This window comes from Bartonella sp. B30(2025) (assembly GCF_053793825.1).
This window is the reverse complement of record NZ_CP200034.1, coordinates 692,058-749,728: the sequence shown is the minus strand read 5'-3', so window position 1 is coordinate 749,728 and position 57,671 is coordinate 692,058. Positions and strand designations below refer to the sequence as shown.

The 57,671-nt window shown below is 37.1% G+C and carries 57 protein-coding genes and 1 pseudogene; 48 read left to right on the top strand and 10 right to left on the bottom strand.

The window, feature by feature from the left end; all coding sequences use genetic code 11:
• Window positions 1-124: 124 nt before the first annotated feature.
• Both V4P55_RS03155 and V4P55_RS03150 read left to right on the top strand, forming a co-directional pair.
• On the top strand, window positions 125-694 hold the full coding sequence (locus V4P55_RS03155; protein ID WP_455474976.1) for a DUF2497 domain-containing protein: 570 nt from the start codon (window positions 125-127) through the stop codon (window positions 692-694).
• A 135-nt stretch (window positions 695-829) separates the two neighbouring features.
• Window positions 830-3,553, top strand: coding sequence for a valine--tRNA ligase (locus V4P55_RS03150; RefSeq protein ID WP_455475116.1), 2,724 nt, complete (start codon window positions 830-832; stop codon window positions 3,551-3,553).
• An 889-nt stretch (window positions 3,554-4,442) separates the two neighbouring features.
• On the opposite strand, the gene V4P55_RS03145 is transcribed toward V4P55_RS03150, so the two are convergent.
• The 5 genes from V4P55_RS03145 to xth all read right to left on the bottom strand — a co-directional run bounded on the left by V4P55_RS03145 (window position 4,443) and on the right by xth (window position 8,608).
• Entirely contained in the window at window positions 4,443-5,189 is a 747-nt protein-coding gene (locus tag V4P55_RS03145; RefSeq protein WP_455474975.1) for an amino acid ABC transporter ATP-binding protein, read from the bottom strand.
• 11 nt (window positions 5,190-5,200) lie between these two features.
• Window positions 5,201-5,917, bottom strand: a complete 717-nt coding sequence (locus V4P55_RS03140) for an amino acid ABC transporter permease (RefSeq protein ID WP_455474974.1) — start codon at window positions 5,915-5,917, stop codon at window positions 5,201-5,203.
• A 2-nt stretch (window positions 5,918-5,919) separates the two neighbouring features.
• On the bottom strand, window positions 5,920-6,672 hold the full coding sequence (locus V4P55_RS03135; protein WP_455475115.1) for an amino acid ABC transporter permease: 753 nt from the start codon (window positions 6,670-6,672) through the stop codon (window positions 5,920-5,922).
• A 125-nt stretch (window positions 6,673-6,797) separates the two neighbouring features.
• The gene (locus V4P55_RS03130) at window positions 6,798-7,703 is read right to left on the bottom strand and encodes a transporter substrate-binding domain-containing protein (protein WP_455474973.1); all 906 of its coding nucleotides are present in this window, start codon (window positions 7,701-7,703) and stop codon (window positions 6,798-6,800) included.
• A gap of 122 nt (window positions 7,704-7,825) precedes the next feature.
• A complete protein-coding gene (gene xth / locus V4P55_RS03125; RefSeq protein WP_455474972.1) occupies window positions 7,826-8,608 on the bottom strand; it encodes an exodeoxyribonuclease III in 783 nt (260 codons plus the stop codon).
• A gap of 495 nt (window positions 8,609-9,103) precedes the next feature.
• Between xth and rpsL the strand changes: the two genes are divergently transcribed.
• The 37 genes from rpsL (at window position 9,104) to V4P55_RS02940 (ending at window position 38,509) form a co-directional block, all read left to right on the top strand.
• Window positions 9,104-9,475: a 30S ribosomal protein S12 gene (gene rpsL / locus V4P55_RS03120; protein WP_336276578.1), complete on the top strand. Its 372-nt coding sequence runs from the start codon at window positions 9,104-9,106 to the stop codon at window positions 9,473-9,475.
• Window positions 9,476-9,493: 18 nt separating this feature from the next.
• Entirely contained in the window at window positions 9,494-9,964 is a 471-nt protein-coding gene (gene rpsG / locus V4P55_RS03115) for a 30S ribosomal protein S7 (protein WP_455474971.1), read from the top strand.
• 30 nt (window positions 9,965-9,994) lie between these two features.
• Entirely contained in the window at window positions 9,995-12,079 is a 2,085-nt protein-coding gene (gene fusA, locus V4P55_RS03110; RefSeq protein WP_455474970.1) for an elongation factor G, read from the top strand.
• A 66-nt stretch (window positions 12,080-12,145) separates the two neighbouring features.
• On the top strand, window positions 12,146-13,321 hold the full coding sequence (gene tuf, locus V4P55_RS03105) for an elongation factor Tu (RefSeq protein ID WP_455474610.1): 1,176 nt from the start codon (window positions 12,146-12,148) through the stop codon (window positions 13,319-13,321).
• Window positions 13,322-13,386: 65 nt separating this feature from the next.
• Complete coding sequence (gene rpsJ, locus V4P55_RS03100; RefSeq protein ID WP_004855744.1) at window positions 13,387-13,695, top strand: 30S ribosomal protein S10; 309 nt, start codon at window positions 13,387-13,389, stop codon at window positions 13,693-13,695.
• Between the two features lie 27 nt (window positions 13,696-13,722).
• The gene (rplC, locus tag V4P55_RS03095) at window positions 13,723-14,463 is read left to right on the top strand and encodes a 50S ribosomal protein L3 (protein WP_455474969.1); all 741 of its coding nucleotides are present in this window, start codon (window positions 13,723-13,725) and stop codon (window positions 14,461-14,463) included.
• Window positions 14,463-15,083: a 50S ribosomal protein L4 gene (rplD, locus tag V4P55_RS03090; RefSeq protein WP_455474968.1), complete on the top strand. Its 621-nt coding sequence runs from the start codon at window positions 14,463-14,465 to the stop codon at window positions 15,081-15,083. Before rplC ends, rplD begins: the two co-directional genes overlap by 1 nt.
• Complete coding sequence (locus tag V4P55_RS03085) at window positions 15,080-15,373, top strand: 50S ribosomal protein L23 (protein WP_455474967.1); 294 nt, start codon at window positions 15,080-15,082, stop codon at window positions 15,371-15,373. The genes rplD and V4P55_RS03085 overlap by 4 nt, the downstream gene beginning before the upstream one ends.
• A gap of 21 nt (window positions 15,374-15,394) precedes the next feature.
• A complete protein-coding gene (gene rplB / locus V4P55_RS03080) occupies window positions 15,395-16,228 on the top strand; it encodes a 50S ribosomal protein L2 (protein WP_455474966.1) in 834 nt (277 codons plus the stop codon).
• Window positions 16,229-16,243: 15 nt separating this feature from the next.
• The gene (rpsS, locus tag V4P55_RS03075; protein WP_455474965.1) at window positions 16,244-16,522 is read left to right on the top strand and encodes a 30S ribosomal protein S19; all 279 of its coding nucleotides are present in this window, start codon (window positions 16,244-16,246) and stop codon (window positions 16,520-16,522) included.
• 2 nt (window positions 16,523-16,524) lie between these two features.
• Window positions 16,525-16,914 (top strand): 50S ribosomal protein L22, encoded by a 390-nt coding sequence (gene rplV / locus V4P55_RS03070; protein WP_455474964.1) that lies wholly within the window; start codon window positions 16,525-16,527, stop codon window positions 16,912-16,914.
• Window positions 16,914-17,624, top strand: coding sequence for a 30S ribosomal protein S3 (rpsC, locus tag V4P55_RS03065; protein WP_455474963.1), 711 nt, complete (start codon window positions 16,914-16,916; stop codon window positions 17,622-17,624). Before rplV ends, rpsC begins: the two co-directional genes overlap by 1 nt.
• A 35-nt stretch (window positions 17,625-17,659) precedes the next feature.
• Window positions 17,660-18,073: a 50S ribosomal protein L16 gene (rplP, locus tag V4P55_RS03060; protein ID WP_455474962.1), complete on the top strand. Its 414-nt coding sequence runs from the start codon at window positions 17,660-17,662 to the stop codon at window positions 18,071-18,073.
• A gap of 12 nt (window positions 18,074-18,085) precedes the next feature.
• Complete coding sequence (gene rpmC / locus V4P55_RS03055; RefSeq protein ID WP_455475114.1) at window positions 18,086-18,286, top strand: 50S ribosomal protein L29; 201 nt, start codon at window positions 18,086-18,088, stop codon at window positions 18,284-18,286.
• 12 nt (window positions 18,287-18,298) lie between these two features.
• Window positions 18,299-18,538: a 30S ribosomal protein S17 gene (gene rpsQ, locus V4P55_RS03050; RefSeq protein WP_455474961.1), complete on the top strand. Its 240-nt coding sequence runs from the start codon at window positions 18,299-18,301 to the stop codon at window positions 18,536-18,538.
• Window positions 18,539-18,682: 144 nt separating this feature from the next.
• Window positions 18,683-19,051, top strand: a complete 369-nt coding sequence (rplN, locus tag V4P55_RS03045) for a 50S ribosomal protein L14 (RefSeq protein WP_004855715.1) — start codon at window positions 18,683-18,685, stop codon at window positions 19,049-19,051.
• Window positions 19,052-19,063: 12 nt separating this feature from the next.
• Window positions 19,064-19,378 (top strand): 50S ribosomal protein L24, encoded by a 315-nt coding sequence (rplX, locus tag V4P55_RS03040; protein WP_455474960.1) that lies wholly within the window; start codon window positions 19,064-19,066, stop codon window positions 19,376-19,378.
• Window positions 19,371-19,928 (top strand): 50S ribosomal protein L5, encoded by a 558-nt coding sequence (gene rplE, locus V4P55_RS03035; protein ID WP_455474959.1) that lies wholly within the window; start codon window positions 19,371-19,373, stop codon window positions 19,926-19,928. The genes rplX and rplE overlap by 8 nt, the downstream gene beginning before the upstream one ends.
• Window positions 19,929-19,952: 24 nt before the next feature.
• Entirely contained in the window at window positions 19,953-20,258 is a 306-nt protein-coding gene (gene rpsN / locus V4P55_RS03030; RefSeq protein ID WP_455474958.1) for a 30S ribosomal protein S14, read from the top strand.
• 14 nt (window positions 20,259-20,272) lie between these two features.
• Entirely contained in the window at window positions 20,273-20,671 is a 399-nt protein-coding gene (gene rpsH / locus V4P55_RS03025; RefSeq protein WP_455474957.1) for a 30S ribosomal protein S8, read from the top strand.
• A 37-nt stretch (window positions 20,672-20,708) separates the two neighbouring features.
• Window positions 20,709-21,242 (top strand): 50S ribosomal protein L6, encoded by a 534-nt coding sequence (rplF, locus tag V4P55_RS03020; RefSeq protein WP_455474956.1) that lies wholly within the window; start codon window positions 20,709-20,711, stop codon window positions 21,240-21,242.
• A 12-nt stretch (window positions 21,243-21,254) separates the two neighbouring features.
• Window positions 21,255-21,617, top strand: a complete 363-nt coding sequence (gene rplR, locus V4P55_RS03015; RefSeq protein ID WP_455474955.1) for a 50S ribosomal protein L18 — start codon at window positions 21,255-21,257, stop codon at window positions 21,615-21,617.
• Between the two features lie 113 nt (window positions 21,618-21,730).
• A complete protein-coding gene (gene rpsE, locus V4P55_RS03010; protein ID WP_455474954.1) occupies window positions 21,731-22,276 on the top strand; it encodes a 30S ribosomal protein S5 in 546 nt (181 codons plus the stop codon).
• Between the two features lie 33 nt (window positions 22,277-22,309).
• Window positions 22,310-22,510: a 50S ribosomal protein L30 gene (gene rpmD / locus V4P55_RS03005; RefSeq protein WP_455474953.1), complete on the top strand. Its 201-nt coding sequence runs from the start codon at window positions 22,310-22,312 to the stop codon at window positions 22,508-22,510.
• 26 nt (window positions 22,511-22,536) lie between these two features.
• Window positions 22,537-23,004 carry a 50S ribosomal protein L15 gene (gene rplO, locus V4P55_RS03000; protein ID WP_455474952.1) on the top strand — a complete coding sequence of 156 codons (468 nt, stop codon included), beginning with the start codon at window positions 22,537-22,539 and terminating at the stop codon, window positions 23,002-23,004.
• Window positions 23,005-23,166: 162 nt separating this feature from the next.
• On the top strand, window positions 23,167-24,513 hold the full coding sequence (gene secY / locus V4P55_RS02995; protein WP_455474951.1) for a preprotein translocase subunit SecY: 1,347 nt from the start codon (window positions 23,167-23,169) through the stop codon (window positions 24,511-24,513).
• The gene (locus tag V4P55_RS02990) at window positions 24,510-25,094 is read left to right on the top strand and encodes an adenylate kinase (protein ID WP_455474950.1); all 585 of its coding nucleotides are present in this window, start codon (window positions 24,510-24,512) and stop codon (window positions 25,092-25,094) included. Before secY ends, V4P55_RS02990 begins: the two co-directional genes overlap by 4 nt.
• 187 nt (window positions 25,095-25,281) lie before the next feature.
• On the top strand, window positions 25,282-25,650 hold the full coding sequence (gene rpsM / locus V4P55_RS02985; RefSeq protein WP_455474949.1) for a 30S ribosomal protein S13: 369 nt from the start codon (window positions 25,282-25,284) through the stop codon (window positions 25,648-25,650).
• Between the two features lie 118 nt (window positions 25,651-25,768).
• A complete protein-coding gene (gene rpsK, locus V4P55_RS02980) occupies window positions 25,769-26,158 on the top strand; it encodes a 30S ribosomal protein S11 (RefSeq protein WP_455474948.1) in 390 nt (129 codons plus the stop codon).
• Between the two features lie 96 nt (window positions 26,159-26,254).
• Window positions 26,255-27,268, top strand: a complete 1,014-nt coding sequence (locus tag V4P55_RS02975; protein ID WP_455474947.1) for a DNA-directed RNA polymerase subunit alpha — start codon at window positions 26,255-26,257, stop codon at window positions 27,266-27,268.
• Between the two features lie 23 nt (window positions 27,269-27,291).
• Complete coding sequence (gene rplQ, locus V4P55_RS02970; RefSeq protein ID WP_455474946.1) at window positions 27,292-27,717, top strand: 50S ribosomal protein L17; 426 nt, start codon at window positions 27,292-27,294, stop codon at window positions 27,715-27,717.
• 268 nt (window positions 27,718-27,985) lie between these two features.
• A complete protein-coding gene (locus V4P55_RS02965) occupies window positions 27,986-29,380 on the top strand; it encodes a DegQ family serine endoprotease (protein ID WP_455474945.1) in 1,395 nt (464 codons plus the stop codon).
• Between the two features lie 8 nt (window positions 29,381-29,388).
• The gene (locus V4P55_RS02960; RefSeq protein ID WP_455474944.1) at window positions 29,389-30,702 is read left to right on the top strand and encodes a replication-associated recombination protein A; all 1,314 of its coding nucleotides are present in this window, start codon (window positions 29,389-29,391) and stop codon (window positions 30,700-30,702) included.
• A 592-nt stretch (window positions 30,703-31,294) separates the two neighbouring features.
• The gene (recA, locus tag V4P55_RS02955) at window positions 31,295-32,338 is read left to right on the top strand and encodes a recombinase RecA (protein WP_455474943.1); all 1,044 of its coding nucleotides are present in this window, start codon (window positions 31,295-31,297) and stop codon (window positions 32,336-32,338) included.
• Between the two features lie 180 nt (window positions 32,339-32,518).
• The gene (gene alaS, locus V4P55_RS02950) at window positions 32,519-35,182 is read left to right on the top strand and encodes an alanine--tRNA ligase (RefSeq protein ID WP_455474942.1); all 2,664 of its coding nucleotides are present in this window, start codon (window positions 32,519-32,521) and stop codon (window positions 35,180-35,182) included.
• Between the two features lie 1,385 nt (window positions 35,183-36,567).
• On the top strand, window positions 36,568-37,551 hold the full coding sequence (locus V4P55_RS02945) for an RluA family pseudouridine synthase (protein ID WP_455474941.1): 984 nt from the start codon (window positions 36,568-36,570) through the stop codon (window positions 37,549-37,551).
• A 172-nt stretch (window positions 37,552-37,723) separates the two neighbouring features.
• Window positions 37,724-38,509 carry an ATP12 family chaperone protein gene (locus V4P55_RS02940; protein WP_455474940.1) on the top strand — a complete coding sequence of 262 codons (786 nt, stop codon included), beginning with the start codon at window positions 37,724-37,726 and terminating at the stop codon, window positions 38,507-38,509.
• Between the two features lie 368 nt (window positions 38,510-38,877).
• On the opposite strand, the gene glnA is transcribed toward V4P55_RS02940, so the two are convergent.
• Together glnA and uvrA are read right to left on the bottom strand one after the other, a co-directional pair.
• Window positions 38,878-40,287: a type I glutamate--ammonia ligase gene (gene glnA, locus V4P55_RS02935; RefSeq protein ID WP_455474939.1), complete on the bottom strand. Its 1,410-nt coding sequence runs from the start codon at window positions 40,285-40,287 to the stop codon at window positions 38,878-38,880.
• Between the two features lie 556 nt (window positions 40,288-40,843).
• On the bottom strand, window positions 40,844-43,735 hold the full coding sequence (uvrA, locus tag V4P55_RS02930) for an excinuclease ABC subunit UvrA (protein ID WP_455474938.1): 2,892 nt from the start codon (window positions 43,733-43,735) through the stop codon (window positions 40,844-40,846).
• A gap of 220 nt (window positions 43,736-43,955) precedes the next feature.
• On the opposite strand from uvrA, the gene ssb reads away from it, so the two are divergent.
• From ssb to V4P55_RS02895, 7 genes are all read left to right on the top strand, one after another.
• On the top strand, window positions 43,956-44,474 hold the full coding sequence (gene ssb / locus V4P55_RS02925; RefSeq protein WP_455474937.1) for a single-stranded DNA-binding protein: 519 nt from the start codon (window positions 43,956-43,958) through the stop codon (window positions 44,472-44,474).
• 239 nt (window positions 44,475-44,713) lie between these two features.
• Entirely contained in the window at window positions 44,714-47,494 is a 2,781-nt protein-coding gene (gene gyrA / locus V4P55_RS02920; RefSeq protein ID WP_455474936.1) for a DNA gyrase subunit A, read from the top strand.
• A 25-nt stretch (window positions 47,495-47,519) separates the two neighbouring features.
• On the top strand, window positions 47,520-48,038 hold the full coding sequence (coaD, locus tag V4P55_RS02915) for a pantetheine-phosphate adenylyltransferase (protein WP_455475113.1): 519 nt from the start codon (window positions 47,520-47,522) through the stop codon (window positions 48,036-48,038).
• On the top strand, window positions 48,022-48,603 hold the full coding sequence (locus V4P55_RS02910) for a peptidylprolyl isomerase (protein ID WP_455474935.1): 582 nt from the start codon (window positions 48,022-48,024) through the stop codon (window positions 48,601-48,603). The genes coaD and V4P55_RS02910 overlap by 17 nt, the downstream gene beginning before the upstream one ends.
• A gap of 18 nt (window positions 48,604-48,621) precedes the next feature.
• Window positions 48,622-49,134, top strand: a complete 513-nt coding sequence (locus V4P55_RS02905; protein ID WP_455474934.1) for a peptidylprolyl isomerase — start codon at window positions 48,622-48,624, stop codon at window positions 49,132-49,134.
• 870 nt (window positions 49,135-50,004) lie between these two features.
• Window positions 50,005-51,129 (top strand): tRNA guanosine(34) transglycosylase Tgt, encoded by a 1,125-nt coding sequence (gene tgt / locus V4P55_RS02900; protein WP_455474933.1) that lies wholly within the window; start codon window positions 50,005-50,007, stop codon window positions 51,127-51,129.
• A gap of 746 nt (window positions 51,130-51,875) precedes the next feature.
• Window positions 51,876-53,093: an MFS transporter gene (locus V4P55_RS02895; protein WP_455474932.1), complete on the top strand. Its 1,218-nt coding sequence runs from the start codon at window positions 51,876-51,878 to the stop codon at window positions 53,091-53,093.
• 13 nt (window positions 53,094-53,106) lie between these two features.
• On the opposite strand, the gene V4P55_RS02890 is transcribed toward V4P55_RS02895, so the two are convergent.
• Entirely contained in the window at window positions 53,107-54,534 is a 1,428-nt protein-coding gene (locus V4P55_RS02890) for an MFS transporter (protein ID WP_455475112.1), read from the bottom strand.
• A gap of 117 nt (window positions 54,535-54,651) precedes the next feature.
• Window positions 54,652-55,866 (bottom strand): NADP-dependent isocitrate dehydrogenase, encoded by a 1,215-nt coding sequence (locus V4P55_RS02885; protein WP_455474931.1) that lies wholly within the window; start codon window positions 55,864-55,866, stop codon window positions 54,652-54,654.
• A 567-nt stretch (window positions 55,867-56,433) separates the two neighbouring features.
• Between V4P55_RS02885 and V4P55_RS02880 the strand changes: the two are divergent.
• Both V4P55_RS02880 and V4P55_RS02875 read left to right on the top strand, forming a co-directional pair.
• Window positions 56,434-56,865 (top strand): annotated as a pseudogene (locus V4P55_RS02880) (lysozyme).
• The gene (locus tag V4P55_RS02875) at window positions 56,862-57,089 is read left to right on the top strand and encodes a hypothetical protein (protein ID WP_455474930.1); all 228 of its coding nucleotides are present in this window, start codon (window positions 56,862-56,864) and stop codon (window positions 57,087-57,089) included. Before V4P55_RS02880 ends, V4P55_RS02875 begins: the two are co-directional and overlap by 4 nt.
• Before the next feature lie 59 nt (window positions 57,090-57,148).
• Here V4P55_RS02875 and V4P55_RS02870 read toward each other — a convergent pair whose 3' ends face one another.
• Entirely contained in the window at window positions 57,149-57,370 is a 222-nt protein-coding gene (locus V4P55_RS02870; RefSeq protein WP_455474929.1) for a hypothetical protein, read from the bottom strand.
• Window positions 57,371-57,671 lie beyond the last annotated feature (301 nt).

Genomic DNA, 57,671 nt, shown 5'->3' with positions numbered 1-57,671 from the left:
AATAAAAAAATTGTGTGTAGCATCATTTTCATGACAAAGAGGTGTGTTTATATCATAGACCTTTTACTTACATTAAAATATATTGATTCTGTTTGTTGTTGCGTCTCTTTGAAAGGTTTTAAGTATGGTACAGAGTTCAAGCGTGTTACGTGAGCCAAGTATGGATGAGATTTTGACATCTATACGTGAAATAATCGAGGAAAATGCAGTGCATTCTGATTATCTTTCAAATGAAGGGGTTGCAGTGAATAATGCTTCTATAGATCGTTCAATCGCAGCTTCAGAGAGTGTTTATGACGCGACATTATCAGTTGATGATGCGATGAAAGCTTTGGCTGATCGCATTGGGCTTTCTTCTGATAATAGGGATTTTTCTTCAACACAAGTACAAGAGAGTACAGAAACAGGAAATAATGCGATTGGTATGGATAAGCGAAATATAAAAAAAACTTCTGAAGAACAGCATATTTCTCAGAAGAAAGACGAGTTTAGTGGTGAGGAAGTTGTATCACAGTCAGAAAATATGGCTTCTGGTCATGTGGATCTGCCTGCATATTGTGCTTCTTCTGCAGAAAAAATTGCAAAGGATGTTTTGCGCCCAGCTATAGCTGAATGGTTGCAGGGTAAATTACCTGTTTTGTTAGAAGATATTTTACGTGAAGAGATCGTAAAGGCAATTAAGAAGACATCTTAATTATTTGTTCTATCATTATTTTTTATAAAAATTTTATTTGCGATTTGCATGGTCGGTGCGACTTGGCTAAGAGTATGATGAGATTTAAATCGTACGTTGGCATTTATTAGCGGTATTGTGGGTGATTGGGTGGAAATGTTAGAAAAAAACTATGATGCTGCTTCTGTAGAAAAACATATTGCGAAAAAATGGGAAGATCGTGGTGCTTTTGCCGCTGGAATGGGGGCAAAAATAGGTGCTGAGTCTTTTTGTGTTATGCTTCCGCCTCCTAATGTTACGGGATCACTTCATATGGGGCATGCACTTAATACAACAATTCAAGATATTATAGTCCGGTTTCAACGGATGCGTGGGAAGAATGTGTTGTGGCAGCCTGGTATGGATCATGCAGGGATTGCAACGCAGATGGTAGTTGAGCGTCAACTTGCGGAGTATAATGAGCCAACGCGTCAAGAAATGGGGCGAGAAAAATTTATCGAGCGTATTTGGGAATGGCGTCATGAAACGGGCGGAGTGATTGCCAACCAATTACGGCGGCTTGGTGTTTCGTGTGATTGGTCGCGCGAGCGGTTTACGATGGATGAAGGGCTATCTAAAGCTGTCCTTGAAGTCTTTGTTACACTTTATAAGCAAGGATTAATATATAAAGATAAGCGTTTAGTTAATTGGGATCCCAAATTGTTAACGGCGATTTCTGATCTTGAAGTTGAACAAAAAGAAATTAAAGGTCATTTGTGGCACTTTAGATATCCGCTTGAAGGAAAAACTTTTGATCCCACTGATGCTACAACTTTTATAACAGTAGCGACAACCCGTCCGGAAACAATACTTGGTGATACAGGAATCGCGGTTAACTCTGAAGATGATCGTTATAAAGATCTAATAGGTAAAAATGCTATTTTACCTCTTGTTGGTCGTAAATTATTAATTGTTGGTGATGTTCATGCCAATCCTGAAGAAGGAAGTGGTGCTGTAAAAATCACACCTGCACATGACTTTAATGATTTCGAAGTAGGGCAGCGCAATAATTTACGCTTGATTAATATTTTTACACAAAAAGCTGAGATTTTTCTTCGTGAAAATGAAGCATTTTTTGATGGTCTAACTTTATCAGATGAATTAAATTTATTAGTGGAAAATTTGGATGGGTCTGATCGTTTTGTTGCACGAAATCAGATTGTTTCTTTGATGGAAGAGGGCGGGTATTTAGCAACTATTGATGATCATATACATACTGTTCCCCATGGAGACCGTGGTGGCGTGCCTATTGAACCGTTCTTGACAGATCAATGGTATGTCCATGCTGCAGAATTGGCTAAGCCAGCGATAGAGGCTGTACATCAAGGAAAAACGCAATTTATTCCGGACAACTGGAAAAAAACTTATTTCAATTGGATGCAGAATATCCAACCTTGGTGCATTTCTCGTCAATTATGGTGGGGACATCAGATTCCGGCTTGGTATGGTCCTGATGGTAAAGTCTTTGTGGAAAAAAGTGAAGAGGAAGCTTTCAATGCAGCTTTATCTCATTATGGTGAAGAGGTTAAGTTAACCCGTGATCAAGATGTCTTAGATACTTGGTTTTCATCAGCCCTTTGGCCTTTTTCAACGCTTGGATGGCCTGAAAAAACAGCTGCTTTAACGACTTATTATCCTACATCTTTAGCTGTAACCGGATTTGATATTATTTTTTTCTGGGTTGCTCGTATGATGATGATGGGATTGCACTTTATGGGTGAAGTTCCTTTCCCAACAGTTTATGTGCATGCTCTTGTAAGGGATCAAAACGGCGCAAAGATGTCAAAGTCTAAAGGAAACATTATTGATCCATTAGAACTTATTGATCAATATAGCGCAGACTCTCTTCGCTTTACTTTAGCTATTATGGCAGCACAGGGACGTGATGTAAAGCTTGATCCTTCTCGTGTTGCAGGTTATCGTAATTTTGCTACCAAATTGTGGAATGCTACTCGATTTGCAAAAATGAACGGCGTTAAGCACAATCCAGATTTTAAACCAGAAAATGCAAAAATTACGCTTAATCGTTGGATTTTGACAGAATTATCTAGAACTGTCTCAGCCGTGACGAGTGGTATTGAAAATTATAAATTTAATGAAGCTGCCAGTACACTTTACCGATTTATTTGGAATACATTATGTGATTGGTATTTAGAACTGCTTAAACCGGTATTTCAGGGTTCTGATGAAGACGCTAAAAGTGAAGCGCAGGCGTGTACTGCTTGGGTTTTAGATGAAGTTTATAAGCTCCTTCACCCTTTTATGCCTCATATAACAGAGGAGTTGTGGTCTCTTACTGAAACGCCAAACATCAAGCGTGAGGATATGCTGGCACTGACTAGATGGCCAGAGATAACGCTTACAGATGAAGATGCTGCTGCTGATATTAATTGGCTTGTTGATATTATCACTGAGATTCGTTCTGTACGTTTCGAGATGAATATTCCAGCCGCGACGCTAGCACCTCTTGTTATTGTAGAAGGAGGGAACGTAATTCGTGAGCGTGTACAGCGTTATGAGGCTATTCTTAAAAAGTTAGCACGTATTGAAACAATTAGTTTTTCTGATAAGATTCCAGCGACATCTGCGCAAATAGTTTTTGGAGAGGTCACTTTTTGCTTGCCATTAGGACAATTGATTGATTTGGAAGCTGAGCGTGCTCGCTTGATAAAAAGCATCAATAAAATTGAAAAAGATATTGAAAAAGTATCGGTTAAATTAAACAATCCAAAATTTGTAGAAAATGCAAAACAAGAAATTGTTGAGGCGGAACGAGATAGGGTTGCGGAACTGTATGATGCTAAAAAGAAAATATCGCTTGCTTTAGAGCGATTAACTTAATTGCAGTTTTTTATTTTATTCTTCTAAAAAAGTGGAAGATGTTTATACTGTGATGTTGATGAGATTGTTAAAAGTGATCTTTTTATAGTTGCCTTTATATTCCTTAGCTTATTGATGTTATTGCTAATTCTTTTTTTTAAAATCAATTTTTTGTGCAGGTTTTACGTAAATATCTCTTATTAATTATAAGAGAGATAAAATGACGAGATAACGTACATTTTGATATAATATTTTTGATAATTTTCATTAATCTACTCACTTTATTACCTTTATAATTTAAAAATGTCTCGTTTTTTGTAAACGAGAATATTTGTTTTCATAAACAATTATGGCAGATATAACAATTAGAAGTGAGATAAAATGAAATGATTTGAATTGATAAATGGGCTAAAATTATAAAAAAAGTCTTGTACTATATTATTTGTAGAGAAAGAAATTTATTTCTGCTGTTTGTACAGTAAATATAAAATAATTGATAATTTATAGTAAACTGCCGATTGTTGATTTAATTTTTTGATGCAGCTATTTTTATGTTGATTGTGGCTATAAAAAACATTCCTAAACAATGAGAGAGAAAATTATAAAAATGGTATGACTATTAAAGTTGTTTACAATTTTTTTAATACATTATTAAAAAAATAATAATGCTTATTGTCGCGTATGAAAAGGTGATGATAAAAAAATCAAAATTGAACCCAAAATGCAGCATGTATCATTTTATGTGAATCTACGATACGCGGCAATACTGTTAGTAAACTTGCTTATACATTAAGATTATTTTTAAACATATCACTATTATATCGTTTAATATATCTAAAAATAAAGACTGAAGCCTTTATATTTTAATCTTAAAAAAAAATGGATTTGATAGCCATAATGCATTAATTAATTATTGAGTGAGAACTTTAGATAAAAATTCTTGCGCACGTGGTGTTCTAGCTTGAGGGTCAGAGAAAAATTTTTCAGATGAACAATCTTCAAGAATTTTTCCTTGATCCATAAAAATAATACGTTCTGACACTTTTTGAGCAAATCCCATTTCATGAGTTACACAAATCATTGTCATGCCTTCTCCGGCTAAGCTGATCATTACATCTAGTACTTCACCTACCATTTCAGGATCTAAAGCAGATGTGGGCTCGTCAAAAAGCATAATAAGTGGATCCATAGTTAAGGCACGTGCAATAGCAACGCGTTGTTGTTGACCTCCAGAAAGTTGACCAGGATATTTATCTTTATGTTTAACGAGTCCAACGCGCTCAAGATATAATAATCCGTGTTCTATCGCCTCTTTTTTGCTACGTTTTAAGACTTTAATTTGTGCAATTGTTAAATTTTCCATAACAGATAAATGTGGAAAAAGCTCAAAGTGTTGAAACACCATTCCTACATGGCTACGTAATTTAGGTAAGTTTGTCTTTTTTGAATGAACTGGTACGCCATTAACCCAAATTTCACCTTTTTGAAAAGGTATCAGGGCATTAATAGTTTTAAGAAGTGTTGATTTTCCAGATCCTGATGGACCACAAATGACAACAACTTCTCCTTTATTAATATTGGTTGTGCAGTTTTTTAGAATATTAACTTTACCATACCAATTGGAAACATTTTTTATTTCGATCATATGAGTAGACATTTTTTTTCCTATTAGCGAATAATGGATATTTTTTTCTGTAAGTACAAAACCATCTGCGACAATGTAAAACAGATCACAAAATAGAAAACAGCTGCTAAGATATATGCTTCTTGTTTTACACCAAAATTGTTTGCAACAATATCAAAGCCGTTCAAAAGACTGTTACCACTGATTGCGTAGACAAGAGTTGTATCCTGGAAAAGAATAATGATTTGCGTTAAAAAGATTGGCAGCATATTTCTAAAAGCTTGGGGCAGAATGACAATGAACATATTTTGCCAGTAAGTCATTCCAAGAGCTTGCCCTGCATATTTTTGCCCTTGTGGAACTGAATTGATTCCAGCACGTATAATTTCAGCAAAATAAGCGGTTTCAAATGCACTAAAGGTAATTAATGCTGATTTATTTGCACCGATTGATGTACCAGTGATAAAAGGTAAAAGTACAAAAAACCACAAGATAACCATGACAAGCGGTATTGAACGCATGGCAGTTATGTAAATTATTGCAAGTGCAGAAAGTAATTTAATAGAAGAAAGCCGCATCATTGCTAATAATGTGCCGAAGATAAGTCCAAATACTGTAGAAAAAATGGTTAACAAAATGCTAAAAATTAATCCTGAAAGAATATAAGAACGAAATACATCGAAAGTAAAAAATGAAAAATCAAAGTTTGCGAAATTAAAAAGCGAATGAAGTTCAAACGGAGAGTTTATGAAATTTGTCATATTCAATGTCCCTCTGCTTGAAAACTAGGAATTTTGAGCATCTGTTCAATTGTTGTCATAATAATAAATATGCATAATGCTACCAAAATATAAAGAATAGTGACAATGAAGTAGTTTTCGTAAACATGACTTACTTCTTCAATTGTTTGGTATTGGAATTGCATCAGTTCATTTATTGAAACGGCAAATGCTATAGACGAATTTTTTACAACGCTCATTGCTTCTGAAGTAAGTGGTGGCATGATTGTGCGCATGGCACGCGGTAATATAATATAGCGATAAATTTGATAAGTCGTAAATCCCATTGCCATAGCTGCATCGCGCTGTCCAGAAGGTATTGATTCAATTCCTGAGCGAACTTGTTCTGCAATGCGTGCAGATGTAAAAAATCCCAAAGCACATATTATTAATAGAATAGATGGTAAATTCATTGCTGGTGGATAAATTTCAGGTACAACAAAATACCATAAGAATACTTGTACAAGTAAAGGGATGTTGCGCATAATTTCTACCCAAATGCCTCCAATGGTGCGAAATAGGCAACGAATCATAGAAGTATTTGGCAGAGTACGCATTGTTCCTATAATAACACCAAAAACGATAGCTAAGAGTAGCGAAGAAATAGATAGTATAACTGTATTTTTTAAGCTATCGAGCAGTGTATCTAAATAGGTGTGACTTATACCCGGCGTTCCCAGACATCCAGCTATCCGTGTTTGATTAAGATCATCTGTACAAAGGAAAGAAAAGTCCATCATTTAATATTTCCCAAACGTAGTTATATGCAAAAGCTACATTTCTACAGTCTAAAATTTGTTGAAAAATAAACAAATTTTAGACGCACTCAATTTTTAAAGAGTATGATTACGCTTTCCAAATTTTATAAACTATTTTCTACGTAATCTTCACGAGGCATACTATTTGGGTTTTCCCAGGCACGCTTTGTTGATTTTGACAAAGGAAGATTGACAATAACATTTGCAGGAGGGATCGGTTCCATAAACCATCTGTTATAAAGCTTTTCAAGCGATCCGTCTTGAATTTGGCGTATAATGTTTTCATTGATTGTTTGCTTTAAGTTTTCGTCATTGAGTCTGAGCATACAGGCAATAGGTTCAACAGAAAGCACAGTATCGAGAATGATATAATCAGATGGATTTTTAGACTTAGCAATATGTCCTGCAAGAATTGAAGCATCCATAATAAATGCATCTGCACGACCTGATTCTAATAACAGAAAACTGTCTCCATGATCTTTTCCTTGAACGACACCAAAATGAAAATCTTTTGCTCGCTGATTTTTGCGGAGCAGCTGAACGGAAGTTGTACCAGTGGTTGTTGCGATTGTTTTCCCATTTAAATCGTCAAGGGATTTAATGTTAGAATTTTTCTTTACAGCAATCCGAACTTCTTCAACATAAGTGGTGTAGGCAAATGCTGCGTCTTTGCTACGTGCTACATCATTTGTTGTTGAACCACATTCAAAATCATAGGTACCATTCTTGAGTAGCGCAATTCTATTTTGTGATGTGATGGGTAAATAATGAGTCTTAATTGGTTTTCCAATTTTTTTTGAAATGTCATCAATAATGCGTTTTGCCATTTCTGTGTGGAATCCCACATATTCTCCATTACCAAGCGCATAAGCTAAGCCTGATGATTCACGAACACCTAAAGTAATCGCCCCTGTTTTTTTTATTTTCTCAAGTGTATCATTGCTAGCTTGTGCAAAAGTTGTAAGTCCTATAGCAGTAGCTGCCATAAATATTAACAGTAATTTTTTCATTATTCCCCTCCATTTATTTTTTTATTATTTTTAATAATAAATTCGTATTGTGTAACATATTTATTACTTAAATTGCCATGTTTTTTTACTTTATGAATGAAAGTTTTAGAGGTGTACCTTAATTAATTAAAATCAAGATAGATCCAAACAGGAACATGGTCTGATGGTTTTTGGTATCCCCTTACTTCTGTTTGGCTATACGCACAAATAAGTTTATCAATGGCTTCTGGTGACAATAATAAGTGATCTATGCGAATACCGTTATTTTTAATCCATGCCTTAGCTTGAAAATCCCAAAAACTAAATGATGACATATCTGTAACGCTGCGAATAGAATCATAAAATCCTAAATTAATAATGCGTTGGAATGCATGTCTTGTCTGTGGGAGAAATAAGGCGTCATTACTCCATTCTTGAGGTTTTTTTGCATCCAATGGAGTAGGTATGACATTATAATCTCCAGCTAAGATAGTGGGTTCTTCATATGCAAGTAATGATTTTGCATGTGTATAGAGTCTTTTCATCCATTCCATTTTATAGAGATATTTTTCACTATCAATAGGATTGCCATTTGGAAGATAAAGGGATGCAATACGAATGGTTCTTTTATTTATTGAATAAACGGCTTCGATGTAACGTGCTTGTTTATCATTATCATTACCGGGTAATTGACGGATAACTTCATCAGGTGTTTTTTTAGAAAGAAGTGCAACACCGTTAAACCCTTTTTGTCCGTGAGTTTCTATGTGATAACCTAAATTTTCGATTGCATTGCGTGGTAAATTTTCATCGGTACTTTTAATTTCTTGTAGACAGACTATATCAGGCTGATTTTGCTTTAACCATTTACATAATGTGTCATGTCGCGCTTTTATTCCCGCGATATTCCATGTTGCTATTTTCATGGTGTTTGCCTTAGATAACCAGTTACATAATTTGTTAAGTAGCTACGTTGACGTAGCATGATAGTGCCTTTAGTATGTTGTTACTCTTTAAATTATTAGGTACAGATGTTACTATAGTAATTTGATTTATCAAGATTTCCTATAAAAGCTAATTTAAAATATTGTAATCATAATATTAATTTATTTTTTGTAAACTTTGTGATGTTTAGTTCTTGACGAATGTACATGTTCTCGTTATTAGAGGATATAGCAACCGATGTTAGGGTGATTGAGTTTTAAGTATTTGTGTGGATATCACCTCTAACAGAGTTTTTAAAATAAAAAAAATGCCAGTGCAAAAGGATATTGCCTTCTCTGCTTTTACTAGGGTAAACTGTTTCCTTACAGTCATGCCCGGTTTTTTGTATGAGTTTAATTTTTGTTCTGGTTTATTTAAAAAAGATGGAAGTGAAAAGCTTAAGTGAATAAGACGAACGTAAAAAAGAGGAAGGTCACATGCCTACCGTAAACCAGTTGATTCGCAAGCCACGTGCGGTCCCTGTTAAGCGTAACAAGGTTCCTGCTCTTCAGGCAAATCCCCAGAAGCGTGGTGTTTGTACACGTGTTTATACAACGACACCTAAAAAGCCGAACTCTGCTCTTCGCAAAGTTGCTAAGATTCGTTTAACAAATGGGTTTGAAGTGATCGGTTATATTCCTGGTGAAGGGCATAATCTTCAAGAGCACTCTGTTGTGATGATTCGTGGTGGTCGTGTGAAGGATTTGCCAGGGGTTCGTTATCACATTATTCGTGGGTTGCTTGATACTCAAGGTGTGAAAAATCGTAAACAGCGTCGTTCGAAGTATGGCGCAAAGCGTCCAAAATAATATTGAAAGACAGAGCTAATGTCCCGTCGTCATAGAGCAGAAAAGCGTGAAATTAATCCAGATCCGAAGTTTGGTGATTTGGTTATTACAAAATTTATGAATGCCATAATGTTTGATGGAAAGAAATCGGTTGCTGAGCGTATTGTTTATGGTGCGCTTGATGTTGTGGAGAGTAAAGTAAAATCAGATCCTGTGGCTTTGTTTCATAAGGCGTTGGAAAATGTTGCGCCTCATATTGAGGTCCGTTCGCGCCGTGTTGGTGGAGCCACTTATCAAGTTCCGATTGATGTTCGTCCAGATCGTCGTCAAGCGCTTGCTATTCGTTGGTTGATTACAGCGGCGCGTGGGCGTAATGAAACGACGATGATAGATCGTCTTTCTGGTGAACTGGTGGATGCGGCTAATAATCGTGGTTCTGCGGTAAAGAAGCGTGAAGATGTTCATCGTATGGCTGAAGCTAATCGTGCATTTTCTCATTATCGTTGGTGAGTGTGTTTTCTTAAACTAAGGCAAGTAATAATGGCTCGCGGATATAAAATTGAAGATTATCGTAATTTTGGTATTATGGCGCATATTGACGCTGGTAAAACCACTATGACTGAGCGTATTTTGTTCTACACTGGTAAAAATCATAAAATCGGTGAAACGCATGATGGTGCTTCTACGATGGATTGGATGGAGCAAGAGCAGGAACGTGGTATTACGATTACATCTGCAGCGACGACAACGTTTTGGGAAGGGCGTGATGGTCGGAAGCGGCGATTCAATATCATTGATACTCCAGGGCACGTTGATTTTACAATTGAGGTTGAACGTTCTTTGCGTGTTCTTGATGGTGCAATAGCGCTGTTGGATGCGAATGCTGGTGTTGAACCTCAAACGGAAACTGTTTGGAGGCAGGCGGAAAAATATCGCGTGCCGCGAATGGTTTTTGTTAATAAAATGGATAAAATAGGTGCAGATTTCTATCGTAGTGTAGAAATGGTGGGTTCACGATTAGGGGCTAAAGCACTTGTTTTACAATTGCCGATCGGCGCTGAAAATGACTTTGAGGGTGTTGTTGACCTTATCGAGATGCAGGCATTGAGATGGGATGGTTCTATTGGTGCTTCTGCGGTTGTAAGCGAGATTCCTGCTGATTTAAGAGAAAAAGCAGAAGAATATCGCGAAAAATTAATTGAGACGGCTGTTGAGATTGATGAATTAGCGATGGAAGCTTATTTAGAAGGGGTGATGCCTACTAACGAGCAACTTACTGCTCTTATTCGCAAAGGAACGGTAGAGGTTCAATTTCATCCGGTTCTTTGTGGTTCGGCTTTCAAGAATAAGGGAATTCAGCCACTTTTAGATGCTGTTGTTTCTTACCTTCCTTCTCCGGTTGATGTGCCAGCGATTAATGGTATTGATGTAAAAACTGAAACTGAAACAACGCGTGAATCTTCAGATGATGCCCCACTCTCTATGTTGGCTTTCAAAATTATGAATGATCCTTTCGTTGGGTCATTGACTTTCTGTCGTATTTATTCTGGTAAAGTTCAAAAGGGTGTTTCTCTTGAAAATACTGTAAAGAGAAAAAAAGAGCGTTTAGGACGTATGCTTCAGATGCATTCAAATTCTCGTGAAGATATTGAAGAAGCGTTTGCGGGTGATATTGTCGCTCTTGCAGGGCTTAAAGAGACAACAACGGGTGATACTCTTTGTGATCCTTTGAAGCCTGTTATTTTGGAGCGAATGGAGTTTCCTGAGCCTGTTATTGAAATTGCAATTGAGCCTAAAACGAAAGCAGATCAAGAGAAGATGGGGATTGCGCTCAATCGTTTAGCTGCGGAAGATCCGTCATTTCGTGTTAAGTCTGATGAAGAATCTGGGCAGACGATAATAGCTGGTATGGGTGAGTTGCATCTTGATATTATTGTTGATCGTATGCGGCGTGAGTTTAAAGTTGAAGCAAATATCGGGCAGCCTCAGGTAGCTTATCGTGAATCTATTACAAAGACTGCAGAAATTGATTATACTCACAAAAAACAGTCTGGTGGTGCTGGACAGTTCGCTCGAGTAAAGATTATCTTTGAGCCTCATGATGGTGATGATTTTATTTTTGAATCAAAAATTGTTGGGGGATCTGTTCCAAAAGAATATATTCCAGGTGTTCAAAAAGGAATTGAAAGTGTTATGGGGTCAGGTCCTCTTGCAGGATTCCCTATGCTTGGTGTAAAAGCTACTTTAATTGATGGCGCCTATCATGATGTTGATTCTTCTGTTTTAGCATTTGAAATTGCTGCTCGGGCAGCTTTTAGAGATGGTGCTAAAAAAGCAGGTGCGCAGCTTCTTGAGCCGATTATGAAGGTAGAGGTTGTTACACCAGAGGATTATGTGGGTGATGTTATTGGTGATTTAAATTCTCGTCGAGGTCAAATTTCAGGAACTGAGGCGCGTGGTATCGCAACTGTTGTGAATGCGATGGTGCCTTTAGCGAATATGTTTGGGTATGTAAATAGCCTTCGTTCTATGAGTCAGGGGCGTGCTCAATATACAATGCAGTTTGATCACTATGAGCCTGTTCCTTCGGCTGTTGCTTTGGAGATTCAAAAGAAATATGCGTAATCTTTAATTACGTAGTTTGTTTTTTTAACTTAGTCCTTAATTTGGACAAAAAATGGAGAGCTCAAGATGGCAAAGAGCAAATTTGAACGTACGAAACCGCACGTTAATATTGGTACGATTGGTCACGTTGACCATGGGAAAACTTCGTTAACAGCAGCGATTACGAAATATTTTGGAGAATTTAAAGCGTATGATCAAATTGATGCTGCGCCGGAAGAACGTGCGCGCGGGATTACCATTTCTACGGCGCATGTTGAATATGAAACAGAGAATCGACACTATGCACATGTTGATTGTCCGGGACACGCAGATTATGTGAAAAACATGATTACGGGAGCTGCGCAGATGGATGGAGCAATTTTGGTTGTTTCCGCAGCTGACGGTCCAATGCCTCAAACACGCGAACATATTTTGCTAGCACGTCAGGTTGGTGTTCCTGCGATTGTTGTATTTTTGAATAAGGTTGATCAAGTTGATGATGCTGAACTTTTGGAGCTTGTTGAGCTTGAAGTTCGTGAGCTTTTATCAAAGTATGATTTTCCAGGAGATGAAATACCGATTGTAAAAGGTTCAGCATTGGCAGCTCTTGAGGATACAGATAAAAGCATTGGTGAAGATGCAGTTCGTCTTTTGATGAGTGAGGTTGATAATTATATACCAACGCCGGAGCGTCCTGTTGATCAACCTTTCTTAATGCCGATTGAAGATGTTTTTTCCATTTCTGGTCGTGGGACAGTTGTTACTGGTCGTGTTGAACGCGGTGTTATCAAAGTTGGTGAAGAAATCGAAATTATCGGAATTCGTCCCACTTCTAAGACGACAGTTACAGGCGTTGAGATGTTCCGTAAGCTTTTGGATCAAGGGCAGGCGGGTGATAATATTGGTGCACTTCTTCGTGGTGTTGATCGTGAAGGGATTGAGCGTGGTCAAGTTTTGGCAAAGCCTGGTTCAGTTACTCCTCATACGAAGTTTAAAGCTGAAGCTTATATTTTAACAAAGGATGAAGGCGGTCGTCATACACCTTTTTTCACCAATTATCGCCCACAGTTTTATTTCCGTACTACGGATGTGACAGGTATCGTTTCTCTTCCAGAAGGGACTGAAATGGTTATGCCTGGTGATAACGTTGCCATGGATGTCTCTTTGATTGTTCCGATCGCAATGGAAGAAAAGCTTCGCTTTGCTATTCGTGAAGGTGGTCGTACTGTTGGTGCAGGTATTGTCTCTAAGATTATTGAGTAAATAATAATTGTTGAGGAATGTCTTTAATTTTTTAAAGATGTTTTGAGTGACGGGAAATAAAGAGCATGAACAGTCAAAATATTCGCATCCGCTTAAAAGCGTTTGATCATAGAATTCTTGATGCATCGACGCGTGAAATTGTGTCGACAGCTAAGCGTACCGGTGCTAATGTCCGTGGTCCCATTCCGCTTCCAACGCGGATTGAGAAATTTACGGTTAATCGTGGTCCGCACATTGATAAGAAGAGTCGTGAGCAATTTGAAATGCGTACACATAAGCGTCTTCTTGATATTGTTGATCCAACGCCGCAAACGGTCGATGCGCTTATGAAGCTTGACCTTTCTGCTGGTGTGGATGTTGAGATTAAGCTCTGAGGTTTGAGGACAGAAGGAACAGACCCGATGCGTTCAGGTGTAATAGCACAGAAGCTGGGCATGACCCGTGTTTATAATGATGCAGGTGAGCATGTACCAGTAACAGTACTTCGTTTGAAGAATTGTCAGGTTGTAGCTCAGCGAACAGTTGAAAAGAATGGTTATACTGCTGTTCAGCTAGGTGTAGGCTTCGCTAAAGTTAAGAATGTTTCGCGAGCTCTTCGTGGACATTTTGCTAAGGCTTTTGTTGAACCAAAAGCTAAAGTGGTAGAGTTTCGGGTTACTCCCGATAATCTCCTTGATGTCGGCACTGAGATTACAGTGGAACATTTTATTCCAGGGCAAAGGGTCGATGTGACAGGCACGAGTATAGGTAAAGGTTTTGCTGGTGTTATGAAGAGGCATAATTTTGGCGGACATCGTGCTTCACATGGTAATTCAATTACACATCGTGCTCATGGTTCGACAGGTCAATGTCAGGATCCTGGTAAAGTATTTAAAGGCAAAAAAATGGCTGGCCACATGGGTCAGGTGCGTGTAACAACGCAAAATATTGAAGTTATTTCTACGGATGTTGAACGTGGTTTAATTTTAGTGCGTGGTTCTGTTTCTGGTTCTAAAGGGGCATGGATTTTAGTGCGAGATGCTGTAAAAAAACGCCTTCCTGATAATGTGCCACGACCTGCTGGTATTCGTCAGCGTATAGAAGAAAAAACGGAGATGGTTGCTTCAGTAACCGAAGCCTCTAAATCTGAGGGGACCGAATAATGGATCTTATAGTTAAAACTCTTGATGGTGATGAAGCTGGTAAATTAAAGGTTTCTAAGGACATTTTTGGTCTTGTTCCTCGTGAAGACATTTTGCAACGTGTTGTTCGTTGGCAGCTTGCTCGCCGTCAGCAAGGTACACATCAATCGCAAGGTCGATCTGATGTGTCGCGAACTGGAGCAAAAATGTTTAAACAAAAAGGAACTGGACGTGCTCGGCATTCTTCTGCTCGTGCTCCGCAGTTTCGAGGTGGTGGTAAGGCGCATGGCCCAGTGGTACATAGTCATGCGCATGATCTTCCTAAAAAGATTCGCGCGCTTGGATTACGTTTTGCTTTATCATCAAAATTGAAAACAAATGATTTGATTATAGTAGATGACTTAAGTATTAGTGATTTTAAAACAAAAGTGCTTGTCTCGAATTTTTGTAGACTTGGTTTCAGTAATGCTTTAGTAGTTGGCGGTCAAGAAATTGATGTTAACTTCTTTCGTGCGGCATCTAATATTCCTAATATTGATGTTTTGCCGATACAAGGAATTAATGTTTATGATATTTTACGTCGTAACAAGCTGGTTTTATCAAAAGCAGCTGTTGAAGCTCTTGAGGAGCGTTTTAAATGACAGATCTTCGTTATTATGATATAATTATTAGTCCGGTTATTACTGAAAAGTCGACTATGATTTCTGAATATAATCAAGTTGCTTTTAATGTTGCGTTGAATGCGACAAAATCTGAAATTAAAGCTGCTGTTGAAGCGCTTTTTAATGTTCAAGTTAAAGCAGTTAATACGATAGTTCGTAAAGGTAAAGTGAAGCGTTTTAAAGGCATTGTTGGGAAGCAAATTGATGTTAAAAAAGCGATTGTGACGCTTGCTCATGGTCAATCTATTGATGTTTCAACAGGTCTTTAAAGAGGTTCGGAGATAAAGATAATGGCACTTAAGCATTTTAATCCGACTACTCCTGGACAGCGTCAGCTTGTTGTTGTGGATCGTTCTGATCTTTATAAGGGGAAGCCTGTAAAAACATTGACTGAGGGATTATCATCAAAAGGTGGACGTAATAATCGTGGTCGAATTACTGCTCGTTTTCAGGGTGGTGGTCATAAACGTCGTTATCGGTTTGTTGATTTTAAGCGTCTAAAACGCAATATTTCCGCAAAGGTTGAACGTTTAGAGTATGATCCAAATCGTACTGCTTTTATTGCGCTAATTCGTTATGAAGATGGGCAATTAGCTTATATACTTGCTCCACAACGTCTTGGGGTTGGTGATTCTGTTATTGCTGGTTCAAACATTGATGTTAAGCCAGGTAATGCAATGCCACTCAGCAATATGCCGGTAGGTACTATAATTCATAATGTTGAGATGAAGCCTGGGAAAGGTGGTCAAATTGCACGTTCTGCTGGGACTTATGCACAATTGGTTGGACGTGATCAGGGGATGGCTATTCTTCGTCTTAATTCTGGTGAACAGCGTTTAGTTCCCGGTAGTTGTTTTGCAACTATAGGTGCTGTTTCAAATCCTGATCATGGGAATATTAATAATGGTAAAGCTGGTCGATCACGTTGGCGTGGTAAGCGTCCACATGTTCGTGGGGTTGCTATGAATCCTGTTGATCATCCACATGGTGGTGGTGAAGGACGTACATCAGGGGGGCGTCATCCTGTGTCTCCTTGGGGTAAGCTTACAAAAGGTAAACGTACACGTTCTAATAAAGCCACTGATAAGTTTATTATGCGTACGCGTCATCAGCGCAAGAAATAAGAGAGGTAGTCTGGAGTGGTTCGTTCAGTTTGGAAAGGTCCGTTTGTCGACGGCTATCTTCTTGAGAAGGCAGAAAAAGTGCGTGCAAGTGGACGTCATGAAGTTATTAAGATATGGAGTCGTCGCTCTACTATTTTACCACAATTTGTTGGTTTAACTTTTGGTGTGCACAACGGAAATAAGCATATTCCTGTTTCTGTTTCTGAAGAGATGGTTGGACATAAGTTTGGTGAGTTTGCTCCAACTCGGACTTATTATGGGCATGGTGCAGATAAGAAAGCGAAGAGGAAGTAAGGATGGGAAAGTCCAAGGTTGCGCGCCAGCTTAAAGATAATGAGGCAAAAGCTGTTACTCGGACAATTCGTGTTAGTCCACAAAAGCTTAATTTGGTTGCTGCTATGATACGTGGTAAGAAAGTTAATGTAGCATTGGCTGATTTAACGTTTTCGCGTAAACGTATTGCTGGGACAGTTAAAAAAACTCTTGAAGCTGCGATCGCAAATGCAGAAAATAATCATGATCTTGATATTGATTCATTGATTGTCGCAGAAGCCTATGTTGGAAAATCTGTAGTGATGAAGCGTTTCCATGTTCGTGGTCGTGGACGGACTAGTAGAATTGAACGTCCATTTTCGCATCTTACTATTATTGTTCGTGAAATTACCGAAAAAGTGGAGGCCGCATAATGGGTCAGAAGATAAATCCAGTAGGTCTTCGTCTTGGAGTTAATAGGACTTGGGATTCTCGTTGGTATGCTGATAGTGGTGAGTATGGTGTCCTTCTTCATGAAGATTTAAAGATTCGCTTATATGTACTTGAAGAATTGAAGCAGGCTGCTATTTCCAAAGTGGTTATTGAGCGTCCTCACAAAAAATGTCGTGTTACAATTCATTCAGCTCGTCCTGGTCTTATTATCGGTAAAAAAGGCGCTGATATTGAAAAGCTTCGCCGGAAGCTTTCTGAAATGACGAATGCGGAGACTTCATTAAATATTGTAGAAATACGTAAGCCAGAAATTGATGCAACAATTATTGCGCAATCAATAGCTCAGCAACTTGAGCGACGTGTTGCTTTTAGACGTGCAATGAAGCGTGCAGTTCAATCAGCTATGCGTCTTGGGGCAGAGGGTATTCGTATTAATTGTTCCGGTCGTCTTGGTGGCGCTGAGATTGCACGAATGGAATGGTATCGTGAAGGTCGTGTTCCACTTCATACTTTACGTGCTGATGTAGATTATGGTACAGCAGAAGCGAAGACTGCTTATGGTATTTGTGGTGTTAAGGTTTGGGTTTTTAAAGGTGAAATCCTTGAACATGATCCTATGGCTTCAGAGCGTCGAGCTATAGAAAGCGATCATTCAGGTTCATCACCGAATCGTCGCCGTGAAAATACTTAGTTTTGTGGTCGAACTAAAATTTGGAGTAGAAAGTAATGTTGCAGCCAAAGCGCACAAGGTTTCGCAAGCAATTTAAGGGTCGTATTCACGGTGTTTCTAAAGGTGGTACAGATTTGAATTTTGGTGCTTACGGATTAAAAGCGATCGAGCCAGAGCGTGTTACAGCCCGTCAAATTGAAGCGGCACGGCGTGCCATTACACGTTATATGAAGCGTTCTGGTCGTGTGTGGATTCGTATTTTCCCAGATGTTCCGGTTACATCTAAGCCGACAGAAGTTCGTATGGGGAAAGGTAAAGGAGGGGTAGACTATTGGGCTGCTCGTGTTGCGCCTGGACGCGTCATGTTTGAGCTTGATGGTGTACCTGAAAGTGTGGCGCGTGAAGCATTAAGATTAGGTGCTGCAAAATTACCTATTAAAACGCGTTTTATCCAACGTATTGCTGAGTAAAGAGGGTATGTGATGAAAGCTGCACAGTTACGGGCACAAACGCTCGATCAGATGAAAGATGAGTTAGCTAAGTTAAAAAAAGAGCAATTTAATTTGCGTTTTCAAAAAGCTACAGGTCAATTGGAAAAGACTTCACGTATTAAGCAGGTTCGTCGTGATGTTGCACGTGTTAAGACTTTTATTCATCAAGAAATAAATAAAGGTAAGGTTTAAAGGAAGTGAAAGATGCCTAAGCGCGTTTTACAGGGTGTTGTCATCAGTGACAAAAATGAGAAGACTGTAGTCGTAAAAGTGGAGCGTCATTATCCTCATCCGCTTCTTAAGAAAACTGTCAGAAAGTCTAAAAAATATCAGGCGCATGATGAAAAAAATCAATTTAAAGTTGGGGATCAAATTTTTATTCAGGAATCTAAACCAATTTCAAAAAATAAGCGTTGGATTGTTGTTGAAGACGGTGTAGTGTAGTTAATTATGTTTATTTTTGAAATTTAGCAGTGGTTTTTTCTGTTGGTAAATTTAGAAATAAGTGATTTTATCATTATTTGGCAAATTGATCCGTACGTTTTTGGAGTGTGTTCGGATATAAGTGTTTAGAAAAGGTAGCCAGTCATGATTCAGATGCAAACAAATCTTGACGTTGCAGATAATTCTGGTGCCCGTCGTGTTATGTGCATCAAAGTATTAGGTGGTTCAAAGCGAAAGTATGCTTCGGTTGGTGACATTATTGTTGTTTCGGTTAAGGATGCTATTCCTCGTGGTCGCGTCAAGAAAGGTGATGTCATGAAAGCTGTAGTGGTTCGTACTGCTAAAGATATTCGTCGTGCAGATGGTAGTGTTATTCGTTTTGATAGTAATGCTGCTGTTTTAGTTGATAATAAAAAAGAGCCGATCGGTACACGTATCTTTGGACCGGTTCCTCGCGAGCTTCGTGGTAGGAATCATATGAAGATTATTTCGCTCGCTCCTGAAGTATTGTAAGGAGTAAGTGTTATGCAAAAAATACGAAAAGGTGACAAGGTTATTGTTTTATCTGGTAGAGATAAAGGAATTAGGGGTGAAGTGATTAAAGTTCATCCGAAAGAAAACAAAGCTCTTGTTCGAGGAGTTAATGTAGTTAAACGTCATCAGCGTCAAACACAGAAGCAAGAAGCTGGAATTATTTCTAAGGAAGTTCCAATTCATTTGTCTAATTTAGCGATTGCTGATCCTAAAGATGGTAAGCCCACACGTGTGGGTTTTCGTATGAATGCTGATGGTAGCAAAGTTCGTTTTTCCAAGCGTTCAGGAGAGTTAATTAATGGCTGAAGTAAAGCAAGAGCCGCGCATGAAAACGCATTATTTTGAAGTAGTTCGTAAAGCTCTTCAAGAAAAGTTTAATTATAAGAATGAAATGCAGATTCCGCGGCTTGATAAAATTGTAGTTAATATGGGTGTTGGCGAAGCGACAGCTGATTCTAAAAAGCCTTCTATTGCCGCAGGGGATTTGGCTTTGATAACCGGTCAGAAAGCGGTTGTTACTCGTGCACGCAATTCTATTGCAAGCTTTAAAGTTCGTGAAGGAATGCCGTTGGGTGCTAAAGTTACGTTGCGTAAGGACCGTATGTTTGAATTTTTAGATCGTCTAATTACGATTGCGTTGCCGCGAGTTCGTGATTTTCGTAGTCTGAATCCAAAAAGTTTTGATGGTCGTGGTAATTTTGCTATGGGTCTCAAGGAGCACATTGTATTTCCAGAAATAAATTATGATAAAGTCGATCAAATTTGGGGTATGGATATTGTCGTTTGTACGACAGCGAGGACGGATGATGAGGCGCGTGAATTGCTACGTGCTTTTAATTTTCCGTTTCGTTCGTAACGGCAGACGTAGTGAGGTAAGATTATGGCCAAAGTAAGTGCTGTTGAAAAAAATAAGCGTCGTAGAGTAATGGCAAAACGCTATGCGGCGCGTCGTGCACGTTTAAAAGTGATAGTTATGAATCAAGAAGTTCCACTTGAAGAGCGTTTTAGAGCTTCTGTGAAATTAGCGAAGTTGCCGCGTAATTCTGCGAAGGTTCGTGTACGTAATCGTTGTGAAGTTTCTGGTCGTCCAAGAGCTTATTACCGTAAGTTGAAAATGTCGCGAATTGCGTTGCGTGAACTTGGTTCTTTAGGTTACATTCCTGGTATTGTTAAGTCTAGTTGGTGAGGAGAGATTGCTTAATGTCTATGTCAGATCCTCTTGGTGATATGTTAACGCGTATTCGTAATGCGCTTTCCCGTAAAAAAGGCAAAGTAGTTACGCCTGCTTCTAAGCTCCGTGCACGTGTTCTTGATGTTCTTCAATCGGAAGGTTATATTCGTGGATATCATCAGATTGATGTTGGTGATGGGAAATCTGAAATTGAAATTGAGTTAAAATATTTCGAAGGATTAACTGTTATCCGTGAGATTTCTCGCGTGTCAAAACCTGGGCGTCGTGTATATGTTTCTGCTAAATCTATTCCTCAGGTAGCAAATGGTCTTGGTATTTCAATTTTATCTACTCCTAAGGGAGTTATGGCAGATCATCAAGCGCGTGAACAGAATGTTGGTGGAGAGATTCTTTGTCGTGTTTTCTAAATAGTTTTGAGAAAACAGAAGAAAAATAGGTAAAACAATGTCTCGTATTGGAAAAAAGCCCATTTCAGTTCCTTCTGGAGTTACTGTTTCTGTTGAGGGACAACTGGTTAAGGCAAAAGGCCCGAAAGGTGAGCTAAGCTACGTTGTAAATGATGAAGTTTTAGTTAAACTTGAGGAAAATGTTGTGTCGGTTACGCCACGTGACCAGTCAAAAGATGCTCGTTCTAAGTGGGGAATGTCGCGTTCAATGATTGAAAATATTTTTTGTGGTGTGAAGGACGGTTTTGAAAAGAAACTTGAAATTAACGGTGTTGGTTATCGTGCTGCTTTACAGGGTAAGGACATTCAGTTATCGCTAGGCTTTTCACATGATGTTATTTACAAGGTACCATCTGGCGTTGTTGTAACGGTCCCCAAGCCAACGGAAATCGTTGTTTCTGGAGTTGATAAGCAGCAGGTTGGACAAGTTGCTGCAGAGATTCGTGAATATCGTAGACCTGAACCTTATAAAGGTAAAGGTGTTAAGTATGCAGATGAGCGTATCTTCCGTAAAGAAGGTAAAAAGAAGTAAGGATTTTGCATCATGGTTTCGTCTAAGGATATTATTCAGCGTCGTGCACGGCGTGTTCGTCGTAGAATTAAAATGGTTTCTAATGCTCGTCCACGGCTTAGTGTTTACCGCTCAAATCAAAATATTTATGCTCAAATTATTGACGATTCTCGTGGGTATACGCTTGTTTCAGCATCTACTCTTGAAAATGATTTAAAAAAATCTTTAAAGAGTGGTGCTGACAAAAAAGCTGCATTTGCTGTTGGTGCATTAATTGCTGAGCGTGCAAAAAACGCTGGTGTTAATGAGGTTATTTTTGATCGTGGAGCATATGTTTATCATGGTAGGGTGAAGGCTTTGGCTGAAGCTGCACGTGAAGGCGGTTTGAACTTTTAAAGTGTTTTATTTGCAAGTTTTATTAAAAGCTTCTTGAAATGTTTCGTAGAAGTTTCTTTATTTTTATATTGGAACTGTATTGCGTGCTTCCGGAAAAGAAAAAGGAATGAGGAATGGCACAAAAAGAGCGTAATGAGCGTGATGAGCGTGATACTGAGTTTGTTGACAAGCTCGTTCATATTAATCGTGTTGCTAAAGTTGTGAAGGGTGGTCGGCGTTTTGGTTTTGCTGCTCTTGTTGTTGTTGGAGATCAAAAAGGACGTGTTGGTTTTGGTCATGGTAAGGCGCGTGAAGTGCCTGAAGCTGTTCGTAAAGCTACAGAAGCTGCTAAAAGTGGAATGATATATGTTCCTCTTCGGTCTGGGCGGACGTTACATCATGATCTTGAAGGATCTCACGGAGCTGGTCATGTTTTATTACGTTCAGCATCAGCAGGTACTGGTATTATTGCTGGAGGACCGATGCGCGCTATTTTTGAAACTCTTGGTGTGCAGGATGTTGTTGCAAAATCTTTAGGATCTTCAAATCCTTATAACATGGTACGTGCAACTTTTGATGCGTTAAAACGTCAAATGCATCCTAAAGATATTGCTGCGCAACGTGGTATAAAATATTCTGTTTTGCAAGCGCGTCGTCAAAATTTGATTGATACGGAATAATGGTTTCTGAGGTAATAGAAAAGGAATTTATAAATGGTTCAGAAAAAATCTCAGAATAGTAGAACTATAACGATAGAACAGATAGGAAGTCCAATTCGGAGACCGCGAATTCAGCGTGCGGTTTTAAAGAGTCTTGGATTAAATAAAATGCGGCGGCGGCGTACTTTAGAAGATACACTTTGTGTGCGAGGTATGATTGCTAAAGTTCAACATCTTGTTCGAATTGTAGATTAAAATTAAGGGTCGCGGGAGTATAAAATATGAAACTCAATGAACTGCGTGATCGCGAAGGTGCAACAAAAAATCGTAAACGTGTTGGACGTGGTATTGGTTCTGGTGTTGGAAAAACTTCTGGCCGTGGTGTTAAAGGACAAAGATCTCGTTCTGGTGTTTCTCTTAATGGTTTTGAAGGTGGGCAGATGCCCATTTACCGTCGTTTGCCCAAGCGTGGGTTTAAGAATTTTTTTGCTAAAACTTATAATGAAGTTTCGTTAAATCGTATTCAACGAGCAGTGGATGCTGGTAAATTGGATATTGAAAAAGAGGTTGATGTTCTTGCACTGAAAAAAGCTGGAATTGTTCGTCGTGTAAAAGATGGAGTTCGTATTCTTTCTGATGGTGAATTAAAAGCAAAGATTACGTTTAATGTTTCTGGTGTTTCTGACGCTGCTCGTGTCAAAATTGAAAAAGTTGGTGGTCAAGTCATTTTTTCTGATGTAGCTCAGTAAATTTATTTTACATGAATGGTAGTTTAAGAGGGGAATATTCCTTTTTAGGAATATTAGTTGTGGAAGATTACTTAATTTTTTCATTTATTTATACATGACGGTGTAAATTTTAGAGTTTCGCTTCTATATTAAAAAAAATGAAGTGTAGCCTGGAGACGTTTTATGGCATCAGCGGCAGAGCAATTTGCTTCCAATATGAATTTTAGAGCTTTTTCGCGTGCAACCGAGTTAAAAAAGCGGATTTGGTTTACTTTACTAGCACTTCTTGTGTATCGCTTTGGTACATATGTTTCTCTCCCTGGTATTGATATTGATGCTTTAAGGCAAACTTTTGAGCAGCATGCATCTGGTGTTTTAGGGTTGTTTAATATGTTTGCTGGCGGTGCTGTTGGGCGTATGGCGATTTTCGCATTGGGAATTATGCCTTATATATCAGCGTCGATTATTGTGCAATTGTTAACTTCAATTGTTCCTTCTTTGGAAGCTCTAAAAAAAGAAGGTGAGTTAGGTCGTAAGGTTATTAATCAATATACTCGGTATGTTACAGTAATATTGGCAATTTTGCAGGCTTTTGGTATTGCAGTTGCGCTTGAGTCTGGTATAGGAACAGAGTTTCAGATTGTTTTAGATCCAGGTCTTATGTTTCGTGTTTCATCTGTTATTACGCTTGTTGGTGGAACGATGTTTTTAATGTGGCTCGGTGAGCAGATGACGTCACGGGGTGTTGGTAATGGGGTTTCTCTTATTATTTTTACGGGAATTGTAGCTAATTTTCCTTCTACTTTTGCTCAGCTTTTGACTGCACATAGCCAGGCTGATTTATCAACTTTTTCATTAATAGGAATCTCTATTATCACTGTCTCCGTTATAGTTGTTATTGTTTTTGTTGAACGTGCACAACGACGAATTCTTATTCAGTATCCAAAACGCCAAGTCGGTAATCAAATTTTTCAAGGAGATATGTCACATCTTCCTTTAAAATTGAATACTGCTGGTGTTATTCCACCAATTTTTGCTTCATCTTTATTGTTGTTGCCTGCAACAATTAATAATTTTTCTGATGAAATGCCATATTGGATTCAAGCTATTTCTTATTCTCTTGATCATGGGCAGCCGCTTTACATGATCGTTTATGCTATTTTAATAGCGTTTTTTTGCTTTTTTTATACAGCCATTGTGTTTAATCCAAGTGATACGGCAGATCAATTAAAAAAGCATTCTGGTTTTATTCCAGGAATTCGTCCCGGTGAACGTACGGCTGAGTATATTGATTATGTTTTAACGCGTATTACTGTTGTGGGCGCAATTTATATTATTTTAGTTTGTTTGTTACCTGAGTTTATGATTTCTGCTTTGCAAGTTCCTTTTTATCTTGGAGGAACGTCTTTGTTAATTGTTGTTACGGTTACACTCGATACAGTCGCTCAAATTCAGGGACATCTTGTGGCGCATCAATATGAAGCTTTGATTAAAAAATCAAGGCTTCGTGGAGGACGAAGAAGATTATGAGAATTATTCTTTTAGGTCCTCCTGGGGCTGGGAAAGGTACACAGGCTAAAACTTTAGCAGAGGAATATAATATCCCTCAATTATCAACAGGTGATATACTGCGTGAAGTTATTGCTAAGGGAACTGACTTTGGTAAAAAAGTTAAAACCATAGTGGATTCTGGTGCTTTGGTATCTGATAGCATTGTTAATCAAATTGTATCTGATCGTATTAATGAGGGGGATTGTGTAAATGGTTTTGTATTGGATGGATATCCACGGACTGTGGAGCAAGCAGAGGTTTTGCAGCAAGTTTTACAATCAAAAAATATGAAGCTTGATGCAGTTATTGAGTTACTTATTGATGAAAATGCGTTGATTGAGCGAATGAATAGACGGATTCAGGAGACAATTGCAGCTGGTGGAACGGTTCGCTCAGATGATAATTCCGTTTCTTTTGCAAAGCGGTTAGTGGAATATCGTGAAAAAACAGCTCCTTTATCAAAATTTTACTCAGAGAAGGGGTTATTAAAAGAGGTTAATGGAATGATAGATGCTGCTGAAGTGTCATCCGTGATTAGGAAAATTCTTAAAAACTCTTAAATTAAAATTTTTTTTCTGAAAAAAAATGAAAAGAGTTGACTTTTGTGGTAAAATTTATCAAAAGCGGCTTTAATTTTTTTTACTAAGGTGATAAGTTAAAAGTGTGTTTTGTGCCGAATTGATTTTTTTTCTGTAAGGTGCATTAAGTATTTTATGATTGGTTGTAATATAATTAAGGAGAATAGGCGTGGCTCGTATTGCTGGCGTCAACATCCCGACAAATAAGCGTGTGGTTATTGCACTTCGGTATATTCATGGGATTGGACGGAAATTTGCGCAGGAAATTACTAAAAAGGTTGGTATTCCTGAGGAGCGTCGTGTTCATGAGCTTTCAGATACGGAAGTATTGCAAATCCGTGAAGCAATAGATCAGGGTTATCAAGTTGAAGGTGATCTTCGTCGTGAAGTTGCTATGAATGTTAAACGTTTGATGGATCTTGGTTGCTATCGGGGATTGCGTCATCGTCGTTCTTTACCTGTTCGAGGACAGCGTACGCATACAAATGCACGTACGCGCAAAGGTCCAGCGAAGGCAATTGCTGGAAAGAAGAAGTAATAGTATCTTCTAAAAGATATATTTTAGGTATTCTGTCTTTGTTTAAGATTTTAAGTAAGGATGGAAAAGGTGGAGCTGCTGGTGTTACGGCGGTGAAGAGATCGTAGAAAGGAAGATTATGGCTAAGGAAGCCACGCGTGTTCGTCGTCGCGAACGTAAAAATATCTCATCGGGTATTGTGCATATAAATTCAACATTTAATAATACGATGATAACTATCACTGATGCGCAAGGTAATACAATTGCCTGGTCTTCTGCTGGTGCACAGGGATTTAAAGGTTCTCGTAAATCTACGCCTTTTGCCGCTCAGGTTGCGGCAGAGGATTGTGCTAAAAAAGCACAGGAACACGGGATGCGGTCGTTAGAGGTTGAGGTCTGTGGTCCTGGGGCAGGTCGTGAATCAGCGTTGCGTGCGTTGCAGTCTGTTGGTTTTACAATCGTTTCCATTCGCGATGTGACACCAATTCCTCATAATGGGTGTCGTCCGCGGAAAAGACGGCGTGTTTAAATTGGGTATTGTTTTTCATTATCAGAGCTTTCTCTGATGTTCAGATTGTTCGCTACGATTGGATGGTAGCGTAGCTGTAAGAACGGGAATAAAAATATGATCCAGAAAAACTGGCAAGAACTTATCAAACCTAATAAGATTGAATTTTACGCGCATGATAATCCAAACATCTCGAGTATGGTTGCGGAGCCTTTAGAGCGGGGATTTGGTTTAACATTGGGAAATGCGCTTCGTCGTGTATTATTATCATCTCTTCGTGGTGCTGCTGTTACTGCTGTGCAAATTGATGGTGTGTTACATGAGTTTTCATCAATCCCAGGTGTTCGTGAAGATGTTACAGATATTATTTTGAATATCAAGGAAATTGCTATTCGTATGGGAGAAGAAGGACCTAAGCGTGTAGTTGTTTACAAAGAAGGTCCCGGTATTGTTAAGGCAGGGGATATAAATGTTGTTGGAGATATGGAAATTTTAAATCCAGAGCATGTTATTTGCACCCTTGATGAAGATGCTGAAATTCGTATGGAATTTATTGTTAATACAGGGAAGGGATATGTTCCGTCTGATCGTAATTGTACAGATGATGCGCCAATAGGTCTTATTCCTGTTGATAGCCTTTATTCACCAATTCGCAAAGTATCTTATAAAGTAGAGAATACACGTGAAGGTCACGTCTTAGACTATGATAAATTAACGCTGACTGTTGAAACGAATGGTGCTGTTAATGGAGAAGATGCGGTCGCTTTTGCTGCTCGTATTCTTCAGGACCAATTATCGTTGTTTGTCAATTTTGAAGAGCCACAGAAGGAAGTTGTTGAAGAATCTGCTTCTGAACTCGCTTTCAATCCTGCACTTCTTAAAAAAGTTGATGAATTAGAACTTTCAGTTCGTTCGGCGAATTGTTTGAAGAATGATAATATTGTTTATATTGGTGATCTTATTCAAAAAACCGAATCTGAAATGCTTCGGACACCAAATTTTGGAAGAAAATCATTAAATGAGATTAAGGAAGTTTTGGCATGTATGGGACTCCATCTTGGTATGGAAATTCCTGCATGGCCACCTGAAAACATTGATGATCTTGCTAAACGCTATGAAGATCAGTATTAAAATAAGATTTAAGGAGAAAACTCATGCGCCATAATAGGTCGGGACGTAAGTTGAATCGAACTGCTAGTCACCGTAAAGCGATGTTTGCAAATATGGCGGTTTCGTTAATTGAACATGAGCAAGTTGTGACGACGCTTCCAAAGGCAAAAGAAATTCGTCCTATAGTTGAAAAATTGGTTACACTTGGTAAACGTGGAGGTTTGCACGCTCGTAGACAGGCAATTTCGGCTATTCGTGATGTTGGAAAGGTCGCAAAATTATTTGATGTGCTTGCGCCGCGTTATGCAACGCGTAATGGGGGCTATTTGCGTATTATGAAAGCAGGTTTTCGTCCTGGTGATAATGCTCCTATGGCTGTTATAGAGTTTGTTGATCGTGATGTTGATGCAAAAGGTGCTGTCGATCGTGCAAGAATTGAGAATACTGGGAAAGAAAAAGAAGTTTCTTAATAAGTATTTTTTCTTTTAGCTTTTAGAAAAACCGTCTGAAGAAGACGGTTTTTTTATAATTTTAAAATAAAATATATTTAAATGATACACATAGGAAGAGATTTATATGATTTTGTATAATATTGAATTATCTAATTTTTATGACATTTATCTTCCGAATAGATTGTTTTTATTCTAAATTGTAAACTCTAGTTAAGTTATTAAACTTCTATAGGAAAAATTTTTATCCTAAAATTAAAAAGTGTGTCAGTTTTATAAGGAATGAATAATGAAGAATTTTCTTTTTGTGTGGCTTTTAGGAGTTTTTATCGCGCAAACATGTTTTTGTTGCGCATATGCGAAAATACCACAAACACAATCAGAAATTACTCTTTCCTTTTCTCCTTTAGTAAAAAAAACTATTCCATCCGTTGTAAATATTTATGCTGCTCGGCAAATTAGAGCGCGTTCACCCTTTGAAGGGGATCCATTTTTTGAGCAATTTTTTGGTCGTTATCAAAATCATAGACCTTTACGTAAGCAGTTGTCATTGGGATCAGGAGTGATTGTTGATAAACGAGGTTTGATTGTTACAAATTATCATGTCATTAAAGATGCTAATGAAATTAAAGTTGCTCTTTCTGATGGGAGAGAATTTGAGAGCAAGGTTATGCTAAAGGATGAAGCGACTGATATTGCAATACTCAAAATTAATGTGAAGAATATTGAATTTCCAGCACTTCCTTTAGGGGATTCTGATGCGGTGGAGGTTGGTGATATTGTTCTTGCAATTGGTAATCCATTTGGTGTTGGGCAAACAGTTACGAGCGGTATTGTTTCTGCGCAAGCGCGTACACGTGTTGGGATTTCTGATTTTGATTTTTTTATTCAAACAGATGCTGCCATTAATCCGGGAAACTCTGGTGGAGCTTTGATTAATATGAAAGGACAATTAATTGGGATTAACACAGCTATCTATTCGCGTTCAGGTGGTTCTGTAGGAATTGGTTTTGCTATTCCAGCAAATCTTGTAAAAGTAATGCTTGGTACAGCTGATCGTGGAGGAAAATATTTTGTTCCACCTTATATTGGAGCATCTTTCCAAGCTGTTACACCTGATATTGCAGAAAGTTTAAATTTAGAACAGCCTTATGGTGCCCTTATCGTTGAGATTATCAAAGATGGTCCTGCTGCAAAAGCAGGTTTGAAAATAGGTGATGTTATTTTGAGTGTACAAGGGATACGAGTTGATAGTCCTGATATTCTTGGATACCGCCTTATGACAGCTGATACAGGACAAAATCTTGCTTTAGAGTACTTGCGAAGTGGAAAGATTCTTAAAACAAAAGTAACTGTTTTATCAGTTCCAGAAACTGCATTTTTAAAATCTGAGAAAATTATTAATAAAGGTCCGCTTTTTGGTGTAGAAGTATTAGATTTAACACCGCAAAATAGCCGACGTTTTCATCTTCCTGCGAGTGTGAAAGGCGTTGTAATTGCTGATATTGATGAGATGAGCAATGCTGTAGAAATTTTTCGTCCTGGGGATATTTTGCGTGTTGTTAATGGACATAAAATTCAAACAGTTAGTCAGTTAAAAAAGCTTCTTATGCAAGAGCGCCCACATATTTGGCAATTAGAATATGAACGTGATGGTATGTATATTCGCCAATTTTTGCGCTGAGGTTTTTTTTGAATAAAGATTTTTTCACTTCATCTTTTGATCTTCATGTTGATGAAAATCGTCCACTAGCAGAGAGAATGCGACCTCGTTCTCTTTGTGATGTAACAGGACAAGATCATTTAATTGGAGAAAATGGTTTGCTTTCGCGTATGGTAACAGCGGGTTCATGCGGCTCAATGATTTTTTGGGGACCTCCTGGGACGGGAAAAACAACAGTTGCCCGTTTATTAGCGCTTGAAACTCATTTTGTTTTTGAACAAATTTCTGCTATTTTTACTGGAGTTGCTGAGCTTAAAAAAATTTTTGAAAGAGCACAGACTCATTTTATGTCTGGAAGTCGAACGCTTTTGTTTGTTGACGAAATTCATAGATTTAATCGTGCACAACAGGATAGTTTTTTGCCTGTAATGGAAGATGGGACTGTGATTCTTATAGGTGCAACAACTGAAAATCCTTCATTTGAACTTAATGCTGCGCTTCTTTCTCGTGCACGTGTTTTAACATTTTTGCCTCATGATAGTAAAAGTTTGGATGCTCTTTTGAAGCGTGCTGAAGAATTAGAAGATAAGCCTCTTCCATTGGATGATGATGCCAGAAATATCTTAATAAGAATGTCTGATGGTGATGCGCGGGCAGCATTGACATTGGCAGAAGAAATTTGGTGCGCTGTACGTCCAGGAGAAATTCTTGATGCAGCAGCTTTGCAAAAGATTATTCAGCGTCGTGCTCCAATTTATGATAAAGGTCAAGATGGCCACTATAATCTCATTTCGGCATTGCATAAAGCAGTTCGTGGTTCTGATCCTGATGCTGCTCTTTATTATTTGGCACGTATGTTTGATGCGGGTGAAGATCCTTTATATATAGGACGGAGATTGATCCGTATGGCTGTTGAAGATATTGGCTTAGCAGACCCTCAAGCTCTTGTTATCTGTAATGCAGCAAAGGATGCTTATGATTATTTAGGATCACCTGAAGGAGAATTAGCTTTAGCGCAAGCATGTATTTATGTTGCTACCGCACCAAAATCGAATGCGGCATATCTTGCTTATAAGACAGCTATGTCTTGTGCTCAAAAAAATGGCTCTTTGCCTCCTCCTAAGCATATTTTGAATGCACCTACAAAATTTATGAAAAATGAAGGGTACGGTCATGGTTATCGTTATGATCATGATGAACCAGATGCGTTTTCAGGACAGGATTATTTTCCTGAAAAACTAGGACGTCAGATTTTCTATCATCCACAAGAACGTGGTTTTGAGCGTGAAATTATCAAGCGCCTTGAATGGTGGAAAAAATTGCGACAAAAACGAAATAGTTGAAAACATATTTTTAAAATAAAATTTTAGTTTAAAAAGTTTATTATTTTAGCAATATTTTTATCCCGTTCTATCATTGATCGTAAGTTTATTAATAGCTTAGAAGAGCTATTTTAAATGCTTTGTATTCTGCATAAATAAAAAATTTTTTATTTTATATACCCAACAAGTTTCAAAATTTGATTGCAAGCAGTGTTTTTATAGCAAAAAGTTGCTTAAGCAGTTACATTAAGTGCATCGTTATATAGTTTTATTGGGATAACTTTTTATTACAAATAGTTTTATGATGAGCAAGAGAAGCTTATTTTTATAAAAATTAAAAAGGTATATTCCATGCCGAATATTGAGAGTTAAATTGTTTTTTCTTTTGATGAAAGTTACAAGTGAATTAAATTTCTGTCCTTTACTAAAAGGTACTTTGTATCGTAAAAAAGAACGAAAACTTCTTTTTACGCACATTAATTAAGAAGGTGTGGGTACATATGGTGATAGCGATGGAAATAGTCTGTGAAAATCTAAATTCAACGCTTTAGCTCAATTAAGAGAACAGTGTACATTAGATAGTGGATTATTTTGACTTGATAAGGATATAGTTGTGGATAAAAAAAAAGCTCTAGATGCTGCTCTATCACAAATTGAACGTTCTTTCGGTAAAGGCTCTATTATGCGTCTTGGGCAAAAAGAACAGGTCGTTGAAATTGAAACAGTTCCAACAGGTTCATTGTCTTTAGATATTGCTTTAGGTGTAGGTGGATTGCCGAAGGGACGTATTATCGAAATTTATGGGCCAGAAAGTTCTGGAAAAACGACATTGGCTCTTCATGCTATCGCTGAAGCACAAAAAAATGGTGGGGTTTGTGCATTTATAGATGCAGAACATGCTCTAGATCCTATTTATGCACGTAAGCTTGGCGTGGATTTAGAAAATTTATTTATTTCTCAACCAGACACTGGTGAACAAGCATTGGAGATTACTGAGACACTTGTCCGTTCTGGTGCTGTTGATGTGCTTGTTGTCGATTCGGTTGCAGCCTTGACACCACGTGCAGAAATTGATGGTGAAATGGGTGATGCTTTGCCAGGATTACAAGCACGTTTGATGAGTAAAGCTTTACGAAAATTAACAGCATCAATTTTCCGTTCTAACTGTATGGTTATCTTTATTAATCAAATTCGTATGAAAATTGGAGTAATGTTTGGTTCACCAGAAACAACAACAGGCGGAAACGCTCTAAAATTTTATGCTTCTGTTCGTTTGGACATTCGTCGTATTGGGGCAATAAAAGATCGGGATATGGTTGTTGGAAATCAGACACGTGTTAAAGTAGTAAAGAATAAATTAGCGCCTCCATTTAAACAGGTTGAATTTGACATTATCTATGGCGAAGGTATTTCCAAATTAGGCGAATTAATTGATTTAGGAGTTAAAGTTGGTATTGTAGAGAAATCTGGATCGTGGTTTTCTTATAATTCTCAACGCTTAGGGCAGGGGCGTGAAAATGCAAAACAGTTCTTGCGTGAACATGCAGAAATAGCTGCAGAAATCGAAATGGCTTTGCGTCAAAATGCTGGTTTAATTGCGATTGAATTGTTAGAAAATACAGGATCAGAAAATATAGAACATGATGAATTAATGTGATGGGGTTATTTCTTTTAAGTAGAACCCTTTCATTTAAAGTTTAGACGTATAAAATTATTTATTTTTCAATATTTTTGAGAAGACGTTTATATTTTTAATTAAATGGACTCTTTAAAACAGCGAAGAGGATATTTAATTGAGGATGAATTCTTTTTCGTGCTGTATTCTGCAGGTATAAATATGAATAGTGTTAATAGCATCCGGTCAACTTTTCTGGACTACTTTCATCGTAATGGGCATAAAGTTATTCCTTCTAGCCCTCTTGTTCCACGTAATGATCCCACACTCATGTTTACAAATGCAGGAATGGTGCAGTTCAAAAATGTTTTTACTGGATTTGAGCAGTCTGCTTATAATCAAGCAGCAACTGCCCAAAAATGTGTTCGTGCAGGTGGAAAACATAATGATCTTGATAATGTTGGCTATACGGCACGCCATCATACTTTTTTTGAAATGTTAGGGAATTTTTCTTTTGGTGATTATTTCAAAGAAGAAGCAATTTTTTTTGCATGGGATCTTTTGACAAAAGAGTATGGTCTTCCAAAAGAGAAATTGTTGGTAACAGTTTATTATACTGATGAAGATGCTGTTAAATTGTGGCGTAAAATTTCGGGGCTTCCAGATGAAAAAATTGTTCGTATTGCAACGACTGATAATTTTTGGGCGATGGGAGATATAGGTCCCTGCGGTCCTTGTTCAGAAATTTTTTATGATCATGGTGACAAAATTTTTGGAGGTCCGCCCGGAAGTGCTGATGAAGATGGTGATCGCTTTATTGAAATTTGGAATCTTGTCTTTATGCAGTATGAGCAAACAAGTAAAGGAGAGCGTATTGAGTTGCCTCATCCTTCTATAGACACAGGCATGGGATTAGAGCGTATTGCTGCTGTTTTGCAAGGTGTTCATGATAATTATGATATAGATCTTTTTCGTGCATTAATTGGTGCATCACAAGAGCTAACAGGGGTTAAGGCGGCTGGTGATTTTGTGGCGAGCCATCGTGTTATTGCTGATCATCTTCGTTCATCTGCATTTTTGATTGCTGATGGTGTTCTTCCTTCTAATGAGGGGCGGGGATATGTTTTACGTCGTATTATGCGTCGAGCTATGCGTCATGCTCATCTTCTTGGTGTTAAAGAGCCATTGATGTGGCGTCTTTTGCCTATTTTAATTTATGAAATGGGACAAGCTTATCCTGAGTTAGTACGTGCAGAATCTTTGATTTCAGAAATTTTGAAATTAGAAGAAATACGTTTTCGCAAAACTCTTGAACGAGGACTTAATTTATTGGATGAAGCAAGCACTAATCTTAAAGAAGGAGATCATTTTAATGGAGAAGTTGCTTTTAAACTTTACGATACATATGGTTTCCCGCTTGATTTGACGCAGGACGTTCTTCGGCGTCGTGGAATATCTGTTGATGTTGATGCTTTTGATAAAGCGATGGAGCGTCAAAAAGAAGATGCTCGTGCTAGTTGGTCTGGTTCTGGTGAATCTGAAACAGAAGCAATCTGGTTTTCTCTTCGTGATCAGGTCGGAGCTACAGAATTCTTAGGCTATGAAACAGAAAAATCCGAAGGAATTATTACAGCTCTTTTGCATGATGGTAAAGTTGTTGATCATATTTCTTCAGGGCAAAAAGCCATGATCGTGGTCAACCAAACACCTTTTTATGGCGAATCTGGCGGACAAATTGGTGATAGTGGTATCATTTCTAACGAATGTTTTGTTTTTGAGGTGCATGATACTCAAAAAAAAGGTAACGGCATTTTTGTTCATATTGGAGAAGTTAAATCTGGTCAAGCAAAGATATCTGATTGTGTCGAGTTAACCGTTGATATTGTTCGTCGTAAAAAAATTCGTGCAAATCATTCGGCTACCCATTTGTTGCATGAAGCACTACGTCAAGTATTAGGGACTCATGTTGTGCAAAAAGGTTCTCTTGTAACGCCAGATAGGTTGCGATTTGATTTTTCTCATCCAAAAACAGTTTCTGCACAAGAGCTGAAAAAAATAGAAGATTTAGTAAATAATATTGTTTTGCAAAATAATGAGGTGATAACACGTCTCATGACAGTGGATGATGCAATTTCGGAAGGAGCAGTAGCTTTATTTGGTGAAAAATATGGTGATGAAGTTCGTGTTGTTTCTATGGGGGAACAGTTAAACAAAGAAAAATTAAAAAGTCACTGGTCAGTGGAGCTGTGTGGAGGTACACATGTAAAGAGAACAGGGGATATAGGTTTGATCCATATTATTTCTGAAAGTTCTGTAGCTTCTGGAGTTCGCCGTATTGAAGCTTTAACGGGTGAAACTGCGCGTCTCTATCTTAGTCTCCAAGAAGAACGGATTCATAAAATTGCTGATCTTCTAAAAATTTCTGCTGTTGATGTGGAAGAACGCGTACATGGATTGCTTGATGATCGCCGTAAACTTGAAAAAGAGCTAAATGAGGTGCGCAAAAAAGTTATGCTAAGTGGCGAGACCTCGAAAGGTGGTCAAAAGGGTATTATTATTGTCAATGGCGTTTCTTTTATGGGACGTGTTGTTGAAAATATTCCACCGCGAGATCTAAAAGCGGTGGTTGATTCTGCAAAAAAACAGATAGGCTCTGGAGTGATTGCTTTCATTAGTGTTTCGGAAGACCGCAAGGCAAGTGCTGTTGTCGGTGTTACTGATGATTTAACTGATAAGGTGAATGCTGTTGATTTAGTGCGGATTGTTTCAGGCGTTCTTGGTGGTCAAGGAGGAGGAGGTCGTCCTGATATGGCACAAGCTGGTGGTCCTGAAGGGAATAAAGCTGATGAAGCTATTATGGCATTAAGAGCTTTCCTTGAAAGATAATTTAAAATTAGTTATTTGCATTGTAAGGTTTCTAAATTTCGTAAAAAATAAAATTCTCCTGTTTAGGGAGTGCATTTTAAAAGATTGGATGCCATTTTATTATGTAGTAGTTTTATGCAAGAGAATTACTTATCAACTTTTATTGTAAAGTGATAAATTGTTATTCAACAGTTTTAAATATCTTGTGGAAGACAATACATTTATCAGGTAATTTTGAAGTTTTTTTCAGCTAAGTGTCCATTAATGTAAGAGCATAGCGAATTGTTGAAAAGCGATTTTCTATAACGGAAATGATGCAGTTTTAGCTTATAATCTTAAGAACATCTTTAGCTTTAGATTCTTCCTGAATAAAAAAGTAATGATTGTTTTCTTTAAGATCTAGATGGTTTCATTCAAGGTGAGAGCTGGGAGCATTTTTAAAAATGGCATGTGCAATTGCTAATCATTGTTTTCTACCTAACAATTAACGAGCATGGTTCGCTAACTGACGTATTGTAGCGATCTTCTTTTCAGAATATAATCAAAGATAACGTGTCTTTTAGCCGTTTCATGAAGTTCTTTATCTGTTGTGATAGATTTTTTATCGAGATAGTGTTGCTAAATTGCGTTTTATAAGTGCAATGTCTTGAAAACTGTGGTTAAAGATTTACAGAATAATAAAGCTTATGCACTCTTTTCTTTTATAAATTATAGGCTTTTAAAACAAAGACATTAAAATTGAAACACTGACATGCTTAAAATTATGATGGTAGTGTTTTACAGAGACTATCAGTTTTTTTGTTTTTAATGCGCAAACAATATACAAATGATAGCCATGAATAAATAAGATATTTAAAAGGATATCAATTTATATTTAAAGCTAAGAGGCAGCGGAAGATAAAGAATTTAAAATGGTTCAAAGATGTTAGCGCATAAAATAAAGCTATATGGTTGTGTAGAAGCGATGGTAGCTAATCGTGCGAAAAGCATTGGGAATTTTGTGTTGTTGGCAATAGACTTAAGGCGTGCTGAGAATACGTTTGTATATGTTTGTGCAATTTAGTTAAGATAGCTACACAGATGTCTCTGTCTAAATGGTCAACATCGTGTGTGTAATAGGGGAGATAAGCAATAATATGAAAGATACCACGAGATACCAAAATTATGAAAGTAAAAACAATCTTTAATTGATTTATAACGGTGCCAATAACGCATTTGAATAAAATAGGTTCTACAATTATAATGACAGCTCACATAATATTTGAGCGGTGAGAAAATGCGATTTTGGATATTAACTTTAATGTTATGGGATAATGCTGATTTTATTTTATAATGTCGAGATCTTTACGTATATAAATGTAGGGCACTAAAACTAGTAATGTAAATTTGATGGCTAGGAAACTGTTATGGCAGACGTAGAAATAAAAAAGGTTGAAACAGATGAAACTGGAATGCGCCTAGATCGTTGGTTTAAGGCACATTACCCAGGGCTTGGATTTGGATCTTTACAAAAATTGCTGCGCTCTGGTCAGATACGGGTTGATGGAGGTCGTGTAAAAGCAGATACACGTCTTTTCATGGGACAATCTGTTCGCGTTCCACCATTAGCTGTTAATGACAAAGAAAATTTTTCTGTAACAGATAATACTATTCGTGGACAAGATGATGAAATCATTTTGAAAAAAATGCTTCTTTATGAAGATGCAAAAATTTTTGTTTTTAATAAACCGGCAGGATTAGCGGTACAGGGTGGTTCTGGTGTAACACGCCATGTAGATGGTATGCTTGAAGTGTGGCGCAATAAAAAAGGTGAAAAACCACGTTTGGTACATCGCCTTGATCGTGAGACGTCGGGTGTGCTTATTGTCGCTCGGTCAAGGGGGACCGCACAAGCTTTAACTGCTGCTTTTAGAGCGCGGGAAACAAAAAAAACTTATTGGGCTCTGGTTCGGGGGGTTCCTAAAAAAAAGCAGAATAAAATTTCAACATGGATGGTCAAAGATATAACTGAGCAAGGCGATAAAATGCGTGTTTGTGAACATGGAGAACCAGATGCTAATCATGCAGTTTCTTATTATCGTGTTTTAGATACTCGGGGACGAGCTCTTTCATGGCTTGAAATGGAACCTTATACGGGGAGAACACATCAGTTGCGTGTACATGCTGCTCATATGGATCATCCCATTATTGGTGATTCAAAATATTTTTTCTCTGATAGTAATTGGAGTTTACCAGGAGGTATTCAAAATCGACTTCATCTTCATGCCCGTCGTATTCGGATACCTCATCCTTCAGGAGGTATATTGGATGTTGTCGCGCCTTTACCACCTCATATGGTACAAAGCTTTAATCTCTTGGCTTTTAATGAAATTGATGGTGAGACAGAATAATGCAAGAAATGTTGGCTGCTTTGTTGCATTTTGATAAAATTGATAGACTTAATTATTATCAATGCTTCTTCTGGCTGTTATATTGCGATATTGCGTCCATTTTATAAAAAATATATGCAGTTTTTTTTCAAAAAAAATCAATAAATTTATAAAAGTCTATAGGTAAAATGATATGCGTGAAATTTTAGACAATTTTGATACACCTTTGAATAACAATCATACTGTTGGTGAAACGCAAAAATTGTCACAACATACTTTACCTAAACGATTTTATAAAGAAGTAGAAATTGTATGTGAAGAGATTGGATTCTCTATATTATTGGATAAAGCTCCAGTTAAAACACCAGCGAGGCGTCATTTGATTGTACCAACAGAATCATTGGCGATGTTAGTAGCACAAGAATTTGATAATCAAAAAGAGGTTATCAATCCAGTAAAAATGCCGATTACACGTATTGTTAATACTGTTATTGATGGCATAATGGACGATATGCAAGCTGTTTTTGAAGATTTATTACGTTTTGTTACATGCGATATGATTTTTTATCGCGCTCAAGCACCAAAAGAGTTGGCTCAACGACAATGTGAACATTGGGATCCCTTATTGGATTGGGCGGAAGAAAAACTTGGTTCACGCTTTAATTTGACGGAAGGGATTATGCATGTTGAACAACCGCGAGAATCTATTCAAGCAGTGAGCAATTATTTGCGCAAGATAGAATCTCCCTATATACTTGCTGCACTTCATACAATGACAACTTTAACAGGCTCAGCTCTTATTGCTCTTATAGTGTTTGCAAACAAAATTGATCTAGAGCATGCTTGGAACATTGCGCATTTGGATGAAAATTGGGTGATGGAGCAATGGAGTGCCGATAAAGAAGCAATGGAACGTCTGGCTTATAAAAAAGCAGAATTTAATGCTGCCGCTGCAATTATTAAGGCTTGTTTGTTGTAAAATTAAATTTTCTTCTGCTCGATATGTGCATTCGTTTTTTCAATGTAATGTTTTGTGATATTTTGCAGTTGCTCTTCATTTATCTTAATTTCTAATGCTTCATTAGTGTTAGTTTAAATTTGTTTTTTCATTTACATCAACAACGTTTTATTGATTATTGTAAAGGTAGAAATAATCTCGGTTTAAACTTCTTACATTATAAAAGATAGAAAAAAGGAAGGACTTAGGACACCAAAATTTTGGTAATGGATTTAATAAGTTTTAGCTGAATATACTGAGAGTATATAGCATTCCTTTAAGATGAAGAAGTGTATTAAAAATGGAGATTTGGAAATCTCCATTTTTAAATTGAAAAAATAGCTTATTTTTCAAACAGAATAGTACATATCAAACTCGATGGGATGAGGGGTGGTTTCATAACGCAAGACTTCCTGCATTTTTAACTCAATAAAAGAATTAATTTGATCATCATCAAAAACATCACCCGCTTTCAAAAAGTTGCGATTTTTATCAAGAGCTTCAAGAGCTTCGCGCAGGTTTCTTGCAACTGTGGGGATTTTTTGTAGCTCTTTAGCAGGAAGATCATAAAGATTTTTATCCATAGCATGTCCAGGATGAATTTGGTTGTTTATACCATCAAGACCAGCCATTAAAAGTGCGGAAAAAGCCAAATAGGGATTTGCTGTTGAATCTGGAAAACGAATTTCCACACGTTTTGAATTTGGTGAAAAGCTTATGGGAATGCGGCAAGAAGCAGAACGATTGCGTGCAGAATAAGCAAGAAGAACAGGAGCTTCATAACCGGGAACCAAACGTTTATAAGAATTGGTCGATGGGTTAGTGAAAGCATTGAGTGCTTTTGCATGTTTAATAATACCACCGATAAAAAAGAGACAGGTTTTTGATAATCCAGCATATTCATTTCCTGCAAAAGTTGGTTTCCCATCTTTCCAAATGGACATGTGTACATGCATACCTGAGCCGCTATCACCAAAAATGGGTTTTGGCATAAAAGTTGCTGTTTTTCCGTAGCTATTTGCTATTTGATGTACAACATATTTAAAGGTTTGCATATTATCAGCTTCGCGAACTAAAGTATCAAAACGAATGCCCAATTCATGCTGTGCTGCAGCCACTTCGTGATGATGCTTTTCAACGCGAATACCTATGTTTTTTAATGCTGTGAGCATTTCAGAGCGCATATCTTGGCAAGAGTCTACAGGGGGAACAGGAAGATAACCCCCTTTCATTCGTGGACGGTGTCCTAAATTTCCCATCTCGTATTCAGTATCATCATTTGAGGGAAATTCACTTGAATCGAGTTTAAATCCTGTATTGTAAGGATCGACTTTGTAGCGCACATCATCAAATATAAAAAATTCCGCTTCTGGACCTACATTAATGGTGTCCCCAACACCTAAAGATTTCATATAAATTTCAGCTTTCTTAGCAATAGAACGAGGATCTCTGCGATAAAATTCTCTAGAAATAGGATCGATAACATCACAAAACATGGCTAAAGTAGATTGAGCAAAAAAAGGATCAATATGTGCTGTTTCTGGATCTGGCAATAATACCATGTCAGATTCATGAATTGTTTTCCATCCAGCAATTGAAGATCCATCAAACATAATGCCTTCACTAAATATATCTTCATTCACTTCTACAATGTCCATTGTGATATGATGCAACTTTCCCCATGGGTCGGTGAAGCGTAAATCGATAAAACGTATATCATTTTCTGCAATCTGTTTAAGAATATCTGATGCGGTAGTCATATTTCATCCCTTTATTGGACTGAAGTGGGTAAAAAAAGGTAAAAAATTGCGAATGTTAAAGAGCATCATTTTTAGATTCACCAGTGCTGATACAAAACAATGGAAAAAACATTTTTTATCTTCAACATATTTTATTTGAGCTGTTTTGCATATTATATTGCTGGTTTAATTTTTCATCGGTAATAATAACTATAGTTTTTATTTTGATGAACAATAAACAATATATTTAGTATTGTCGTAAAGTTCATGTGCTTTTTACATTGAAAACTCTCTGCTTTTACTATGATCATATCATTTTTAATATGATTCTTTCATTTATTTCACCAAGTTTAAAAAAATTACAATATCTTTATTTTTTTAGATTGCACTGCATTATATTGGAAATAAGGATATGTTAAACAGATACTTCCTATATAGAACAGTTAAAATTATATAATCATATAAATTTTGAAAATATTCTTTCATAATAGAATAAAATATTTTTATTTACTTTTTATTTATCATAATGTATTTTACAATTTAATTATTATTTATAAATATTTTGATGATATAATAGTTAGCGTAATAAAACTTCTTTTAAAAATTTTCCAGTATAAGATGCGGAAATATTAATAATATCTTCAGGTCGTCCACTTGCTACAACTTCACCGCCGCGATCGCCGCCTTCTGGTCCTAAATCAATAATCCAGTCAGCTGTTTTGATTACCTCAAGATTATGTTCAATGACTGCAATTGTATTCCCTTGATCAACGAGTTCATGCAACACTTCAAGAAGTTTGGAAACATCATGAAAATGTAAACCGGTTGTTGGTTCATCCAAAATATAAAGTGTATGTCCCGTTGTTTTGCGTGAAAGCTCTTTCGCAAGTTTGACACGTTGAGCCTCACCACCAGAAAGAGTTGTGGCCTGCTGTCCCACTTTGATATAACCAAGACCAACTTTGATGAGGGTTTTCATTTTATTATGAATAGCGGGAATGGCTTGAAAAAATTCTTCAGCCTTTTCGATTGTCATATCTAAAATATCTGCGATAGATTTTCCTTTAAATTTTACTTCTAATGTTTCTCTATTATAGCGTTTTCCTTGGCATACATCGCAAGTAACATAGACATCAGGTAAAAAATGCATTTCAATTTTGATAACTCCATCACCTTGACATGCCTCGCAGCGTCCTCCTTTAACATTAAATGAAAAACGCCCCGCTTTATAACCGCGTGCTTTTGATTCTGGAAGTTCAGCAAACCAATCACGAATCGGGGTAAATGCACCTGTGTAAGTTGCAGGGTTAGAGCGTGGAGTACGACCAATAGGTGATTGATCTATATCTATAACTTTATCGAGAAATTCTAATCCTTCAATTTTATCGTAGCTCGCTGGGTTGTGATGTTTCCCCATAATATGGCGTGATGCAGCTTTGAAAAGGGTTTCTATAAGGAATGTTGACTTTCCTCCACCTGAAACTCCTGTTACGCATGTAAAGGTTCCAAGAGGGATACTCGCACTAATATTTTTGAGGTTATTGCCTTTAGCGCCTATTACTTTAAGCATCTTTGATTTTGATATTTCTCTTCGTTGAGTTGGTACTGTGATTGCTATTTTTCCTGACAGATATTGGCCTGTAAGAGAAGTTGGATTTTCTATAATTTCTTGAGGTGTACCTTGAGCTATAACTTCTCCGCCATGAACGCCTGCAGCAGGACCAATATCTACAATATGGTCTGCAGTAAGAATAGCATCTTCATCATGCTCAACAACAATAACTGTATTTCCCAGATCGCGTAGATGGTGCAGCATTTTTAGAAGGCGTTCATTATCGCGCTGGTGTAAACCGATAGATGGTTCATCTAAAATATAAAGAACACCTGTAAGACCAGATCCAATCTGGGATGCTAACCGAATACGTTGACTCTCCCCACCTGAAAGTGTCCCTGAATTTCGAGACAGGGTAAGATATTCAAGTCCTACATGATTTAAAAAGGCTAAGCGTTCTCGAATTTCTTTTAAAATACGAACTGCTATATTACGTTGTTTTTCGGTCAAATATTGATGAATATTGGCAAACCAGTTATCTGCTTTTAAAATAGAAAGTTCTGATATTTGTCCAATGTGCATTCCATGAATTTTAACAGCCAGTGCTTCTGGTTTTAAACGGTAGCCATGACATGCTGGACAGGGCGAAGAAGACATATAACTCTCAATTTCCTCACGTGACCATGCAGAATCTGGTTTTTCCCATCGCCGTTGCATATTTGGAATAACACCTTCAAAATATTGAATTATTTTATCTACATCAGAATCATTTTTATGATTAGAAAAAACGTTTTTTTCTTTTATGCCATACAAAATGGCATGTTGTGCTTCAGTTGAAAGTTCATGCCATTTGTCTGTGAGCTTAAATTTATAAAATTTTCCCAATGTTTCTAAAGTTTGATTATGAAAAAATAAGGATGATTTAGACCAAGGAGCAATTGCTCCAGCTTTTAAGGTAAGATTTTTATTGGGTATAATTTTTTCTGGATCAATTGTATTTTTTATGCCTAATCCATCACAAATAGGGCAAGCACCAAAAGGACTATTGAATGAAAATAATCGCGGTTCAATCTCAGGAATAGAAAACCCAGATATAGGACAGGAAAATTTTTCCGAAAAAATCAATCTTTTATGGGTTTCATTTTTTGATCTATTGACAGATTCTCGCGTCTTCTCTTCTTGTTCCAAAGGTTGATCTGCCATTTCAGCAATGGCAATTCCATTTGCTAGCTTTAAGCACGTTTCTATACTATCAGCCACGCGAGATGCAATATCATCGCGTACAACAATGCGGTCAACAACAACATCTATATCGTGTTTATATTTTTTATCAAGAGGAGGGGTATCGGGAATTTCATAAAATTTTCCATCAACTTTGACACGCTGGAATCCTTTTTTTAAAAGTTCTGCTAGCTCTTTTTTATATTCTCCTTTTCGTCCTCTCACCAAGGGAGCCATAATAAAAACTCGCGTGCCTTCTGGTAAATCCATAACTAGATCTACCATTTGACTTATTGTCTGGCTTTCAATAGGTAGTCCTGTGACTGGAGAATATGGAACACCAATACGTGCGAAAAGAAGACGCATATAGTCATAAATTTCTGTGATAGTTCCTACCGTTGAGCGAGGGTTTTTGCTGGTTGTTTTTTGTTCAATGGAAATAGCAGGCGAAAGACCATCTATTCGATCAACATCTGGTTTTTGCATCATTTCCAAAAATTGACGTGCATAAGCAGAAAGGCTTTCAACATAACGGCGTTGACCTTCAGCATATATTGTATCAAAAGCTAAGGATGATTTGCCTGATCCAGAAAGTCCTGTTATCACGATCATTTTATCACGAGGGAGATCTAGATCAATATTTTTCAGGTTATGTTCACGTGCGCCGCGAATAGAAATATATTTTTGATGGGGCATGTTTATCCCTAGCATGTGTGATAAAAGTTGAACATTTAAAATTGGAATATAATTGTTTATTTGTCATTATACTCTTCTTAATTATTTAATAAGAGTGGAGGTTGCAAATTTTGTAAAAGAAGGTGAAGATAGCAGCATTTTACTTTTAGTAATGGAATAGACCATATGTTTTTCCATTATTTTGTATAATAACATATTTTATAATTTTGGAGTTTATACTATGGCCGGCAGCCTTAATAAAGTTATTTTAATTGGTAATCTTGGTGCTGATCCAGAAATTCGTCGTTTAAATTCTGGTGATCAAGTGGCAAATTTGCGTCTTGCTACTTCGGAAAGTTGGCGTGATCGCACTACAAATGAGCGTAAAGAGCGTACAGAGTGGCATAGTGTTGTTATTTTTAATGAAAACCTTATTAAGGTTGTGGAGCAATACGTAAAAAAAGGGAGTAAAATTTATATTGAAGGTCAATTGCAGACACGCAAATGGCAAGATCAAAATGGCAATGATCGCTATACAACAGAGATTGTTTTACAAAAGTACCGTGGTGAATTACAAATGCTCGATGGGCGTGGGACAGCTAGTGGAGAGCAATTACATGGGGCAAATCAGCAAAGCAGTAATTACAGTAGTGGTAACTTTGATGATAGTCATTCAAATCAAAGGAATGCTTTTAATTCAAATAATGACTTTTCGGGAGAAAGCTTTTCACACAAATTAGATGATGATGTCCCTTTTTGATAATATTTTAAATTTTGCTATTATCATTTTTTATTTTATGTTTCGTGAATTACTTATTTAAATTTTTTAAAACTCATGAGGGAGTGGTTTATTTGTTTGCAATTTTTAGTACAATAGGTAAGTAATTTATTTGAATCTTGTTAAACTTCTCCTTCATTATGGAGAGAAATTGGTGTTTTGACGCATTTTTATATATAAAAGTAGAGTGAAGTGATTCTTTTTTTGAAAGTCTGAAAACTGTGACTGATCTTACTCCACTACCAGAACATGATGCATTAAATGGTGTTGAACCAGTTAGCATCATCGATGAAATGCAACGCTCTTATCTCGACTATGCAATGAGCGTGATTGTTTCGCGTGCACTTCCTGATGTGCGTGATGGTCTTAAACCTGTCCACCGGCGTATTTTGCATGCTATGAATGAGATGGGGCTTTCTTTTAATAAGCCTTATCGTAAGTCTGCAGGTGTTGTGGGTGAAGTTATGGGAAAATTCCATCCTCATGGAGATGCTTCAATTTATGATGCGCTGGTGCGGATGGCACAGGATTTTTCTTTGAGAAATCCATTAATTGATGGTCAAGGAAATTTTGGCTCTGTTGATGGTGATCCACCTGCTGCAATGCGTTATACAGAATGTCGTTTAGAAAAGGTTTCAGAAGAGCTTTTAGCTGATATTGATAAAGATACTGTTGATTTTCAGGATAATTATGATGGACGTGAGCGTGAACCTGTAGTTTTACCAGCACGTTTCCCTAATCTTTTGGTTAATGGATCAGGTGGTATTGCTGTGGGAATGGCAACCAATATTCCTCCTCATAATCTTGGTGAGGTTGTTGATGGTTGCATCGCTTTGATTGACGATCCAAATATAACTCTTGATAAAATGATTGAAATCATTCCTGGTCCTGACTTTCCTACTGGCGGGATTATTCTTGGTCGTTCTGGTGTTCGTTTAGCTTATGAAACAGGACGAGGATCGGTTATTATGCGTGCTAAAGTCGATATTGAAGAAGTGCGTAATGGTCGACAAGCAATCATTGTAAGCGAAATACCTTATCAGGTTAATAAAGCAGCGATGATCGAAAAAATGGCCGAATTGGTACGGGATAAACGCATTGAAGGAATTTCTGATTTGCGTGATGAATCTGATCGTGATGGATATCGGGTCGTTATTGAATTAAAAAAAGATGTGGTTGCAGATGTTGTTTTGAACCAATTATACCGTTATACGCCACTGCAAACTTCTTTTGGTTGTAATATGGTTGCGTTAAATGGGGGCAAACCCGAACAGATGACGCTGCTTGATATGCTTCGTGCATTTGTTTCTTTTCGAGAAGAGGTCGTAAGTCGGCGAACAAAATATCTATTGCGTAAAGCACGTGAACGTGCACATGTTTTGGTTGGTCTTGCTATTGCTGTTGCCAATATCGATGAAATTATAGCCTTAATTCGCAAAGCACCTGATCCACAAACAGCACGCATACAGTTAATGGACCGACGTTGGCTCGCGGCTGATGTGGCGCCTTTAATAAAACTCATTGATGATCCTCGCCACATTATCCATGAGGATAATACTTATCATTTGTCTGAAGAACAAGCACGCGCTATTTTAGAATTACGTTTGCAAAGATTGACAGCGCTTGGACGCGATGAAATTGCTGATGAATTAAATAAAATTGGAGTAGATATTACCGATTATCTTGATATTTTGTCATCGCGTTCTCGCATTATGAATATCGTTAAAGATGAACTAACAGCACTTCGCGAAGAATTTGCAACTGCCAGGCGCACAGTTTTTGGTTTTGGTAGTGCTGAGATGGATCATGAAGATCTCATTGCATCAGAAGACATGGTGGTAACAGTTAGTCATAGTGGTTATATTAAGCGTGTTCCCCTTAATACGTATCGTGCGCAGCGACGTGGTGGTAAAGGGCGTTCTGGCATGTCGACAAAAGATGAGGATTTTGTAACGCGTTTGTTTGTGGCTAATACGCATACACCGGTTCTTTTCTTTTCATCTCGGGGAATTGTCTACAAAGAAAAGGTTTGGCGTTTGCCTATTGGTACACCCCAGTCCCGCGGACGAGCTCTAATCAATTTGCTTCCTTTACAGCAGGGTGAGCGCATAACAACTATTATGCCTTTACCAGAAGACGAGACGAGTTGGAGTGCGTTGGATGTTATATTTGCAACGACGCGCGGCACTGTGCGTCGTAATAAATTATCCGATTTTGTTCAAGTTAATCGCAATGGTAAAATTGCCATGAAACTTGACGAAGAAGGAGATGCAATTCTTTCTGTAGAAACTTGTACAGAAAATGATGATGTCGTTCTTACAACTGCTAATGGACAATGTATCCGTTTTCCAGTTACTGATGTTCGTGTATTTGCAGGGCGCAATTCAGTAGGGGTACGTGGTATAAATTTAGCTAAAGGTGATCAAGTTATTTCGATGACTATCTTAGAGCATGTAGAGGCAACTTCGGTTGAACGTTCTGCTTATGTTAAACGTGTCATTAGTGAGCGTCGTGCAGTTGGTATGGATGCTGAAGATGTTTCAGCTCTTGATGAAAATGATGAGGGCGCTGAAATGGAGTTAACAGATGAGCGCTATGCAGAGTTAAATGCGCGTGAGCAAATGCTTTTAACAGTAAGTGAGTTTGGTTATGGAAAGCGATCTTCTTCATATGAATTCCGCATTTCTGGGCGTGGTGGAAAAGGGATTCGTGCAACAGATCCATCTAAAACGGCAGAAATTGGTAAGTTGGTCGCGGCTTTTCCAGTAAAAGAACGAGATCAAATTATGTTAGTTTCAGATGGGGGACAGCTTATTCGAGTTCCTGTTGATGGTATCCGTATAGCTGGTCGTTCAACTAAAGGAGTCACAATCTTTAATACAGCTGCAGGAGAAAAAGTTGTTTCAGTTGAACGTATTTCTGAATCTGAAGATGATGTTAACGATTTAGGCAATGAATGTGAAACACATTCTAATGCAGTTGATATTAACGAAGATAAATAATATTTGAGGGTAACAAAGTAAGGTGATGAGAATTGCTTTTTATGCGGGTTCCTTCGATCCTCTTACCAATGGTCATCTTGATGTTTTGAAAGGTGGTTTAGTTTTAGCTGACAAGGTCGTTGTAGCTATAGGTGTGCACGCTAAAAAAAGTATGCTCTTTAGTTTTGAAGAGCGTGTTGATTTGATTATGCAAGTAAGACAAAATTTGCTAAAAGTAGGTCCTGATAGAGTACAAGTTATTTCGTTTGACAATCTTTTGATTGATAAGGCACGTGAAATTGGTGCTTCATTTCTTATTCGTGGATTGCGTGATGGTACTGATCTTGATTATGAAATGCAGATGGCTGGGATGAATGGTATCCTAGCTCCTGAATTACAAACTGTTTTTTTACCAGCGAGTGTTTCTGGACGTGCGATCACCTCTACGCTTGTGCGCCAAGTTGCTTCTATGGGAGGGGACATTTCACCCTTTGTGCCTCAAAATGTTGCACAAGCTTTACGCTTAAAATTTCAATCTTTAAGGAAAAATGATAGTGTATCTTAGAATTTTTACCATTTTAGCATGTGTTTTTTGCTTCTTTTCATTTAGCGCTTTAGCGAATGATTCTAATCTTCTTGTGTTATCTCTTAAAAATGGTGATGTGATTATTCGTTTACGTCCTGACTTGGCTCCTAAACATGTTGAACAAATCAAAAAATTAACAAAGGAAGGTGCTTATAATAATGTTGTCTTTCACCGTGTTATTCCAGGTTTTATGGCACAGACTGGTGATGTAAAATTTGGAAAAAAAGACAGCGCAAGTTTTGATCTTAAACGCGCTGGTATGGGGGGATCAGATTATCCTAATATAGAAGCAGAGTTTTCAAAACAGCCGTTTAAGCGCGGCATTGTTGGTATGGCACGTTCACAAGATCTTGATTCAGCAAATTCTCAATTTTTCATTTGTTTTGATGATGCTGATTTTTTAAATGGTCAATATACTGTTGTTGGAGAAGTTATAAAAGGAATGGAGATTGTTGATAAAATTAAAAAAGGTACCGCAAGTAATAATGGATCTGTAAAAAATCCTGATGTGATTAATGCAGCCTATTTACAAGCTGATAAGTAAGACGAAGGAGTTGGCCATATGGCAGAAACTAAAGATTTGGAAAATACATTAATTCTTGAAACAACAAAAGGCAGAGTTGTTATTGAGCTTTTTGCTGATTTAGCTCCTAATCATGTTGCACGTGTTAAAGAACTTGTGCGCGAGGGTGCTTATGATAATGTCGTTTTTCATCGCGTTATTGATGGCTTTATGGCTCAAACTGGTGACGTTCAATTTGGAAAAAAAGATGGAGAAAAGTTCAATTTATCACATGCTGGTATGGGAGGGTCAGACAAACCTGATTTAACAGCAGAATTTTCGAATCTTTCCCATAAACGTGGTACAGTTTCTATGGCTCGTAGTCAGAACCCAAATTCTGCTAATTCACAATTTTTTATCTGTTTTGCAGATGCTCCTTGGCTTAATCGTCAATATTCTATATGGGGGCAAGTCACTGAAGGTATGGAAAATGTCGACCAAATTAAGCGTGGTGAGCCTGTTTTAGATCCTGATGTAATCACCAAAGCAGCAATTGCTGCAGATATCCAATAATATGAAACATTAAAAAATAATTGTTTCTTAGAGCTGTTTTCAGTTTTGTTAAAACTGGTCTGAATTTTGTTTTTTATGCAAAAAACTTAGCTCTCAGTTACTTAAGCGTAATAAATTAGATTAAGACCAGTTTATTGAAATGAAAACATTATTTTTTTTTATGCTTTTTAAAAACAAAAATAACGAAATTAAAAAAAATTAAATGGACAGGAACGCTATTAATTTGGAATCCATAAAAAATTATTAGGTATGATGATCGAATTTTTTATTGATATCATTGTTTTCTTTTATGTGAAATTTTGTTTATATCTTGTATCATATTGTTCTAATATGTCATTAAAGTTGGATAACAAATTGTAAAACTCTGTTTGTTTGTGCAAAAAATGTAACAAAGTGATACGTTTCAATCTTTATTTGATTAAGAAGTCGCTAGATATAAAAAAATTTTACCTCACACATAAGTATAAAAGTCTTTTATCTGTAAAAGTGAAAGGTGTCTGTGATCGTGCTTATTCAAGCGTCAATATCCATTTGCTTAAGCATTTTTTGCAGTAAAAGCATGTTGAAATAAAGTTATTGTTATTGAAACATGGCCTTCGTAGTTATCGGACTCTGTAGTGAATGAGAGTAGTCCTCGTAAAGCATTTGGTTGTCGGATACTGCTGATGTTTTGATGAACTTGGATTATTGCTTTTACTGTAACAATGTCTTGATAATAAATACTTATTTAATTTGTTTTTTTGCGCTGATTATACAGTATTTAGCGAAGAGAAAATCAATTCATAAATTTATTACAGTTCTATTAAGAATAGGGTATGTCTTTGTCTTTTTATAGCAAGATGAATTTCTGGAATCAAAAAAGTGAAAGTTATGCTACAAAAATTTCATTATAGAAAAATTGCTCAAGATGGATATGCACGGCGAGGTGAAATTATAACGGGACGTGGACGTATTAGAACGCCTGCATTTATGCCTGTTGGGACGGCAGGTACTGTTAAAGCCATGTATATGGATCAGCTACGCACTCTTGGAGCAGATATTATTTTGGGCAATACTTATCATTTAATGTTGCGACCAGGTGCTGAGCGTGTTGCGCGTTTAGGAGGCTTACATAAATTTGCACGTTGGTCTGGTCCTATTTTAACAGATTCTGGTGGATTTCAAGTTATGTCTCTTGCGGGAATTCGTAAAATTACGGAGCAGGGGGTTGTTTTCCGTTCTTATATTAATGGAGCATATTATGACATGAGCCCAGAGCGCTCTATTGAAATTCAAGGGCTTCTTGGCTCAGATATTCAGATGCAGTTAGATCAATGTATTGCATTGCCTGCAAGTGAAAAGGATATAGAGGCTGCTATGGAGCTTTCATTGCGGTGGGCTCAGCGCTGTAAAACGGCTTTTGGAGATCAGCCAGATAAAGCTATGTTTGGCATTGTTCAAGGTGGTGATAATATGAAGCTACGTGAACGATCTACTCAAGCATTGAAAGAAATGGATTTGAAAGGCTACGCTATTGGAGGACTTGCTGTTGGTGAACCGCAAAGTGTTATGATAGATGTATTGGATGCCACCTGTTTGATGTTGCCAGAGGATAAGCCACGTTATCTTATGGGGGTAGGTACACCTGATGATATTTTAAAAAGTGTTGCTCGTGGTATTGATATGTTTGATTGTGTTTTGCCAACACGTGCAGGACGCCATGGTTTAGCTTTTACGCGCTTTGGTAAAATTAATTTACGTAATGCACGCTATGCAGAGGATCCATATCCTCTTGATCCACAGTCGCTTTGTCCTGCTGCATATGATTATAGTTGTGCCTATTTACATCATTTGATTAAATCTGGTGAATCTCTTGGTGGAATGTTATTAACATGGAATAATCTTTTTTATTATCAACAACTTATGCAAGGAATTCGTGATTCTATTGAAGCAGGATGTTATGCTGATTTTTGTGCTGAAACGAGCGCTTTATGGATGCAAGGACGCAAATTATAATGCATAGGATATTTTTTCATGTTGCTTCATTTACCATTTTTATTAAGATTTTTTATTATAAAACAAGAGTCTTAATAATGTTTTCTAAAAGCATAAAACTGCGCTGTCCTGAAAAATGGATGCGCAGCTTTATCAATGCATATTTTTTTGCTGTTGCATTCTTAAACAGAAATTATTACCTCGGTACGCGCTACCTGATCCGAAAGAAGACAGTTTTTTCTGTTTCTAATTATTATCATTTAAATCAACAATGTTAATGAGGAGTTAGTAAATCTTTAAATAAGTATGAAAATTGTACCTTTACGAAGTATTTTTTATTACTAATAATGAAATTTTATAAAATATGCCAAGGTAATTTATTCGTGAATAGAGTGGTTTTAAGTCGTTCATTGTTTAATTGGAGCTGTATAGGATTTGATGTAAAGATAAAAACTATTCTATCTCAGCTTATGTAAAAAGAGTTTACAGTAGGATGAAGATTGAAATGAAAGAACAGTTTAATATTATAAAATGTTGAGTTTATTTTTATTAGAGCAACATTTTAAGAATTTAAATGTCGTTGAGATTGCAACTATTGTATCTGTAAGAGAGTTTCAAACTTTGTCTATAAATATTATACTACTATAAAAATTTTTAAGATGTGGCTTTTCCCTATAAAAACCATGGATATAAAAATTCTCTTAGTCTATTTATGCATATCGTATTATAGACATCACGATTAAAGTATCGTTATAAAAAATAGAATAATGACAAACTTTCATAAAAAAAATGCTTTTTTGTCTTTTGAAATTGATTCTAAAACCCGACATTTGTCAATTTTTTCTCTTGCGGTAGGGGGCTTTGCTATTGGTACTGCTGAATTTGTTGCAATGGGTTTACAGCCAGAGATGGCACAAAGCTCATCTGTTGATATTCCAACAGCTGGTCAATATATTTCTGCATATGCGTTAGGCGTTGTTATTGGAGCACCTCTTTTAGCGATTGTAACAGCTAAATTATCACGTAAGATTGTTTTGATAGGATTGATGTTTTTTTATGCACTAGCAAATATTGCCAGCGCCTTTTTTTCTGATTTTAACATATTAGTAGTATTGCGGTTTATTAGTGGTCTTCCACATGGAATTTATTTTGGACTTGCAACTATAGTTGCATCTTCAATGGTAGAGATAAATGAACGTCCAAAAGCTGTTGGCAGTGTTATGCTTGGCTTAACAATTGCGACGGTTTTGGGAGCACCAAGTGCAACTTGGATTGGGCAGCTTGTTGGCTGGCAGATTGCCTTTGTTCTTGTAGGTATTATTGCGTTATTGTGTTGTTTTCTTATTTGGAAATTTTTACCTTCTGTTTTGAATGTTCCAAAAACAAATTTTCTACGTGAATTGAGTGCATTAAAGCATAAGCAAGTATGGTTACTCTTGGTGATGGTTGCGGTTGGTGCATCAGGATTATTTTCTATTTTTACTTATATTAAATCAACATTGATGCATGTTTCAGGCGTTTTGCTTGATTGGGTTCCATTTATTATGCCATTAATTGGATTGGGAATGGTTGTTGGTAACTTTTTGGGACCTAAATTGGCAGTTAAAGTTGGTATTTCGCCGATGATCTTTTTTTCTATGCTTTGGAGTGCAAGTGTTTTTTTCCTTTTTTTCTTTTTATCTTACACTCCACTAACAGCAGCATTAGGGTGCTTTCTCGTTGGGACCTCTTTTGCATCTATGCCTTCTATACAAACAAAAGTTATGGATGTTTCTGTGCATGGACAGATTTTTGCAGGTGCTTTAATGCAGTCCGCTTTTAATATTGCTAATGCTCTTGGGGCAGAATCTGGAGCTTGGGTTTTAAAATTAGGCTATAGTTATGAATATACCGCTATTTTAGGGGGTATTTTAACTCTATGTGGATTATTGCTTTTTTGTTTTTCATGGTACATAGAAAAACGTGATCAATGTTTAAAATTATGAATAAAAAGAGTCATTAGTTATTTGAATGTCCAGTTGGGTTTTTCAATATGCTGTGGGAAACACGTAGAGAAAACGGAATACCGAGACAAAATAAAAGACTGAGGAGTATTACAAGAAGGGCTTTTGCTGCAAAAATCATTCCAACTACTCCTCCAGGATTAAATAAACCAGCAAAATTCGTTATTATTCCTGCTAGTGTTGCGCTTAAAGCTGCTGAAAATAATTGCACAGAAGTGATGGATTCGCTAGCACGCAAAGCGTCTTGATCACTTGCACATTGTAGGATTCGGGTTAACAAATGCGGCCATGCTCTACCGGCACTAATTCCGATAGAAAATAATGCTAAACAGATGATGAAAGTATATTTAGATGTAGTAGTTTCTGTTGGGACAAGCCATAAAAGAATACTTATGCTAAAGAGGCTTAATATGGGAGAATATATAATAATGTTGCGAATTTTTTTTATCGATACACCAACACTTGATAAAGAACCACATGTCCAACCAAAACTTATTAACGCTGCCATATAACCAGCAATAAGAGGATTTTGTCTATGAAGGACTTGAAGAAAAAGTGGCAAGTAGAGCTCTATACTATAGGCTACTGTAGCTATAATGAGTATTAATGAATAAATAGAAAAAAACTCGGAAGAGAAGGAAAAGGTTTTATGCGGCAACATAGGATGAGGTGTGTATGTTTCAATTTTTGCTAAAACAACGAGGAGACTAAATCCGATAACTAATCCGCAAACTTGCGCAGCTGTAGTATTCAAAGTGCTGCTAACAGAAATGATAAAAATCAGTAAAACAAGTATACAAAGTTGTAAAAGAGGCAATGGAGATGTTGGCATATAATTTTTATTTTCTTTTGGTAATACTTTCAGTGCTATGAGTGAGAAGATTATTGCTAATGAGCCTACTATCCCAAAAGATGTTCTCCATACGCTATATTGTACAGACATGCCGCCGATAGCAGGTCCTAATAAAGTTGATACCCCCCACATTCCAGAAATAATGCTAAATGCGTATGGCCATAAAGACGGACTAAAAACAATACGCACCATAGAGTAAGAGAGAGATAACAAAGAACCGCTTCCGAAACCTTGGATAAAGCGTCCTATTAAAAAAAACAGTATATTTGAAGAAACACTACATATAAAGGAGCCAATAGCAAACGTAATTCCTGCTATGACATAAGCTTTACGAGGTCCTATTTTTTCTAATATTTTAGTTGAAAGTGAAGTACCAAGAAGCGAAGCTGTAATGAAAACAGTAGCTACCCAAGAATAATACAATTCAGCGCCAATATCCTTCATAAGAGAAGGCAAAATAGTGGTTACAATGTAAACGTTAACAGCGTGTAGTGCAACACCGCCCGTAAACGTTAAAGAACGAATACCATTTTCCCCCCGTAAAAGTGTAGACCAGTCCTGTTTCTTCACCATTTTTACTATGTAGTAGAGAATTGACTTTTTATATTTATAAAGCAGTTGTTTAAATTTTCCAAGGGCAGATCCAAAGCTCTTTTTTTGTAGAGCTTTGGAATTGAAATAATCCTATCAATTGATCATTGCTTTTTTGAGATTTTCATCGACTTTATCAAGGAATCCTGTTGTTGAGAGCCACTTTTGTTTCGGTCCAATCAAAAGAGCAAGATCTTTAGTCATAAAGCCTTCTTCAACCGTTTTAATACAAACTTTTTCCAATATTGTGACAAAGCTTTTTAATTGCTCATTGTTATCGAGTTTTGCACGATGTGCTAAACCACGCGTCCACGCAAAAATAGAGGCAATAGAATTTGTTGATGTTTCTTCGCCTTTTTGATGCTGACGGTAATGACGTGTTACTGTACCATGTGCAGCCTCTGCTTCAACAGTTTTGCCATCTGCTGTCATGAGAACAGAAGTCATGAGCCCAAGTGAACCAAAGCCTTGAGCAACGATATCTGATTGAACATCACCATCGTAATTTTTACATGCCCAGACATAACCACCAGACCATTTAAGTGCAGAAGCAACCATATCATCAATCAAGCGATGTTCATAATACAAGTTACATTTTTCAAATTCATCTTTAAATTCTGTATCAAATATTTCTTGAAAAATATCTTTAAAGCGTCCATCGTAAGCTTTTAAAATGGTGTTTTTTGTTGAAAGGTAGACAGGAACTTTTCTTTGTAGTCCATAATTAAAGGATGCACGAGCAAAATCACGGATTGATTCATCAAGATTATACATAGCCATAGCAATACCTGAACTTGGGGCATCAAAAACCTCATGTTCTATAACTTTATTGTCATCACCAACAAATTTAATAGTCAATTTTCCTTTACTAGGAAATTTAAAATCGGTTGCTTTATATTGATCACCAAAAGCATGACGTCCAATAATGATTGGTTTTGTCCAGTTAGAAACGAGGCGAGGAACATTCTTGCAGATAATAGGTTCGCGAAAAATTGTGCCTCCTAAGATATTGCGGATTGTACCATTGGGTGATTTCCACATTTTTTTTAGATTAAATTCTTTAACACGTGCTTCATCAGGAGTGATGGTTGCACATTTCACTCCAACCCCATATTGTTTAATCGCATTGGCAGCATCTATTGTTATTTGGTCATTGGTTGCATCACGATTTTCTATGGAAAGATCATAATATTTTAGGTCAATATCAAGATAGGGATAAATAAGTTTTTCTTTGATATGTTTCCAGATGATACGGGTCATTTCATCCCCGTCGATTTCAACAATGGGATTTTCTACTTTGATTTTTATCATTAGAAGTCCTTTTTTTTAGTGATATTATTTTCTACACCTTACATTTTCAAAATTCTCATGAAAAGTAAAAAACAGGAATGATAGTGGCGTATTCAAAGGTAATACTATTAAGATATATTTATCAATAGGATGTAAAACTGTTTCATTGAAAAAAAATTAAAATAAAGCTGTGTCACTTATGGTGAGATTATAGCAAGTCAATTATATGAAATGGAAATAGATATTAATGACGATGTAAAGTTTAAGCTACTTTTATAATTTGTAAGATTTTATTTAGTTATTTAGTAAAATTATAAATCTCTGGTCGTTTTTTTATCTAAAATTACAAAGTGTAAATATTCTCAACAAGCGCGTTTCTGTAACGCACGAATTCTAACTCATTATGAAATGATAAAAGAGATCAATCATACAGTAATTTTTATAATTTTTTATACAATACTAAAAAATTGAAAATAAAAATACTAAAAAAATAATAATCTGAATAGTTTTTAAAGATGGCAATAAGTTCATTTTTATTATGTCAATCAACTCCGCGTTTTGCGGGGCTTTTTTTATGGAGGGAAAAATATGCGAAAAATATCCAAAGAAGGGTTTGCACTCATTAAACAATGGGAAGATTTGCGCTTGCAATTTTATCAAGATGCTACCGGTTATGAACAATAAGTTATGGTCATACAAGTAACGCTGGAAAGCCTTTTGTGCGTAAAGATATGAGTATCGCTGAAAAAGTGGCAGAAGAGATTTTATTTCAAGATTTAAAACAATTTGAGAAGGCTGTTGATCAAGCAGTCGCTGTCTCTTTAACCGATGAGCAATTCGCAGCGTTAGTATCCTTTTGCTATAATGTAGGAATGAAAGCGTTTTGTAACTCTTTCAGGGCTTGGAGGCTTATTAGTGGGTAATGGTCCAGTTCAATGGGCATTCGCTGTTATTATGGGTTTAGCAGCATGTGCAGGTGTTGTTTTTGTTGCCAAACGTTTTCGTGAGCAACGTTTATGATCTGGCGGATAAAGAAAAATCTTATACTCATTGTAGCAGCTTTAGCTGCTTTTTTTATGGCTATAGCAAAAGCTTTTTACTTTGGAAAAAATTCTGAGCAGCAAAAGCAAACAAAGAAAGCTTTAGAAGCAGCAACAATACGACTTGAGGTGGAAAATGAGATTAACAAGAAAAGTGATGCTGATGTGCGTGCTGAGCTTTCTCGCTGGGTGCGTGATGAATGAACGTTCAACGTGTGTTGGCTGGATGCCAATTTACTTGGAAAAGCAAGATGTTACGGCAATTAGTTCTGGCTTAGCAAGGGATATTTTAAAGCATAATCAGCACGTATCCAACTACCATCGGCAATATCACTCTCTAAACCCGCTATAACATCTTTTAATTCTTCAGGAGTGAATTCTCTGTCTTCTTCTAAATTTGCGCTGGCACCTTCCAGCGACTCATTTTCTACATCGCCTTCTTGCATTGAAGAAGAGGCAACAGCCTTAAAATCACTGGGTTTCATAGTATTAATCTCCAGTTAGTAATCAATGCTGGATATAATTGATTTATATTTTGGTAAAATAATGTCTAAAGAAATGCTTCAAGAAATACTCATTTGTGCTAGAAGTTCAAAGTGCTCTCTGCTCTCGAGCCTATTATCCAAAATAAAATATAACTCAAAAAGTAAGTTTTTCATTGGCTATGCAATAACTTAATGATATTGCTTCTGGTGTGAAGGGGATAGTTACAATTGCGAATTCAAGATATTATTAGAAAAGGATAACTGTTCCTGAAAATATTGGCATGTTAAAAATTTTAATAAT

Bases quoted from the DNA above. Each gene is read 5' to 3' on its own strand.
- rpsN (WP_455474958.1), top strand. From the start codon at position 19,953: ATGGCCAAAGTAAGTGCTGTTGAAAAAAATAAGCGTCGTAGAGTAATG.
- rplD (WP_455474968.1), top strand. From the start codon at position 14,463: ATGGATCTTATAGTTAAAACTCTTGATGGTGATGAAGCTGGTAAATTA.
- V4P55_RS02875 (WP_455474930.1), top strand. From the start codon at position 56,862: ATGATCTGGCGGATAAAGAAAAATCTTATACTCATTGTAGCAGCTTTA.
- rplB (WP_455474966.1), top strand. From the start codon at position 15,395: ATGGCACTTAAGCATTTTAATCCGACTACTCCTGGACAGCGTCAGCTT.
- V4P55_RS03145 (WP_455474975.1), bottom strand. From the start codon at position 5,189: ATGTCTACTCATATGATCGAAATAAAAAATGTTTCCAATTGGTATGGT.
- rplR (WP_455474955.1), top strand. From the start codon at position 21,255: ATGGTTTCGTCTAAGGATATTATTCAGCGTCGTGCACGGCGTGTTCGT.
- V4P55_RS03130 (WP_455474973.1), bottom strand. From the start codon at position 7,703: ATGAAAAAATTACTGTTAATATTTATGGCAGCTACTGCTATAGGACTT.
- rpsQ (WP_455474961.1), top strand. From the start codon at position 18,299: ATGCCTAAGCGCGTTTTACAGGGTGTTGTCATCAGTGACAAAAATGAG.
- V4P55_RS03150 (WP_455475116.1), top strand. From the start codon at position 830: ATGTTAGAAAAAAACTATGATGCTGCTTCTGTAGAAAAACATATTGCG.
- V4P55_RS03140 (WP_455474974.1), bottom strand. From the start codon at position 5,917: ATGACAAATTTCATAAACTCTCCGTTTGAACTTCATTCGCTTTTTAAT.
- xth (WP_455474972.1), bottom strand. From the start codon at position 8,608: ATGAAAATAGCAACATGGAATATCGCGGGAATAAAAGCGCGACATGAC.
- secY (WP_455474951.1), top strand. From the start codon at position 23,167: ATGGCATCAGCGGCAGAGCAATTTGCTTCCAATATGAATTTTAGAGCT.
- rplQ (WP_455474946.1), top strand. From the start codon at position 27,292: ATGCGCCATAATAGGTCGGGACGTAAGTTGAATCGAACTGCTAGTCAC.
- rplP (WP_455474962.1), top strand. From the start codon at position 17,660: ATGTTGCAGCCAAAGCGCACAAGGTTTCGCAAGCAATTTAAGGGTCGT.
- rpsG (WP_455474971.1), top strand. From the start codon at position 9,494: ATGTCCCGTCGTCATAGAGCAGAAAAGCGTGAAATTAATCCAGATCCG.
- V4P55_RS02940 (WP_455474940.1), top strand. From the start codon at position 37,724: ATGCGTGAAATTTTAGACAATTTTGATACACCTTTGAATAACAATCAT.
- V4P55_RS02975 (WP_455474947.1), top strand. From the start codon at position 26,255: ATGATCCAGAAAAACTGGCAAGAACTTATCAAACCTAATAAGATTGAA.
- rpsL (WP_336276578.1), top strand. From the start codon at position 9,104: ATGCCTACCGTAAACCAGTTGATTCGCAAGCCACGTGCGGTCCCTGTT.
- V4P55_RS02990 (WP_455474950.1), top strand. From the start codon at position 24,510: ATGAGAATTATTCTTTTAGGTCCTCCTGGGGCTGGGAAAGGTACACAG.
- V4P55_RS03135 (WP_455475115.1), bottom strand. From the start codon at position 6,672: ATGGACTTTTCTTTCCTTTGTACAGATGATCTTAATCAAACACGGATA.
- rpmC (WP_455475114.1), top strand. From the start codon at position 18,086: ATGAAAGCTGCACAGTTACGGGCACAAACGCTCGATCAGATGAAAGAT.
- alaS (WP_455474942.1), top strand. From the start codon at position 32,519: ATGAATAGTGTTAATAGCATCCGGTCAACTTTTCTGGACTACTTTCAT.
- glnA (WP_455474939.1), bottom strand. From the start codon at position 40,287: ATGACTACCGCATCAGATATTCTTAAACAGATTGCAGAAAATGATATA.
- coaD (WP_455475113.1), top strand. From the start codon at position 47,520: ATGAGAATTGCTTTTTATGCGGGTTCCTTCGATCCTCTTACCAATGGT.
- rplE (WP_455474959.1), top strand. From the start codon at position 19,371: ATGGCTGAAGTAAAGCAAGAGCCGCGCATGAAAACGCATTATTTTGAA.
- V4P55_RS03155 (WP_455474976.1), top strand. From the start codon at position 125: ATGGTACAGAGTTCAAGCGTGTTACGTGAGCCAAGTATGGATGAGATT.
- V4P55_RS02895 (WP_455474932.1), top strand. From the start codon at position 51,876: ATGACAAACTTTCATAAAAAAAATGCTTTTTTGTCTTTTGAAATTGAT.
- rplO (WP_455474952.1), top strand. From the start codon at position 22,537: ATGAAACTCAATGAACTGCGTGATCGCGAAGGTGCAACAAAAAATCGT.
- V4P55_RS02905 (WP_455474934.1), top strand. From the start codon at position 48,622: ATGGCAGAAACTAAAGATTTGGAAAATACATTAATTCTTGAAACAACA.
- rplX (WP_455474960.1), top strand. From the start codon at position 19,064: ATGCAAAAAATACGAAAAGGTGACAAGGTTATTGTTTTATCTGGTAGA.
- rplV (WP_455474964.1), top strand. From the start codon at position 16,525: ATGGGAAAGTCCAAGGTTGCGCGCCAGCTTAAAGATAATGAGGCAAAA.
- V4P55_RS02945 (WP_455474941.1), top strand. From the start codon at position 36,568: ATGGCAGACGTAGAAATAAAAAAGGTTGAAACAGATGAAACTGGAATG.
- rplN (WP_004855715.1), top strand. From the start codon at position 18,683: ATGATTCAGATGCAAACAAATCTTGACGTTGCAGATAATTCTGGTGCC.
- rpsC (WP_455474963.1), top strand. From the start codon at position 16,914: ATGGGTCAGAAGATAAATCCAGTAGGTCTTCGTCTTGGAGTTAATAGG.
- rpsK (WP_455474948.1), top strand. From the start codon at position 25,769: ATGGCTAAGGAAGCCACGCGTGTTCGTCGTCGCGAACGTAAAAATATC.
- V4P55_RS02870 (WP_455474929.1), bottom strand. From the start codon at position 57,370: ATGAAACCCAGTGATTTTAAGGCTGTTGCCTCTTCTTCAATGCAAGAA.
- uvrA (WP_455474938.1), bottom strand. From the start codon at position 43,735: ATGCCCCATCAAAAATATATTTCTATTCGCGGCGCACGTGAACATAAC.
- V4P55_RS03085 (WP_455474967.1), top strand. From the start codon at position 15,080: ATGACAGATCTTCGTTATTATGATATAATTATTAGTCCGGTTATTACT.
- ssb (WP_455474937.1), top strand. From the start codon at position 43,956: ATGGCCGGCAGCCTTAATAAAGTTATTTTAATTGGTAATCTTGGTGCT.
- rpmD (WP_455474953.1), top strand. From the start codon at position 22,310: ATGGTTCAGAAAAAATCTCAGAATAGTAGAACTATAACGATAGAACAG.
- rpsE (WP_455474954.1), top strand. From the start codon at position 21,731: ATGGCACAAAAAGAGCGTAATGAGCGTGATGAGCGTGATACTGAGTTT.
- rpsH (WP_455474957.1), top strand. From the start codon at position 20,273: ATGTCTATGTCAGATCCTCTTGGTGATATGTTAACGCGTATTCGTAAT.
- rpsJ (WP_004855744.1), top strand. From the start codon at position 13,387: ATGAACAGTCAAAATATTCGCATCCGCTTAAAAGCGTTTGATCATAGA.
- V4P55_RS02885 (WP_455474931.1), bottom strand. From the start codon at position 55,866: ATGATAAAAATCAAAGTAGAAAATCCCATTGTTGAAATCGACGGGGAT.
- rplC (WP_455474969.1), top strand. From the start codon at position 13,723: ATGCGTTCAGGTGTAATAGCACAGAAGCTGGGCATGACCCGTGTTTAT.
- tuf (WP_455474610.1), top strand. From the start codon at position 12,146: ATGGCAAAGAGCAAATTTGAACGTACGAAACCGCACGTTAATATTGGT.
- tgt (WP_455474933.1), top strand. From the start codon at position 50,005: ATGCTACAAAAATTTCATTATAGAAAAATTGCTCAAGATGGATATGCA.
- fusA (WP_455474970.1), top strand. From the start codon at position 9,995: ATGGCTCGCGGATATAAAATTGAAGATTATCGTAATTTTGGTATTATG.
- V4P55_RS02965 (WP_455474945.1), top strand. From the start codon at position 27,986: ATGAAGAATTTTCTTTTTGTGTGGCTTTTAGGAGTTTTTATCGCGCAA.
- rplF (WP_455474956.1), top strand. From the start codon at position 20,709: ATGTCTCGTATTGGAAAAAAGCCCATTTCAGTTCCTTCTGGAGTTACT.
- V4P55_RS02910 (WP_455474935.1), top strand. From the start codon at position 48,022: ATGATAGTGTATCTTAGAATTTTTACCATTTTAGCATGTGTTTTTTGC.